The organism is Bacteroides sp. An19, assembly GCF_002160215.1.
Taxonomy (GTDB): domain Bacteria; phylum Bacteroidota; class Bacteroidia; order Bacteroidales; family Bacteroidaceae; genus Phocaeicola; species Phocaeicola intestinalis.
The window spans coordinates 1-41528 of the sequence record NZ_NFKD01000041.1; the positions used below are offsets into that span (position 1 = coordinate 1).

At 45.9% G+C, this 41528-nt stretch carries 35 protein-coding genes and 2 tRNA genes; 18 read left to right on the plus strand and 19 right to left on the minus strand.

The features are described from left to right. The 5 genes from B5F25_RS14035 to B5F25_RS14055 all read right to left on the minus strand — a co-directional run. A partial coding sequence (locus B5F25_RS14035) for an ABC transporter permease (RefSeq protein ID WP_140406950.1) occupies positions 1-851 on the minus strand: 851 nt, incomplete at its 3' end. A 141-nt stretch (positions 852-992) separates the two neighbouring features. Further along, entirely contained in the window at positions 993-1601 is a 609-nt protein-coding gene (locus tag B5F25_RS14040; RefSeq protein ID WP_162614422.1) for a DUF2807 domain-containing protein, read from the minus strand. A 308-nt stretch (positions 1602-1909) separates the two neighbouring features. Continuing rightward, a complete protein-coding gene (locus tag B5F25_RS14045; RefSeq protein WP_087250253.1) occupies positions 1910-2125 on the minus strand; it encodes a hypothetical protein in 216 nt (71 codons plus the stop codon). 3 nt (positions 2126-2128) lie between these two features. Further along, positions 2129-3379, minus strand: a complete 1251-nt coding sequence (locus B5F25_RS14050) for an efflux RND transporter periplasmic adaptor subunit (protein WP_087250255.1) — start codon at positions 3377-3379, stop codon at positions 2129-2131. Between the two features lie 65 nt (positions 3380-3444). Beyond that, positions 3445-4791 (minus strand): TolC family protein, encoded by a 1347-nt coding sequence (locus B5F25_RS14055; RefSeq protein ID WP_087250278.1) that lies wholly within the window; start codon positions 4789-4791, stop codon positions 3445-3447. 288 nt (positions 4792-5079) lie between these two features. Here B5F25_RS14055 and B5F25_RS14060 point away from each other — a divergent pair, with 288 nt between their 5' ends. The 4 genes from B5F25_RS14060 (at position 5080) to B5F25_RS21270 (ending at position 9461) form a co-directional block, all read left to right on the plus strand. Continuing rightward, positions 5080-6456, plus strand: coding sequence for a sigma-54 dependent transcriptional regulator (locus B5F25_RS14060; protein WP_022041287.1), 1377 nt, complete (start codon positions 5080-5082; stop codon positions 6454-6456). After that, positions 6446-7750: an ATP-binding protein gene (locus B5F25_RS14065; RefSeq protein WP_022041288.1), complete on the plus strand. Its 1305-nt coding sequence runs from the start codon at positions 6446-6448 to the stop codon at positions 7748-7750. Before B5F25_RS14060 ends, B5F25_RS14065 begins: the two co-directional genes overlap by 11 nt. 40 nt (positions 7751-7790) lie before the next feature. Then, positions 7791-8993: a DUF1810 family protein gene (locus B5F25_RS14070; RefSeq protein ID WP_087250257.1), complete on the plus strand. Its 1203-nt coding sequence runs from the start codon at positions 7791-7793 to the stop codon at positions 8991-8993. Positions 8994-9278: 285 nt separating this feature from the next. Continuing rightward, on the plus strand, positions 9279-9461 hold the full coding sequence (locus B5F25_RS21270; protein ID WP_140406951.1) for a hypothetical protein: 183 nt from the start codon (positions 9279-9281) through the stop codon (positions 9459-9461). Positions 9462-9507: 46 nt separating this feature from the next. Here B5F25_RS21270 and B5F25_RS14075 read toward each other — a convergent pair. Both B5F25_RS14075 and B5F25_RS14080 read right to left on the minus strand, forming a co-directional pair. After that, positions 9508-9578 (minus strand) — tRNA-Gln (locus B5F25_RS14075). Between the two features lie 48 nt (positions 9579-9626). Then, a tRNA-Gln gene (locus tag B5F25_RS14080) sits at positions 9627-9697 on the minus strand. 235 nt (positions 9698-9932) lie between these two features. On the opposite strand from B5F25_RS14080, the gene rsfS reads away from it, so the two are divergent. The 3 genes from rsfS to B5F25_RS14095 all read left to right on the plus strand — a co-directional run bounded on the left by rsfS (position 9933) and on the right by B5F25_RS14095 (position 13377). After that, on the plus strand, positions 9933-10292 hold the full coding sequence (gene rsfS / locus B5F25_RS14085) for a ribosome silencing factor (protein ID WP_087207267.1): 360 nt from the start codon (positions 9933-9935) through the stop codon (positions 10290-10292). A gap of 21 nt (positions 10293-10313) precedes the next feature. Continuing rightward, on the plus strand, positions 10314-12380 hold the full coding sequence (gene ftsH / locus B5F25_RS14090; protein WP_087207233.1) for an ATP-dependent zinc metalloprotease FtsH: 2067 nt from the start codon (positions 10314-10316) through the stop codon (positions 12378-12380). Between the two features lie 157 nt (positions 12381-12537). Continuing rightward, entirely contained in the window at positions 12538-13377 is an 840-nt protein-coding gene (locus B5F25_RS14095) for a phosphatidate cytidylyltransferase (RefSeq protein WP_022041293.1), read from the plus strand. Here the strand turns inward: B5F25_RS14095 and lpxB are convergent. Further along, positions 13366-14517 (minus strand): lipid-A-disaccharide synthase, encoded by a 1152-nt coding sequence (gene lpxB, locus B5F25_RS14100; RefSeq protein ID WP_087250260.1) that lies wholly within the window; start codon positions 14515-14517, stop codon positions 13366-13368. The two genes, B5F25_RS14095 and lpxB, sit on opposite strands and share 12 nt — an antisense overlap. Next, positions 14514-15287 (minus strand): 5'/3'-nucleotidase SurE, encoded by a 774-nt coding sequence (surE, locus tag B5F25_RS14105; protein ID WP_022041295.1) that lies wholly within the window; start codon positions 15285-15287, stop codon positions 14514-14516. The genes lpxB and surE overlap by 4 nt, the downstream gene beginning before the upstream one ends. 377 nt (positions 15288-15664) lie before the next feature. Here surE and B5F25_RS14110 point away from each other — a divergent pair, with 377 nt between their 5' ends. From B5F25_RS14110 to B5F25_RS14130, 5 genes are all read left to right on the plus strand, one after another. Beyond that, complete coding sequence (locus tag B5F25_RS14110) at positions 15665-16435, plus strand: AAA family ATPase (protein WP_022041296.1); 771 nt, start codon at positions 15665-15667, stop codon at positions 16433-16435. Between the two features lie 27 nt (positions 16436-16462). Continuing rightward, positions 16463-17362, plus strand: a complete 900-nt coding sequence (locus tag B5F25_RS14115; RefSeq protein WP_087250261.1) for a ParB/RepB/Spo0J family partition protein — start codon at positions 16463-16465, stop codon at positions 17360-17362. Positions 17363-17374: 12 nt separating this feature from the next. Further along, positions 17375-18169, plus strand: coding sequence for a DUF5683 domain-containing protein (locus B5F25_RS14120; protein ID WP_022041298.1), 795 nt, complete (start codon positions 17375-17377; stop codon positions 18167-18169). Between the two features lie 6 nt (positions 18170-18175). Further along, positions 18176-19417 (plus strand): lytic transglycosylase domain-containing protein, encoded by a 1242-nt coding sequence (locus B5F25_RS14125; protein WP_087250280.1) that lies wholly within the window; start codon positions 18176-18178, stop codon positions 19415-19417. Positions 19418-19496: 79 nt separating this feature from the next. Next, entirely contained in the window at positions 19497-21770 is a 2274-nt protein-coding gene (locus tag B5F25_RS14130) for a RelA/SpoT family protein (protein ID WP_022041300.1), read from the plus strand. A gap of 58 nt (positions 21771-21828) precedes the next feature. Here B5F25_RS14130 and B5F25_RS14135 read toward each other — a convergent pair whose 3' ends face one another. Both B5F25_RS14135 and B5F25_RS14140 read right to left on the minus strand, forming a co-directional pair. Beyond that, entirely contained in the window at positions 21829-22176 is a 348-nt protein-coding gene (locus B5F25_RS14135; RefSeq protein WP_022041301.1) for a MerR family transcriptional regulator, read from the minus strand. Positions 22177-22201: 25 nt separating this feature from the next. After that, on the minus strand, positions 22202-23170 hold the full coding sequence (locus tag B5F25_RS14140) for a M23 family metallopeptidase (protein WP_022041302.1): 969 nt from the start codon (positions 23168-23170) through the stop codon (positions 22202-22204). Positions 23171-23486: 316 nt separating this feature from the next. Between B5F25_RS14140 and alaS the strand changes: the two genes are divergently transcribed. Continuing rightward, positions 23487-26105 (plus strand): alanine--tRNA ligase, encoded by a 2619-nt coding sequence (gene alaS, locus B5F25_RS14145; protein WP_087250264.1) that lies wholly within the window; start codon positions 23487-23489, stop codon positions 26103-26105. 294 nt (positions 26106-26399) lie between these two features. Then, a complete protein-coding gene (locus B5F25_RS14150; RefSeq protein ID WP_158098019.1) occupies positions 26400-26612 on the plus strand; it encodes a hypothetical protein in 213 nt (70 codons plus the stop codon). Positions 26613-26708: 96 nt separating this feature from the next. Here B5F25_RS14150 and dnaG read toward each other — a convergent pair whose 3' ends face one another. Beyond that, positions 26709-28796 (minus strand): DNA primase, encoded by a 2088-nt coding sequence (gene dnaG, locus B5F25_RS14155; protein WP_022041305.1) that lies wholly within the window; start codon positions 28794-28796, stop codon positions 26709-26711. Between the two features lie 222 nt (positions 28797-29018). Between dnaG and B5F25_RS14160 the strand changes: the two genes are divergently transcribed. Then, positions 29019-30086, plus strand: a complete 1068-nt coding sequence (locus tag B5F25_RS14160) for a carbohydrate porin (RefSeq protein WP_087250266.1) — start codon at positions 29019-29021, stop codon at positions 30084-30086. A 36-nt stretch (positions 30087-30122) separates the two neighbouring features. Here B5F25_RS14160 and recG read toward each other — a convergent pair whose 3' ends face one another. From recG to B5F25_RS14190, 6 genes are all read right to left on the minus strand, one after another. Next, positions 30123-32222, minus strand: a complete 2100-nt coding sequence (gene recG, locus B5F25_RS14165) for an ATP-dependent DNA helicase RecG (protein WP_087250269.1) — start codon at positions 32220-32222, stop codon at positions 30123-30125. 99 nt (positions 32223-32321) lie between these two features. Then, positions 32322-32987 (minus strand): 2-C-methyl-D-erythritol 4-phosphate cytidylyltransferase, encoded by a 666-nt coding sequence (locus B5F25_RS14170; RefSeq protein WP_022041308.1) that lies wholly within the window; start codon positions 32985-32987, stop codon positions 32322-32324. Then, the gene (locus B5F25_RS14175; protein WP_087207245.1) at positions 32984-33535 is read right to left on the minus strand and encodes a DJ-1 family glyoxalase III; all 552 of its coding nucleotides are present in this window, start codon (positions 33533-33535) and stop codon (positions 32984-32986) included. Before B5F25_RS14175 ends, B5F25_RS14170 begins: the two co-directional genes overlap by 4 nt. A 4-nt stretch (positions 33536-33539) precedes the next feature. After that, positions 33540-34373 carry a TonB family protein gene (locus B5F25_RS14180; RefSeq protein WP_087250272.1) on the minus strand — a complete coding sequence of 278 codons (834 nt, stop codon included), beginning with the start codon at positions 34371-34373 and terminating at the stop codon, positions 33540-33542. 144 nt (positions 34374-34517) lie between these two features. After that, a complete protein-coding gene (locus tag B5F25_RS14185; protein WP_022041311.1) occupies positions 34518-34934 on the minus strand; it encodes a biopolymer transporter ExbD in 417 nt (138 codons plus the stop codon). Positions 34935-34938: 4 nt separating this feature from the next. Continuing rightward, positions 34939-35661, minus strand: a complete 723-nt coding sequence (locus B5F25_RS14190) for a MotA/TolQ/ExbB proton channel family protein (protein ID WP_022041312.1) — start codon at positions 35659-35661, stop codon at positions 34939-34941. Positions 35662-35779: 118 nt separating this feature from the next. On the opposite strand from B5F25_RS14190, the gene B5F25_RS14195 reads away from it, so the two are divergent. Both B5F25_RS14195 and B5F25_RS14200 read left to right on the plus strand, forming a co-directional pair. Further along, positions 35780-36667: an NAD kinase gene (locus B5F25_RS14195; protein WP_022041313.1), complete on the plus strand. Its 888-nt coding sequence runs from the start codon at positions 35780-35782 to the stop codon at positions 36665-36667. 71 nt (positions 36668-36738) lie between these two features. Further along, on the plus strand, positions 36739-39645 hold the full coding sequence (locus B5F25_RS14200) for a M16 family metallopeptidase (protein WP_087250275.1): 2907 nt from the start codon (positions 36739-36741) through the stop codon (positions 39643-39645). Between the two features lie 85 nt (positions 39646-39730). Here B5F25_RS14200 and B5F25_RS14205 read toward each other — a convergent pair whose 3' ends face one another. After that, positions 39731-40408, minus strand: a complete 678-nt coding sequence (locus B5F25_RS14205; protein WP_140406952.1) for a hypothetical protein — start codon at positions 40406-40408, stop codon at positions 39731-39733. 112 nt (positions 40409-40520) lie between these two features. Here B5F25_RS14205 and B5F25_RS14210 point away from each other — a divergent pair, with 112 nt between their 5' ends. Beyond that, the gene (locus B5F25_RS14210; protein WP_022041316.1) at positions 40521-41012 is read left to right on the plus strand and encodes a GNAT family N-acetyltransferase; all 492 of its coding nucleotides are present in this window, start codon (positions 40521-40523) and stop codon (positions 41010-41012) included. Positions 41013-41528 lie beyond the last annotated feature (516 nt).

Genomic DNA, 41528 nt, shown 5'->3' on the forward strand with positions numbered 1-41528 from the left:
CACAGCAAGAGATAGACTGTGGTACGGCCGCTGGCACTCTTGTTGTCTACTTTCGAGAAATGCGTGTCGGCTATCGGCGTAAAGCGGAGGAACGAGGATATTTTATTGTTTTCTATTGATTTGACTCGTTCGGGCACTATTTCTTTCATCCTTTCGAATACGAACTTATTCAACTCGTCGGGATTTAATGTGCCGTTGGTGCGGAAGTAGCAGTTGTAGTTCCAGTTCCGCCAGTTGTCTTTGTTTTCATCGGGTGAGAGGGACCGGAAGAGGAAGTTGCCTATCTGTGAGTTCTCGGGAAAGTCCTCGTACACGCCGCCCACAGTCAGCGGACGGTTGTCTGCCTGTTTGCCTTTGAAGATGGTTTTTCCTACGGCATCGATGGTGCCGAAGAAGCGCATTGCCATGGAGCGGGGGATGAGCACTTGTCCTTTCCGTTCGAGTGCGTCGGCGGAGCCGGCTATCATGTGGGGCTGGAAGGTCTTCATAAAGTTATCGAATCCGGTGAGAGTCGCTTCTTTGAACGAATGACCGTCGATTTCATATTCTATTTCGTTCCAAAAAGAAGAAATAATGGAAACGGTTTGTATGTGTGGCGAGCTGCTGCCTATCAGTTCGCACAGCGGGCGCGACATCCACGTCTGCCAGCCGATGTCATTGCTGTAATAGATTTCCGTCCGGTAGATGTTCCGGTAGTCCTTGTACCCCTTGTTGAAATTCAGGTCATAGTCCACCTGCGTCATGATGACGAAGAAGGAGGCGAAGGCGATAGCCAGCCCGATGATGTTGAGGACGCTTGCCGTGAGGAAACGCCGGAAGGTATGCGAGAAGTTGCGTGCTAAGGTGTTCATATACTCATTTACTATTTGACAATTTACTATTTACTATTTTTAGTTGACAAGGTAACGAGTTGACAAGTTGACAAGGTTTTCAGATGCTAACTATTCAGAACCTTGTCCCCTTGTCAACTTGTCCCCTTGTTACCTTTGTATTCATTCCCCGATTTTCAGCCGACGGCTGTCGACGCGCCCCAAGAAGCTGTCCTTGATGCTTGCCGAACGCGCCTTGCCGCTCAGCTTGAGCGAGCTTACGCCGTCGGTGCGGGCTTTCAATTGGTCGCAGTAGACACGGATGTCGCCTTGACCCACGCCGTCGATGTTAATCCGGGCGGTGCGGCAATGCAGGTCTTTGATTTCGATTGTGCCTACGCCGTCTATTTCGCAACGGATGTCTTTGGCATTCAGCGTTGTCTCGCATTCGAAGGTGCCTACGCCGTCTATTTCCACTTCGGCGAGCGTGGGGGCGGTAAGGTAGACCGTCACGCCTTGGATGTTCTGCTTCCCTTTGCCTTCTTTCCGCTGGTCGATGGTGAGGGTGCCGTTTTTCACGGTGGTGGTGAGCCTGCCCACTTCTTTCGCCTCGCCTTCCACGCGGCACGCCCACGTGTCGCCTTGGGTGAAGCGGACGGTTGCCACGCCGTCGATGTGAACGGCCGTGTAGCCGCTGATGTCGCGCGTTTCGCTGGTCTGGTTGTCTTTTGCCATGCAGGCGTTGAGGCTTGCGCCGAGAAGTACGATGAGTGAAAGGATAATCTGTTTCATAAATTTCATTTTTTTAGTGGTTGTTGTATCGTTCGAGGGGGCGAATCGGGCTTCCGCCGTCCGTGGAGTGCCTTCCGCGGGCGTAAATTGTATTTTTTTCATCCGTGGAGCCCGATTCGTGCCCTCGAATGGCATTTTTTCCGCTGCGGAAGCCCGATTCGTACTCTCGAATGGCATTTTTTTCGTCGCGGAAGCCCGATTCGTGCTCTCGAATGGCATTTTTTTCGTCGCGGAAGTCCGATTCGTGCCCTCGAATGGCATTTTTTTCGTCGCGGAAGTCCGATTCAGCCCCCTAAATCGTGTCTTTTTCACCACAGAGGCCACAGAGGCACACAGAGTTCTTTTATTTTTTCCTTTGTCACGCCGGATTTGTAATCCGGCGTAATCGAGTATTCGGATTTGTAATCCGAATCATTTGCTTCTGCTGCTGGTGTTACGGATTGCAAATCCGTGTGCTCCATACTTGCGGATTGCAAATCCGCAAGGACAATGCCCTCTGTGGTAGAAAATTCTTCATTCTTCATTCTTCATTTCAGAATGAGCACTTCGTTGTCCTTGTAGCTTTCGTAGCCGGAGACGATGACCCGCTCGCCCTGCTCCAGGCCTTCCAATACCTCGTAGTATTGCGGGTTCTGGCGGCCGATGCGTATCTGGCGGCGGTATGCCTTCTTGCCGTCTTTGTCGAGGACGAATATCCAGTTGCCGCCCGTCACCTGGAAGAAGGTTCCCTTGGGGATGAGGACGCTTTGGGTAGGCTCGCCCAGCTGGAGGTCGATGTAGTAGGTCTGTCCGCTGCGGATGTTTTCGGGGCGTTTGCCTTCGAAGACGAGGTCGGTGCGGAAGCGGCCTTCGCGCACTTCGGGGTAGACTTTGCGCACCTTGAGGTGGAACGTGGCGCCCTGGCGTTCGAAGGTGGCGGGCAGGCCGTTGGTGACGCGGTCGATGTAGTGTTCGTCTATCATCGCTTCAATCTTGAAGTCGGAGAGGTCGTTGATTTGTCCCACCATTTGTCCGGCGGTGATGTTCTGTCCCAGTTCCACGTCGAGCAGTCCCAGTTCGCCGTCTATCGGGGCGCGCACTTCCAGCTTGTCCTTGCGTTCGCGGATGAGGAGGACGTTCTGGCGCATGTTGTGCAGGTTGTCTTCCATCTGGTCCATCTGGATGGTGCGGTAGATGGAGTCTTGCACGAGGCGTTCGCTGACGAGGCTGTGTTTCTGCTGCGCCACTTGGTAGTCTTCTTCGGCTTGCAGGAACTCTTCGCGGCTGATGAGCCGTTCTTTGTAGAGGCGTTCGTATTGCTGGAAGGTGCGCAGCTTGCGGCGTGTGTCTACGTCGAGCTGCACTTTTTCGGTCTCGTTGTTCAGCTTGTCTTGCTGCATGGTCACCTGGGTGTTGCGCAGGAGGTTCTGTTTTTCGGCGAGTTCGGACTCGGCGTTCAGTATCTGCAGGTCGAGGTTGGAGTTGCTCAGTCGGAGGATGATGTCGCCTTTTTTCACGTGGGCGCCTTCCTCGACTACTTTTTCCTGCACGATGCCTCCTTCTTCGGGGCTGAGCTGTACGATGGAGATGGGCTGCACTTGTCCGTTGAGGCGGATGTAGTCGTTGAATTCTCCGTAGGTGACGTCGGCGATGTTGAGCGCGTCGCCGTCGATGCGCAGGGTGGACGCGTGGTTGCCGAAGATAATCCATACCAGCAGGGCGAGGACGACGGCGCCGCCTGCGATGTAGGGGATGTGTTTCTTCTGAATGCCTTTTTTCTTTTCGAGTTGAATATCCATAATTTTTTTCTAATTAATAGTTAACAATTAATAGTTAATAATGAGGATTCTTCGTTCCTCATTCCTCATTCTTCATTCCGAATGATTTCTTCTCCTTTGTAATAATCTACCAGGCGGCACTTCATCACGTAGGTGAGTTTGCTTTGCAGCAGTCCGGTCTGGCTTTCGAGCAGGGTGGAGGCGTTGTTCTGCACGTCGAGCGAGGTCATCAGCCCTTCTTCGTACTTGCGGCGGGTGACGCGGTAGGCGATGGAGTCGGAGGCGGCTTTCTTTTCCATCTGCAGGCTTTCCTTGAGGAATCCTTCGCGGTCTTGCACCGCTTGGAGCACCAGTTTCTGCAGGGCTTCTTTCTGCGCCTCGTATTGCTGGGTGGCGATGAGGTAGCTGTTTTTCGCCTGCTTCACGCCGATGGAACCCGACATCCGGTTGAAGATGGGGATGCTCATCGAGATGCCGAAGTAGGAACCGAAGTTGTTCCTCATCTGGTCGGCGAAGTTGTCGTAGCCCGTTTTGTGGAGCTCTTTATAATAAGAGGAGGAGATGCCGCCGAAGATGCTGATGGTGGGGAAGAGCGAGCTCCACGAAATCTTGCGGCTCATCCGCGCCACTTGCTTGTTCATTTCCGACTGGCGCAGGGTGGGGTTGCAGCTGAGGGCAAGGCGGAACACTTCGTCGGCGTTGTCTTGCGCCAGCTGCACCTGTTCGATGACGGGGGCGTCTATCAGCCGGGTGTCGAGCACGAGGGTGTCTTCCGCCGGATAATTCATCGTCTGCTTCAGGGTGAGCATCGCCGTTTCGTAGAGGTTGCGCTGGTGGGTCAGGTTGTAGGCGTCGGTGGCTTGCTGGGCTTCCATCTGTGCCACGTCCGCCATGCCTTTCAGTCCCAATGTTTCCTGCCGCTTGGTTTTGTATACCAGGGAGTCGCTTTCCAGCAGTTTCTTTTCCGCCAGGCGGGTGGTGCCGTAATAGTAGAGGGCGTCGATGTATGCCTGAAAGGTTTCGAGGGCGGTGTTGTCGCGCGCTTCCTGCAGGGCGGCTTTGCCCAACAGTTCGTTCGCCCTTGCCTGACGCACTTGGTTGATGAGGCTTCCTCCCCGGAAGATAGACATTGAGCCTTCCATAGAGTAGCCGTTGTTGAAGGTAGACTGCGAGATGTAGGTATTGGTCGCCGGGTCTACCGAACGTCCGTAATTGTACTGCGCACCCACGCTTCCGCTCACTCCGGGCAGGAATTGTCCGATGGCTTTAATCTTGTCCAGCCGGTAGTTGTCGGCTTCCAGTTTCCGCTGCTTCACGGTACGGTTGTGTTCTACGGCGTATGCCATGCAGCGGTCGATGTCCCATGCTTCTTGGGCGGTTGCCGACAGGCTGCACAGGCAGAGCAGCATGCCCATTGATTTTCGTATGTTCATATTCTTTTTCATATTTTGTCTTTGTTTCTGTCAAATCAATAACAAATATCGTGCCAGAAAATTAAATGATTGTTTTTCTGCTTGTTATAAAAAAGCTCATTTGGTGGAGTGTCAAAAAATTAGACACTTGGTGTCAAAAAATTAGACACTTCCTATGAAAGGGCGTATTGTTTCTTTGTGTATCTTTGCAGACAGAAAGATGAAACGCAGATTAACGTAGATTTTCGCGGATTAATAAAAATCAGCGTTAATCCGCGTTAATCTGCGTTGAAAAAATCAGAAACAACAATGGCAAAACAAGGAACTTTATTGGTGGTGGATGATAACCGCAACATCTTGACTTCTTTGCAATATTTGCTGGTAGATTATTTCGGGCAGATTCTGACACTTGACTCTCCCGTAACGATACCGACTGTACTGGCTCAAAACGGTGTAGATATAGTATTGCTGGATATGAACTTTTCTTCGGGCATCAACAACGGGAACGAGGGACTTTACTGGCTGAAGGAAATCCGTCGATTGCGTCCGCAGGCGGCAGTGGTGCTGTTTACGGCATACGCCGATATCGACCTTGCGGTAAGAGGGATTAAGGACGGTGCTGCCGACTTTATCGTGAAGCCGTGGAACAATGACAAGTTGATTCAGACTTTACTGGATGTATATCGTAAAGTATGCAATGGACGAAAGGAGAAAAAACGTGCAATGTTGGTCTCGGAAGGGAATGATACGACAATGTATTGGGGCAATTCGGCAGCTATCCGCCCTTTACGTGCATTGGTGGAAAAAGTCAGCACTACGGATGCGAATATTCTGATTACCGGCGAGAACGGTACGGGCAAGGATATGCTGGCACGTGAGATACACCGCCTTTCGAACCGGAAAGACGGACCGATGGTCGTGGTGGATATGGGTGCCATTACCGAATCGCTGTTCGAAAGTGAATTGTTCGGTCATGTAAAAGGTTCGTTCACCGATGCCCATGCCGACCGTATCGGACGCTTTGAGGCTGCCGATGGCGGAACCTTGTTTTTGGACGAGATAGCCAATCTGCCTTATTACCTGCAGGCAAAACTGCTGACCGCCATTCAGAAGCGGAGTTTCATCAAAGTAGGAAGCAACCTGCCGCAACCTACCAATATCCGCCTGATATGCGCCACAAACCGCGACTTGGATGAAATGGTACGCAAGGGGGAGTTCCGCGAAGACTTGCTTTACCGCATCAACACCATTCACTTGCACATCCCTTCGCTCCGCGAGCGGAAAGAAGATATTCTTCCGTTGGCGCGGATGTTTCTGGAACGCTATGCCAAGCAATACGGAAGGACCAGCGGCACATTTGCTCCGGACGCGGCAGCCCGGCTATTGGCATATCCGTGGTACGGGAATATCCGTGAATTGCAACATACGATTGAGAAAGCTGTGATTTTGGCGGATGACGGTGAGTTGCGTGCCGAATCGTTGCAGTTGGCTGATATGGCAGAAAGAGAAAACGCATCGGGGACTGAAGAAAAAACAGAAATGGCATTTCACACCTTGGATGAAATGGAGCGTACGATGATTCAGCAAGCTATCGGACAGTGTGACGGCAACTTGTCACAAGCAGCCGCCAAGTTGGGAGTAACCCGGCAAACGCTTTATAATAAGATGAAACGGTATGGCTTATAAGTGGTTTTATGCAACGTTTGTCCGTCTGGTAGCTTTGATGGGTGGAATAGCATTGCTTACGGCCGGTATCTTGGAAAAGGTTTGGTGGGCAGGCATTGCAGGAGGAGGATTATGCGTTATAGTCGCATGGATATCCTATCAGATGCAACAACAATTGCGTGAGAAAAGCTGGCTGATGCTGGAAGCCATCCGTAACCGTGACTATTCGTTCCGCTTGCCTCTTTATGGCTTTTCGGGTGGAGAACGTGTGTTGCAGGAAACATTGAACCAGTTCGGTAGCCTGATGGGTGAACAGAAGCAACTGATGGAACAGCGGGAACGGTTCTACGAACAAATATTGTCGAGTGTAAGTTCAGGGGTAATCGTACTGGATGAAAATCACGTTGTCGTACAAACCAATCCGGCAGCTGCGCGGCTGTTGGGAATACCGATACTTAGCACGCTACGTCAGCTGGAACGTTTCGGTACCGAAGTTCCATACTTGTTGCGTACACTGAAAGCCGGAGAACGGTGCAATCTTCAGTACACAACAGGAAAAGGTGATGTGCAATTGTCGGTGCGGGCAACCGAGATGCAGCTGGGCGGGAAGAATGTGCGTATCCTTACTTTGAACGATATCCGCAATGAACTGGACGCAAAGGAATTGGATTCGTGGATTAAGCTGACTCGTGTGCTGACCCACGAAATTATGAACTCCATCGCTCCCATTTCTTCGCTGAGCGAAACATTCCTGAAACGGAAAGATGTCGTAAACGGTCCATTGTACGACGGTATCCGTGCCATTCACGAGACATCAACAGGGTTGATTTCGTTTGTAGACAGTTACCGCAAATTTTCAGCCTTACAGAAACCTTCTCCCGAACCTTTCTACCTGATGGACCTTTTGAAGCAGATACAAGGACTGAGTCTTGTGCCCGAGACAGTGGCACTTACTTTGCAGATAGAACCGGTAGAGCTGATGCTGTATGCCGACCCGAACCTGATTCGGCAAGTATTGATAAACATTTTGAAAAATGCGGTACAGTCTATCGGTGGGAACAAAGGGCGCATCCACATACGTGCCTACAGTGCAGCTGATGAGCATGTTTTTATTTATATCAGTAATGACGGTCCGGTAATTCCGGAAGAGGAAGCCGAACAGATTTTTGTTCCTTTCTTTACCACTCGTATCAATGGAAGTGGCATCGGTCTTTCACTTTCCCGCCAGATTATGAAGCTTTCGGGAGGGAGCATCAGCTTGTTGCGTGCCGGCACTAACGGATGGAACACCACGTTTGTCTTGGAGTTTGAATAACGTATTACTGGAGATTGTATCACATTAATATTCTATTACTATGCAGATAGACCGATTCTTGACCGCACAACAAAACACGTATGCAGAAGCTCTTGCCGAGGTAAAGGCTGGACGGAAAACTAAGCATTGGATTTGGTGGATATTCCCACAACTGAGAGGGTTGGGTATAAGTGAAACTTCTGATTATTATGGTATAGCAGACCTGAAAGAAGCACAGGATTACCTGAAGCATCCTGTATTGGGAAATCGCTTGCGCGAAATCACCCTTGTTCTCCTGAATACGGATAAAAGTGCTGAAAGCGTATTTGGTACGCTGGACGCAATGAAAGTACGCTCGTGTATGACTCTGTTCAACCAAGTAGCTACAGACGACCTGTTTCGGCGTGTGTTGTGCAAGCATTTCGGTGGAGAACAGGACGCGCTTACGCTCCGCTTGCTTCGTTCTTCTTCGAAAAACTTTCTGGCAGGAGCTGCGGCAGGCGATATCATCGGTTCGGTTTATGAATGGCGTGGATGTAAAACCCCAGACTTTCCTTTGTTTGGCAAAGATTCGAAATTTACCGACGATACCGTAATGACCGTAGCTAATGTTCGCTGGTTGCTGGAGAAAGGAAGCCTGACGGACATTATGCAGGACCTTGGACGCAGGTATCCCCATGCCGGGTACGGAGGTATGTTTAAGAAATGGTTGAAAGAGGAGTATCCTCAGCCTTATAATAGTTTTGGAAACGGAGCTGCCATGCGGGTCAGCCCTGTGGGATGGGTATTCGGTACACTTGAGGAAACCTTAGATGCGGCTCTGGAAAGTGCATCGGTTACTCATAATCATCCTGAAGGTATCAAAGGTGCACAAGCTACTGCTGCCTGCATTTTCCTGGCACGCAAGAATCATCCGAAAGAAGCTATTAAGGCATACATCGAGGAAACTTTCCATTACAATCTGGACCGTACATGCGATGAGATACGCCCCGCTTATCGTTTCGATTCCCGGTGTCAAGGCTCTGTGCCCGAATCTATTATCGCATTTTTGGAAAGCACCGGTTATGAAAGTGCAGTCCGGCTGGCTGTATCGTTAGGTGGCGATACTGATACGATGGCTGCCATTGTCGGAAGCATTGCCGAGGCCTATTATGGAGGTGTTCCCGAAACTATTCGGGAAGAAGTCTTGAAAAGATTGCCGGAGGAATTTGCAGACTTGTTACAAAGGTTTTACGCAGAATATATGGAATTGGAAATAGATTAGGCTGCATGAGCGATTTACTGCATCGTTTGTAAGATTAATAATCTTACAAGCAAGGCAGTCATGTTTCTTGCCACAGACACAGAGGTGCACAGTGTTTTTTAAATTTTTCCTCTGTGGTACTTTGTGTCCTCTGTGGTGAGAAAATGCACAATTTCATACCGTGCAAAGTATAATGTTCTGGTTTGGCTTGGAAAAGAATCCGATGGACATAATGTGTACGGGCGCAAAATCCGGCTTGACAAACTTTTTGTAGAAATTCAGAAGCTGTTTTGAATTTATCGTGCGATGATTTGGGATGAGTTTTTGAGGCATTTTCGCTTCTGTGATGAGGAAGATAGCGGGCTATCTGACGAAGAACAGGAGCGAAAAAGACCAAAAAATCGCCCAAAGCACACACGAAAACGGATACATCAAGCCAAGAAAAACTTTTTGGAGAAATTCAAAACAGCTTCTCAAAACAGTTTCTAAAATAAAAAGACCGTCTCAAATCAAGTTTGAAACGGTCTTTTTTATGTTGGGCTACTCGGATTCGAACCAAGAAAAACAGGACCAGAATCTGTTGTGTTACCATTACACCATAGCCCAAACACATAATATAATTATCTCCTCCCTGGAGACAATCACTTATTGAAGTTGGGCTACTCGGATTCGAACCAAGAAAAACAGGACCAGAATCTGTTGTGTTACCATTACACCATAGCCCAAAATCATGTCATTAACCGATGTTACGATTTTGACGCTGCAAAGGTACAACTTTTCTCTAACATAGCAAGGATTTTGAAGTTTTTTTTCAAAAAAATACAAAAGAAAGAGAGAATTAAGTGTCAATCTTTCGTGATGTACAGAAAACCAAGTATATTTGCCGCATGTTCTCTTTATATTAATAGAGAAGAAACCATTAAAAACAAATTTTTAAAACAAAACAAAGGACAGAACGTAATGAACGAAACAAAACTTTTAGTGCAAAAAATAACAGAAGGCATTCAAGAGAAAAAAGGCAAAAACATCGTAATCGCAGACTTAACCAATATAGGAGATACCATCTGTAAGTATTTCATCATTTGCCAAGGAAATTCCTCCAGTCAAGTTTTGGCTATTGCAGATTCGGTAAAAGAGTATGTAAAAAAAACGACCGGAGAAAGAGTATACGGTATGGACGGAGTGCGCAATGCACAATGGATAGCCATGGATTATGGCGATATTCTGGTGCATGTATTCTTGCCCGAAGTCCGTTCTTTCTATAATTTGGAGAATCTTTGGGCGGATGCAAAACTAACAACAATCCCTGATTTGGACTAACCATTCATTTTCATATACATCATGAGCGAAAATCAAAACAACAATATCAATAATACTCCGAACAATAAGCCTAAAATCAATGTGCCTCGTCCTAACCTGACGTGGCTTTACGTGGTAATAGCGCTTGTATTCGGCTTTCTTTACTTGTCAAGTGATGAAGGCAGTGCAAACAAAGAAATATCCTATACCGAATTTAAGGAAATGGTAAAAAAAGGATATGCCAGCAAAATCATCGCTTATGACGATAACACGGTGGAGATGTTTATCAAACCTGAACACATCGTGGATGTATTCAAACAAGATGCCAGCAAAGTCGGAAAAAGTCCTGCTGTGACTATTCAAGTCGGTTCTATAGATACATTGGATAAATTTCTTGATGAAGAACAGGCTAATGGACACTTTACGGGGTCTGTCAGTTATGAAAAGCGGAATAACTATTTTGGAATGATTTTCTGGAACATATTTCCGTTTTTGCTGCTGATAGCCATCTGGATTTATGCCATGCGGCGCATGAGCGGAGGTGCAGGGCCAGGGGGAACTGGAGGTGTATTCAATGTAGGAAAAAGCAAAGCACAATTGTTCGAAAAAGGTGCCAATCGTGTGACATTCAAAGATGTGGCTGGTCAGGCTGCCGCTAAACAAGAAGTGCAGGAAATCGTGGACTTCCTGAAAGACCCGGAAAAATATACGAAGCTGGGAGGAAAAATTCCTAAAGGAGCTTTGCTGGTAGGTCCTCCGGGGACAGGAAAGACTTTGCTTGCCAAAGCAGTGGCAGGTGAAGCCGATGTGCCGTTCTTTTCGATTTCGGGTTCCGATTTCGTAGAGATGTTTGTGGGCGTAGGGGCATCGCGTGTGCGGGACCTGTTTCGCCAAGCCAAAGAAAAATCTCCCTGTATTATTTTTATTGATGAAATAGATGCCGTAGGACGTGCCCGTGGAAAAAACCCGAACATGGGAGGTAATGACGAGCGTGAAAATACCTTGAACCAGTTGCTCACCGAGATGGATGGATTCGGCTCGAATAGTGGAGTCATCATTTTGGCTGCGACTAACCGTGTAGATATTTTGGATAAGGCATTATTACGTGCAGGACGTTTCGACCGGCAGATTTATGTAGACTTGCCCGACTTGAACGAACGAAAAGAAGTATTCGGTGTACATTTGCGTCCGTTGAAGCTGGATAATACCGTTGATGTAGACTTGCTGGCACGCCAGACACCGGGATTCAGCGGTGCTGACATTGCCAATGTGTGTAATGAAGCTGCCTTGATAGCGGCACGTCACTCGAAGGAATCGGTGGGAAAGGATGATTTCTTGGCTGCTATCGACCGCATAGTGGGAGGTCTGGAAAAGAAGACAAAAGTAATGACCGCTGCTGAAAAACGTGCCATAGCCCTGCATGAGGCAGGACATGCCACTGTGTCTTGGCTGTTGGAGCATGCCAACCCGCTGATCAAAGTAACCATTGTCCCCCGTGGAAGGGCATTGGGGGCTGCCTGGTATTTGCCGGAAGAACGCCAACTTACTACCAAGGAACAAATGTTGGATGAAATGTGTGCTACCCTGGGAGGACGTGCGGCAGAAGAGATTTGTGTCGGACAAATCTCCACGGGTGCCATGAATGACTTGGAGCGTGTCACCAAACAGGCTTACGCCATGATAGCTTTTGCCGGCATGAGCGACAAATTGCCCAACCTGTGCTATTATAACAATGATGAGTACGCATTTAATAAACCTTACAGTGAACATACTGCTGAAATCATTGATCAGGAAGTGCAGAAAATGATCAATGAGCAGTACGCTCGTGCTAAAGAGCTGTTGCAACAACACCGTGAAGGACATGCACAACTGGCGCAGATGTTGATAGAGCGTGAAGTGATTTTTGCCGAAGACGTGGAAAAAATATTCGGCAAACGGCCTTGGACTTCCCGCTCGGAAGAAATCATGGCAGAGGAGCATAAGTCTGAAACGGCCCAAATAGAAGCCGGACAGCCTAAAGCATTGCCTGAAAATGCTGCCCGGGAAGAAAACGAAGGACAGGAAGAGGAGTCCCCAAAGACTTCGGAGCAAACTGGTGAAAACAAGTAAATAAGTCAATCGAGGGTGTATCAAATAGAAATCAGCTTTCATTTTGTCATTCTGAGTGCTCATTTTCCGCAGGAAATAGGTACTCAGAATGACCTTACTTTTTGATTGTCGTTTTTTATTTTGAGACAGCCTCGGTTGATAGATAAACATAAGTACCATGAAAAATAATTTTCTACAACGGACAATTACAGGTGTCATTTTTGTCGCCGTATTGGTAGGATGTATTCTAGGAGGTCCTATCTCGTTCACCATTCTGTTTTGCGTCATCAGTGCACTGACCATCAACGAATTTGGCACACTGGTGAACGCAACCGGTCAGGTACAGATGAACAAATCTATCACTATTCTGGCAGGAGTGTTCTTGTTTCTTTGCTTCGGATACATTGGAGTCGTTCCGGGAAGTAACGAAATATTCATACCTTACCTGTTTCTTATCTTGTATTTGTTTATCAGTGAATTGTATAAACAGCAAAAAGACCCTATCAACAATTGGGCATATTCTATGATGAGCCAGCTCTACATCGGTCTTTCGTTTGCCTTGCTGAACCTGCTGGCTTATCACAACAGTGCAGCGACTAGCGTTTCGCAGTATAATCCGGTATTACCTTTGTCTATTTTTATCTTTACATGGATAAACGATACCGGAGCTTATTGTACGGGTATGCTGTTCGGAAAGCACCGTTTGTTTGAACGTATATCTCCTAAAAAGTCATGGGAAGGCTCAATTGGCGGGGCTGTGTTTTGCATCATTGCAGCTGTTGTGCTCTCTCATTATTTTACCTTTCTCACAATGGGTGAGTGGATTGGCTTAGGATTGACCATCGTGGTGTTCGGCACATGGGGAGACCTGACCGAGTCACTTTTCAAACGGACATTGGGCATCAAGGATTCGGGAAACATCCTGCCTGGACACGGAGGTATGCTCGACCGTTTCGATAGTACACTGATGGCGGTACCTGCAGCTGTGGTTTACTTATATATTCTTTCATTGATATAACCGTTTCTTATATGCCGACAAGGCTTGCAGCATCTGGCGGGCAGCCCGTCCGGATGCTCCAGCCTTTCCTAGAATCTGTATCAGGCAATCGTAATTTTCCAGCATCCGTTTACGTCGCTCGCTGCCTGGCAAGATGTATGACAATTCTTGTTTGATTGCTTTTACCTGCATATCACCTGCTACCAGTTCGGTCACGACTTCCTTGCCGGCTATCAGGTTGACCAATGATACAAAGGGTACTTTTAGAATCATACGTCTCAATAGCGAGACCAGTTTTCCTGCAGCGGTGTAATAGCATACTACCTGAGGCGTACGGAAAAGTGCAGTCTCAAGCGTGGCTGTACCCGAAGTGACCAGTGCCGCTGTAGCATGGGAAAGCAAACGATAAGTTTCGCCAAAGACTATCTTTGTATCTGCATCCATGTACCGGCAGTAAAAGTCTGCCTCAATGCCCGGAGCACCGGCTACTACAAACTGATAGTCTGGAAAATATCGTGAGGCCTTTATCATCCTACGCAGGTTGTCTTTTATCTCTTGCTTTCTGCTCCCTGCAAGTAAAGCGATAATCGGTTTCTGCTCCCAGTTATGTGCAGAAACGAAAGTTTCGAATGTTTCGTTGAAGTTTTTCCGGAAAGCATCGACGGCATCCACGCACGGATTGCCCACATAATGTACCGGGAAATGGTATCTCTGATAAAACTCCACCTCGAACGGCAAGATGGAAAACATTGCGTCTACATCGTGCTGGATGTTTTTGATGCGGTATTCTTTCCATGCCCATATCTTAGGGGAAATGTAGTAAAAGATGGGGATTTCGGTGTGCAGCTTGATGTACTGGGCTATTTTCAGGTTGAAACCCGGATAATCCACCAGTATCAGCACATCAGGATTCCAGGCTTCCACATCGTTCTTGCAGAATTCCATGTTGCGGAGAATCGTCCGCAGGTGTAATAGTACAGGGATGAATCCCATGTATGCCAGTGATTTGTAATGCCGGACACACGTGCCGCCCACTTCTTTCATCAAGTCACCTCCGAAGAACCGGAATTCTGCCTTGGGGTCTTCCTGGAGCAATGCACGCATCAGATTGGATGCATGCAGGTCGCCCGATGCTTCTCCTACTATCAGATAATATTTCATACGTCAAAGTTCCACGTTTTCAGTTCACGTACCATAGCATAGGCGGTTACGTCGATTTGGGTCGGAGTTATCGCCACATAATTGTGTGCCAATGCCCAATGGTCGGTGTCTTCGGCATCAGGCTCCAGATTCTTGTATTCGCCTGTTAACCAGAAATAGTTGCCGCCCCTCGGATGGTCGGCTTTTACAAACTCGTTCGTCCATACACCGTGTGTCTGCCGGCATATCAGTACTCCTTCTAAATCTGAGGTGTCGGGGAAATTCACGTTCAGGCATATCCCCTCGGGCAGTCCTTTTGCCAGGGTTTCTTCCACGATACGGCGTACGTAGGGCAATGTAGCAGAAAAATCAGCATCGGCACTGTGGTTGCACAACGAAAAGCCTATGGAAGGAATCCCTTTCAGACAACCTTCAATAACCACTCCCATTGTGCCCGAATAATGCACATTTACCGAAGAGTTGTCTCCGTGGTTGATTCCGCCAATCACCAAATCGGGCACGGCAGGCACAATGGCATGTAATGCCAGTTTTACGCAATCGACTGGAGTGCCCGAACATTTGTACAAAGCCAGCCCTGCTTCCTGCTGAAGCAAGGCATATTGTATGGGAGAAGCAGATGTGATGGCACCCGAAGCTCCCGAACGGGGACCGTCGGGGGCTACTACAATCAAATCTCCTACCGGGCGTAAGGCACGGATTAGTTCATGTATCCCTTTGGCATTTATGCCGTCATCATTCGACAACAGCAGCAGAGGTCTTTTCTTTGTCATATATTCCTTGATTTATATATCTGTTCTTGCAGACGCAAAGGTACAATAAATTTGCCAATGTGCCAAAATGACGAAACTCCTCAATGCATTTAATGCAGATAGCTTCGTGCAGGCTGGCACTTGTATGAAAGTTTGCCCGCATATAAGTGCATGGCTCTTTCCACCTGTGTGCAAAAGCATGATATCAGTTAATTTTACACAAGGCTTGATTAATCTTCACAAAGCAAGGCTGATTATTGCACAGAAATCGTTATATTTGCCCCGCGAAGTTATTAACAACCGGCGTAAGTTATCAACAGTTTTGCAAAATGTTGCAAGAATGAGATACGCTATTTCGCCAATTATTTGTTACTTCGCAATCAGATAAACTGATTAATATGGGAAAAATAATTGCTTTGGCCAACCAGAAAGGTGGGGTAGGGAAAACTACCACTACCATAAACTTGGCTGCATCATTGGCTACACTCGAAAAGAAAGTATTGGTAATAGACGCTGACCCACAGGCAAATGCTTCGTCGGGACTGGGAGTCGACCTGAAAGACATCGATTGTTCCATTTACGAATGTCTGATTAACCAGAACGACATACGGGAAGCCATTTACACGACCGATATTGACGGATTGGACATCGTCCCTTCACACATTGACCTGGTAGGGGCGGAAATAGAAATGCTGAACTTGGATAACCGCGAGAAAATCATGAAGAAGGCGTTGTCTCCGATGGCAAGCGAGTACGACTACATCTTGATAGACTGTTCGCCTTCGTTGGGGCTAATTACCATCAATGCCTTGACCGCGGCCGATTCGGTCATTATTCCGGTGCAATGCGAGTATTTCGCACTGGAAGGAATCAGCAAACTGCTGAATACCATACGGATTATCAAGACGAAGCTGAATCCTTCGCTTGAAATAGAAGGATTCTTGCTGACCATGTTCGACTCGCGCTTGCGTCTGGCAAATCAGATTTATGACGAGGTGAAACGCCATTTTCAGGAACTGGTATTCAAGACCATCATCCAGCGTAATGTAAAACTGAGCGAGGCACCCAGCCATGGAATCCCTGCCATCCTGTATGATGCCGATTCGACAGGAGCCAAGAACTATCTGGCGCTTGCCAATGAGATAATCAACAAGAACACAAAACAATAACGACCCGTAATAATTACGCAACAAGACATGGCGGTACAAAAGAAATATGCATTGGGCAGAGGACTTGACGCCTTGATTTCTACCAACGAGGAAATCAAGACCTCGGGCTCTTCGTCCATCAATGAAATAGAGTTGGATAAGATATCGGTCAATCCGAACCAGCCTAGGCGCGAGTTCGACCCGATAGCTTTGCAAGAACTTGCCGACTCGATTGCAGAGATAGGCATCATCCAGCCCATTACCTTGCGCCAACTGAATGAAGACTCTTACCAGATTATAGCAGGCGAACGGCGTTACCGGGCTGCTATACAGGCTGGACTGAAAACCATACCTGCCTACATCCGGACGGCTGATGATGAAAATGTGATGGAAATGGCACTGATAGAGAACATCCAGCGCGAGGACCTTAACTCGCTGGAAATCGCCCTTGCCTACCAGCACCTCATCGAGCAATACGGACTGACCCAGGAAAGACTGAGCGACCGCGTGGGAAAGAAACGCGCTACCATTGCCAATTACCTGCGTCTGCTCAAATTGCCTGCCCCTATCCAGGTGGCATTGAAGAACAAGGAAATAGATATGGGACATGCCCGTGCCTTGCTGGCATTAGACGATCCCAAGACTCAGATACGCATCTTCAATGAAATCATTTCGCAAGGTTATTCGGTGCGGAAAGTAGAAGAAATCGTCAAGGCACTCTCCGTGGGCGAAAGTGTAGAGTCGGGCGGAAAGAAAATAACCCCCAAAGGAGCCAAACTATCTGAAGAATATACCCTCTTGCAAAATCACTTGTGTTCTTTCTTTGGAACCAAGGTGCAACTTTCGTGCAGCAACAAAGGAAAAGGAAAAATCAGTATTCCCTTCAATAGTGAAGCCGACCTGGAACGGATTATGGAGATATTGGATTCGTTACAACCTAAAGAATAAAAGCAGACTGTTTTGGAAAAGCAACCATTGACATACCTGACAACCCTTGTATTTTTGTTTTGCTTCTTATTTGGAGAAAGTACGGATGTATATGCCCAGCGTGCCCGCAAGCATCGTGAAGGAATATTAAAAGCAGACTCTATACGTGCTCAGAACCGGGCAGACAGCCTTGCTCTGCTTGACACGCTGGCTTGGCAAAGGCAACGCATTGAGGCACTGGAAGCACCGGTAGATACTGCCTTGCTTGCCCGTAAGAACGACTCTATCCAGCAGCAGATGCCGAAGATGGAAATCCAGAAGAAAAAATGGACTCCCAATGCCAATAGTGCCATTTGGCTTTCGCTTGCCATACCGGGAGCAGGACAAATTTATAACCATAAATATTGGAAACTGCCCATCATCTACGGCGGTTTCGTAGGATGTATCTATGCCTTGACGTGGAATGGACAAATGTATAAAGATTACTCTCAGGCATATCAGGACATCATGAGTGACAATCCTGCCAATGATAGCTATATGGATTTCTTACCGCTGGGATACACCCAAGAAGATGTCTTCAATCAGTTAAGCTATTTTCAAGACCTGTTCCAACGACGGAAAGACGTATACCGGCGCCAGCGAGACCTTAGTATTTTCGCCTTTATCGGCGTGTACCTGCTATCGGTGGTTGATGCATACGTGGATGCTGAATTGTCAAACTTCGACATCTCCAACGACTTGAGCATGACATGGCAACCTGCTATATTTAATGACCCGCACCGTGGGCTACCACAAGGCATAGGCTTGCGATGCAGTATTAATTTTTAAGATATGATGAAAAAACTGTGTATTGGTATACTAAGTATGTTAGGGGCATCGGCCCTTTATGCGCAACAGACGGACGAAAACAGTATAACCGTCCGCTCGGAGTCGGGGACGGAAGAAGTTATCGGATTACCCGAAGGCATGTTGTCGGAAACCGATAGCTTGTATCTCGACTGGATATCGAAAAACTACATCAACATCGGTGAAAACTGTGAGGTGAATGCCGGGAATCCGGACGTGAGCGACTCCGTCTATATCGATCGGCTGCAACGCATTCCTGCTATCATCGAAATGCCGTATAACGAAGTTGTGCGTAAATTTATCGACATGTATGCGACTCGCTTGCGTCAGAAAGTGGCATTCATGTTGAGCGCAAATAACTTCTACATGCCCATCTTCGAAGAAGCACTCGATCTCTATAACCTGCCGCTGGAACTGAAGTACCTGCCCGTCATCGAATCGGCGTTGAATCCGATGGCTGCATCTCGTCAAGGAGCTGTAGGCTTATGGCAGTTCATGCTGAACACCGGAAAAATCTATGGACTGAAGGTGACCAGCTTTGTAGACGAACGTCGTGACCCTATCAAGTCGACTCGTGCCGCCGCCCGTTACCTGAAAGATTTGTACGACATTTATCATGACTGGAACTTGGTACTTGCTGCATACAATTGTGGACCCGGTACTATAAATAAGGCTATTCGCCGTGCCGACGGGGAAAAAGATTTCTGGCAACTGTATAATTACTTACCTAAAGAAACTCGCGGATATGTACCGGCCTTCATCGCAGCCAATTACATTATGACTTACTATTGCGAGCACAATATTAGTCCGATGGAAATGAAGTTGCCTGAAGGGACGGACACCATTCATATTTCACGTCCGCTCCATTTGCAACAAGTGGCAGAGGTGTGCAACATCAATATTGACGAGTTGCGTGCCTTGAATCCGGAATTTAAGAAAGATGTGGTGCCAGGCAACGAACAGCCTTATGCTTTACGGCTTCCAAGCAAGACGATGAGTTATTTCATCGATCATGAAGATAGCATTTATAATTATAAACCGGAAACTTATCTTACCCGGCGTTCCACCGTGGATATTCCTGAACCCAAAGCCGTGTATCACCGTATCCGTAATGGGGAAACATTGGGAGGAATTGCACGTAAATATGGTGTCAGCGTATCGCAGATACGGCGCTTGAATGGTATCCGAGGAAGCAATATCCGTGCAGGAAAATCTATCCGTATCCGATAGGTGAAGAAAAAATGTCCATATTTCTTGCAAAATTACTGATTTTTCCTAATTTTGCACTATTGATTTAAGATGGACTACCATGACGGACGAAAAATTGACTCAGGAACAAGCTGACGGGAAGCTGATAGACGATGCTTTCCAGGAATTGTTGGACCGATATTTAGAAAGCAGACACCGCAAAAAAGTAGAAATAATTACAAAGGCTTTCAACTTCGCCCGACAAGCGCATAAAGGAGTAAGACGCCGGTCGGGTGAACCATATATTCTACACCCCATCGCCGTTGCACGCATCGCCTGCGTGGAAATTGGCTTGGGTTCTACTTCCATCTGTGCCGCTCTATTGCACGATGTAGTAGAAGATACCGATTATACCGTAGAAGACATTGAGAATTTATTCGGGCCTAAAATCGCGCAAATAGTTGATGGGCTTACTAAAATATCGGGAGGTATTTTTGGCGACCGTGCATCGGCGCAAGCAGAAAACTTTAAAAAGTTACTTCTTACAATGAACGATGACATACGTGTCATCCTGATTAAGATAGCCGACCGCCTGCATAATATGCGCACACTGGGCTCAATGCTTCCGAGCAAGCAATATAAAATTGCGGGTGAGACTTTGTACATTTATGCTCCGCTGGCCAACCGTCTGGGGCTGAACCGTATTAAGACAGAGTTGGAAGATTTGAGTTTCAAGTACGAGCATCCTGAGACTTATCAAGAAATCCAAAACAAGTTGCAAGCCACTCAGGCGGAACGTGACACATTATTTGCCGAATTTACAGCACCTATTCGCGAACAACTTGACAAGATGGGGATTCCCTATCGCATTATTGCGCGTGTGAAGTCGCCTTACTCTATCTGGAATAAGATGCAGGCTAAACACATCACGTTCGAGGAAATATACGACATTCTTGCTGTACGGATTATTTTTACGCCTCGTAATCAGGAGGAAGAATTGAACGACTGCTTCGATATTTATGTGGCCATCTCGCGTATCTACAAACCGCATCCCGACCGTTTGCGCGATTGGGTAAGTCATCCGAAAGCTAACGGCTACCAGGCTCTTCATGTTACTTTGATGAGCAACAAAGGACAATGGATTGAAGTGCAGATACGTAGTGAACGGATGAACGATGTAGCTGAACAGGGGTTCGCCGCACATTGGAAATACAAAGAGGGCGGAGGAAGCGAAGACGAAGGAGAACTGAGCAAATGGCTTAAGACTATCAAAGAAATCCTGGATGACCCGCAACCTGATGCTCTTGACTTTCTTGACACTATTAAACTGAATCTCTTTGCGTCCGAAATATTCGTATTTACTCCGAAAGGAGAAATCAAGACGATGCCACAAAACTGTACCGCACTCGATTTCGCCTTCTCTATCCATACTTTCTTGGGGAGCCATTGTATCGGTGCAAAAGTCAATCATAAACTGGTTCCGCTCAGTCACAAGTTGCAAAGTGGAGATCAGGTGGAAATCCTCACTTCCAAATCGCAAAAAGTGCAACCTTCATGGATTAATTTTGCTACTACAGCCAAAGCAAAAGCTAAGATACAGGCTATCTTAAAACGTGAAAGACGCGAGCAGCAACAACGGGGAGAAGACCTGATAGTTCAATTTTTCCAACAGGAAGGTCTGCCCAATACTGACGAAAACATCCGTAAGTTATGTGATAAGCATCAGGTAAAGACTTACGAAGAACTGGCATTGGCTGTGGGGCAAGGTGTATTTACACTGGGTGAGCCTGATAAAAATGAGCTGAAAGAAAAGCCGAATACTACAAACTGGAAAAAATATATCAGCTTTGCTTTTGGTGGTAACAAACAAAAACAACAGGAAAATAAAGGAGAATCTGAAAAGCAGCCGCTCAACATCGACAAGAAAGAAATTGTCAAACTCACTCCCGATGCTATCCAGAAAAATTATATCCTGGCTGATTGCTGTAAGCCTATACCGGGAGATGACGTATTGGGATACATTGACGACAATAACCGTATTGTCATACATAAACGCCAATGCCCTATTGCCACTCAGCTGAAAACCAGTTTCGGTAACAGACTGATAGCTGTGCAATGGCAGACAGGAAAAGCGTTGGTTTTCCCTGTCAATGTATATATAAAAGGTATAGACGAAATCGGTGTGCTGAATAAAGTAACCGAAGTGATATCCCAACAGCTGAATGTCAATATTCATAAACTGTACATCGAGTCGGAAGACGGCATCTTCGAAGCACGCATCCAGCTCTACGTACACGATGTGAATGATGTAAACACCATCTGCAACAATTTGAAGAAAATCAACAATATTAAAAAAATAACCCGTATTGATGATTTTGACGACAATGCGGAGTAAGGTAGATGACTGAGATAGTGGATAGTTATGCTTAAGCAAATTATCCACTATCAATTCACTATGTCAAATAGTCCAGTTCTTTGCGAATGCTTACCAACTCATCACGGATTTGCTTGAGGCGTTTCACCAGTTCGGTAGTATTGCGAACTCCCTCTTTGTTTTGCTTCATCTGTTGTTTGGCTCCGGCCAGTGTCATTCCTTTTTCTTTCACCAGATAATAAACCTGACGGATGCTTTCAACATCTTCTTTCGTGTATTGGCGGATTTTTCCTCCAGCGCGTTTCGGGGCAATATCCGGAAATTCCTTTTCCCAGTATCGTATTAATGATTCGTTTACGCCGAACATCTCAGCCACCTCACGGATGGAATAATATAATTTCAATTGCTTATCTTGTTTCAGGGCCATGCTTCTTTTTCCTATACATTGGTTGTTAATCGAATACCTTGCCGTGGTTAGCGGCTATTTGAATCATCTTGTCATAATCATCAGCATCCAAGTCCATAAAATAATAATTGACAGGATTCATTATTTGTCCTTTTAAGTGTACTTCATAATGCAGGTGTGGGCCTGTGCTCTTTCCCGTAGTTCCCACTTCGCCAATGGTTTCTCCGCGCACTACTTTCTGACCGGGATGTACCTTGATTTGGTTTAGATGTGCATAACGTGTCACGTAACCGAATCCGTGGTCAATGGTGATGCACTTTCCATATAAGCCCTCCCAACCGGCAGTTTTCACTGTTCCGTTTCCTGTAGCATATACAGGTGTGCCTACGTTCGCTGAAAAGTCCATTCCGGCATGAAATTTTACTGTCTTGTATATGGGGTCGATACGTGTGCCATATCCGGAAGCGGTCTGCTTTAAGTTTTTGTTTGATACAGGCTGAATGGCTGGTACACACATCAGCATCTCATCATGTCGCTTGCACAAGTCGAGCACCTCATCGAACGACCTTGACTGAATGTACACCTGCCTTGCCAGTACATCCATCTTTTGTGTGGTATTCACCACCAGTTTTGCATTCGCCAACTCTGTCAATTCTTCATAGCGGTTTGTTTTCCCATAGTTGGCATTTCGTATAGCCGACGGTACAGGATCTGCCTGCAGAATTACCCGATATAAGTTATCGTCCCTTTGCTGGAGGTGTTGCATTACGTCCAGTGCTTCGTCCAACCGTGTAGAGAGAATGTGATATTGTGCCAGCAGACGTGAGTTTTCCACCCGCAGGTCTTTTTCGGAAGGCGAACCGAAAATCAGTAATAACAGGATAAAACATCCTGCTCCCAGCCCCATACCTACAAACAAATTGCGCAGGTAGCTCATCATACGCTGCCGTACTGTAGGATAAATACGGTCGTAAGTCCGTGTTTTCGGATTATATATATAATAGACTTTTCGCATAAATTTTTCTATTTATAAAAGGAGTCGAAGAAGTCATGGATACGCTTTACCGGTAATATTTGCTCGTCTATTGCCCCGCAGAAAAGGAGAAAGCCTGCTTCTCCAAAATCATGTGCTGCATGCAGGCAGCTGGTCATACTTCTACATATCAAAGCGGGGAGACTTCCTGGATATTTCTTCATCACTGGCCCTGTTTTGCGAACGATAACTCTTCAATTCCAAAAATTTTCCTCCAAACGTAGCGACAAAAATAATAAAACAGATTATCTTTGCAAATCGATTTTTAGAATATTAACGACAAGATAATAAGACTTATATGTTGACAGCAAACGAAATCCGCGACTCATTCGTAAAATTCTTTGAGTCGAAAGGACATCAGATTGTGCCATCGGCACCGATGGTCATCAAAGATGACCCCACGCTGATGTTCACCAACGCCGGCATGAACCAGTTTAAGGACATCATCTTGGGAAACCATCCGGCAAAATATAAACGTGTGACTGACTCGCAAAAATGTTTGCGCGTGAGCGGCAAGCACAATGACTTGGAAGAAGTAGGACATGACACCTATCATCACACTATGTTCGAAATGCTTGGCAACTGGTCATTCGGCGATTACTTCAAGAAAGAAGTTATCGGTTGGGCATGGGAATACTTGGTGGGTGTATTGAAAATCAACCCTGCCGACCTTTATGCTACCGTGTTCGAAGGTAGTCCGGAAGAAGGACTTGAACGCGACAACGAAGCTGCCGGATACTGGGAACAATTTCTTCCTAAAGATCACATTATTAACGGAAACAAACACGACAACTTTTGGGAAATGGGTGATACCGGACCTTGTGGACCTTGTTCTGAAATCCACATTGACTTGCGTCCAGACGAAGAAAAGGCAAAAGTGCCCGGACGTGAGCTGGTGAACCAAGACAACCCGTTGGTTATCGAAATCTGGAACCTTGTATTCATGCAATACAACCGCAAGGCAGACGGATCGCTTGAAGCTTTGCCCGCCAAAGTCATTGATACCGGAATGGGGTTCGAGCGTCTTTGTATGGTGTTGCAAGGCAAAAAGTCGAATTATGACACGGATGTGTTCCAACCCATTATCAAAGCCATCGGTAACCTGGCTGGAATGACCTATGGTACCGACCCGAAAGTGGATGTTGCTATGCGTGTGGTGGCCGATCACATACGTACTATTGCTTTCTCTATCACCGATGGACAACTTCCTTCCAACGCCAAAGCAGGTTACGTCATACGTCGCATCTTGCGCCGTGCCGTACGTTACGCCTATACCTTTTTAGGTCAGAAGCAGGCCTTTATGTTCAAACTGGTACCTGTGCTCATCGAAAATATGGGACATGCCTATCCGGAACTGAAAGCTCAGCAGTCTCTTATTGAGAAGGTTATCAAGGAAGAAGAAGAAGCTTTTCTCCGCACGCTCGAAACTGGTATCCGTCTTTTGGATAAAGTAATGACTGATACAAAAGCAGCAGGAAAGACCGAAATCAGTGGTGTGGATGCTTTCACGCTCTACGATACCTTCGGATTCCCTCTTGACCTGACCGAACTCATCTTGCGCGAAAACGGAATGACGGTAAATGAAGAAGAATTCAATACCGAAATGCAAAAGCAGAAACAGCGTGCACGCAATGCCGCAGCTGTTGAAACCGGTGACTGGGTGGTACTGGAAGAAGGTGAGACACATTTCGTGGGCTACGATTATACCGAGTATGAAACCCGTATCTTGCGCTATCGTCAGATTAAGCAGAAAAACCAGACTCTTTACCAGATTGTATTGAATGAAACTCCTTTCTATGCCGAAAGCGGAGGACAGGTGGGAGACACTGGCGTGTTGGTTAGCGAGTTCGAAACGATTGATATCATCGATACCAAGAAGGAGAATAACCTCCCCATTCATATAGCCAAGCAACTTCCCGAACACCTTGACGCACCGATGATGGCATGTGTTGATACTGACAAGCGTGCTGCTTGTGCTGCTAATCACTCGTGTACACATCTGCTTGACGAAGCTTTGCGGCAGGTACTGGGTACTCATGTAGAGCAGAAAGGTTCGCTTGTTACACCCGAATCGCTGCGTTTTGACTTCTCTCATTTCCAGAAAGTCACTCCCGAACAGTTACGTGAGGTAGAACACCTGGTTAATGCTAAAATCCGTGCTGATATCCCCTTGACCGAATATCGTAACCTTCCCATCGAGAAGGCACGCGAACTGGGGGCTATCGCTCTCTTTGGTGAAAAATATGGCGATGAAGTACGTGTTGTCCAGTTCGGGTCATCTATTGAGTTCTGTGGCGGTACTCATGTGTCTGCCACAGGGAAAATTGGCATGGTGAAGATTATTTCCGAAAGTTCGGTGGCAGCTGGTGTGCGCCGTATCGAGGCTATTACCGGAGCTAAAGTGGAGGAAATGCTTGATACCGTGCAAGACACGCTCAATGACCTGAAAGCCCTCTTCAACAATGCTCCCGACTTGAAAACAGCCATCGCACGCTACATTGATGAAAATGCCGGTCTGAAAAAGCAGATGGAAGAATTTATAAAAGAAAAAGAAGCTCAGGTGAAAGCCAAGCTGATAGAAGGAGCGAAAGAAATCCATGGAGTGAAAGTCATCAAGGCGGTACTTCCTCTGCCTGCCGATTCGGTGAAAAACATTGCTTTCCAGCTGAAAGGTCAATTCCCTGAAAACCTTTTTGTTGCTATCGGAAGTGAGCGCGACGGCAAACCCATGCTTACGGTGATGTTGAGTGATGATCAGGTAAAAGCAGGTTTGAATGCCGGAAAACTGGTGCGCGAGGCTGCCAAGCTTATTCAAGGTGGGGGAGGTGGCCAGCCGCATTTCGCTACAGCCGGTGGAAAGAATTCCGATGGACTGAATGCTGCTGTAGACCGCTTGCTGGAATTGGCTGGATTTTGAAAAATAAAGAAGAATTATAGCAAGGGGATATAAATTAGGGAATGAAGCAAGAAGGGGCATCCTTTTCTGCTTCATTCCTTATTTTATTATACTTTATGAATTCCGCAATTAGCCGATTCGGCTGAGTTGCAAACGCAGTACTACTGCGTTTGCTGATGAAGTATATATCCGTAGGCGTATGCAGTATATATTCAATTGCGTATGCAGTATATATTCATTTTTCAGGGGTATATATTGGCTGTTTGCGGACATTCATCTTATACTTTGTAGAAGCTGTTTTGAATTTATCGTGCGATGATTTGGGATGAGTTTTTGAGGCATTTTCGCTTCTGTGATGAGGAAGATAGCGGGCTATCTGACGAAGAACAGGAGCGAAAAAGACCAAAAAATCGCCCAAAGCACACACGAAAACGGATACATCAAGCCAAGAAAAACTTTTTGGAGAAATTCAAAACAGCTTCTAAATACCTGTACCCTGATAATGCTGTGCAAAATGCCTCGTTGTAGCAGATATAATCCTTGTTGTCCGGATTTGCGAATACGTCATTAGAGTTTATAAATTGGCACATGAGGATATCTTTTTTTATGAATGCTGCTTTAAGTTTATAATTTCAGCACTACACGGTCGCCTGCCTGTTGCGCCATTATGCTTTGAGTTTCTTGCAGTTCCTTATAGTGTTTCATGATTTCCATGCAACGTTGCGAATCCTGGGCTACGATGGGATCGGTCAGTGCCTGCAGGGTATTTTTCATTTCTTCTTCTATAATGGAAAGCTTGAAGTCAAGCAACAAACGGGGTATCAATTCGTAGAGACGTTCTTCATCCGTTACGATTTTTTGTCCTTTCGAGTGGTATTTGCTCAATTGATAACGGTCGTTCACCAAGTCTGCCGCCAATTTGCTGACATTCGGGTCAGGATGGGCGATAAAATGTCGCTCGGCTATGAAGTTAGGGTCGTGTTGGTGTGCTTCACATTCTTGTAAAATCTGCCGGTGTATGGGGTCATGGAATTGTAGTTCGTCTTCCTTCAATCCTGTCGCAATGCATTCAATGACCGTATAAGGAACTTGTTCACCTTCATTGTTTTCTATATAGCACATTGTTTTTTCGCCATAGCGGATAAGCATCCGTACCAGGTCTTCTTCTTTGGCATAGAATACTTTTTGCTCGTTGCCTTCTGCCGGAATGTACGAAGTGTACGTATTTGCGGGAGTTGGTTCGGGTGGAAGAGGGGTATTGTTGTTTAGGTCAGGAGTTGTATCTGTTGCCTGTGGTTCGTTTGTCGGTGTATCAGGAACAGAAGGCTGAACCGCAGGAGTTTCAGTCATCCGCTGTTCGCGCTCCTTTTTACGTTGTTGTTCCTTGAATTTTGTTTCGCGTGCCTGTTCTATCAGTTTTGAAGTGGCTTCGATAAGTATCTTTTCTTCCATCTGCAGCAATTGGCTGCATTCGCGGATATATACAGAACGTACAATCGCATCGGGAATGACCGAAATGCTTTTTACAATGCTTGAAATCAATGCAGCGCGCTTGATAGGGTCTTTTCCGGCTTCTTCCAGCAGTAGGTTGGTCTTGAAACGGATGAAGTCTACTTCATGGTCGTTAATGTATGCTTGATAGTCGGTAGCATTGTGCTTGCGTGCAAAACTATCAGGGTCATCTCCGTCCGGCAACAAACATACTTTGATATTCATCCCTTCCTCCAGCAGCATGTCAATACCTCTGATACTAGCCTTTATGCCGGCTCCGTCACCGTCATAAAGGACAGTAATGTTGTTCGTAAAACGGTGAATCAATCGGATTTGGTCGGATGTAAGTGCCGTGCCCGATGAGGCTACCACATTTTCAATGCCGCTTTGATGCATGGAAATAACATCGGTATAGCCTTCTACCAGGAAACAGCGGTCTTGGCGCACGATAGCCTGCTTGGCAAAAAAGATGCCGTACAGTTCTTTGCTTTTGTGATAGATTTCTGACTCAGGCGAGTTGACATATTTCATCTGTACATTTTTGGTGGCGGCGCTGAGTACGCGTCCGCCAAAAGCTACGATTTTTCCGGAAATCGTATGTACAGGGAAAATGACACGTCCCCAAAAGCGGTCGCGTAAGGTACCGTCTTCCTTGCGGTAACACAGTCCGGTTTTTACCAGGAAGTCTTCCTTGTATCCTTTTTGCAGTGCAGCACGTGCCAGCGCATCCCGGTTGTCGGTGCTATAGCCAAGTTGGAATTTCTTGATGATGTCATCACGGAATCCACGTCCTCGCAGGTAGGTCATGCCGATGCGCTGCCCGTCAATGTTATTATATAAAATGTCTTGAAAGTATTCGGAAGCAAACTGGTTGACTACAAATAAACTTTCGCGTAAGCTGTGTGCCTGTTTTTCTTCGTCAGTCAGCTCACGTTCTTTGATTTCGATATTGTATTTTTTTGCCAGCCATTTCAATGCTTCGTAATAGGAGAGTTGTTCATGTTCCATGATGAAATGCACCACATTTCCTCCTTTTCCGCAGCTGAAGCATTTGCATACTCCTTTGCTGGGCGATACGCTGAACGATGGTGTCTTTTCGTTGTGAAAAGGACACAGTCCGATGTAGTTCACTCCCCGGCGCCGGAGTGTGACGAATTCAGATACCACGTCTACTATTTGGGCGGCATCCATTATTTTGTCTATGGTGGCTTGATCTATCATGATGTTGCAAAAATACGAATAAATTCATTATCTTTGCACCGCAAGAAAAAACAAAATATGAATTCCGTATTGATTGGCAATAAGGAGTTATTACAGCGTAGTACAGATATCGGAAAGAAGATTACTCTGTTTTTTGAAAATATGAGGAATTCATTGAACAAAATGTGTCGATTGGTGTTATTCTACAGGGGATAATAGTTGATCAACTTTAAAAAAGAACCTATGTATCGATTCTTATGTGGGCTGGCAGCCTGCTTGTGTGTGATTGGTGTCCGGGCTCAAACACCGGTTTCTTCTCGTGTCGGTTGGAATTTGACTGCCATGACTGAAGGTGAATGGAATATGACGAGTGGAAACACGTCATGGGTGAATTATTTGGAAGTGGGAGTGGATGTCGGACTTTGGAAAGGTGCCTCATTCGAAGGTATGGCAATTGCAACTTGGCAAACAGGCGGTGCTGTAGACGATGATAACTTAGGTTTGTCGAATATCTATACCGATGAGAACCGTCCTTTTCGTTTGATGCAGGCTTCTCTGCGTCAGTCCTTTGGCGAATGCTTTTTTGTCTCTATAGGTTTACGTAACGTTGATGCCGATTATTTCATTACACCTGCTACCGGTTTGTTTACAGGAGCTGCAGATGCCGATTATCCCATTCTTTCATTGAATTATCCGCTTGCTACATTTCCGTTAGGAGCTATGGGTGTTCATCTGGAGTATCTTCCTGTCAGTCGGTTAACGTTGAAAGTGAGTGTTTATAATGGTGTGGCGAGTGATGATTTCGACCGTCAGTTCCGTTTTTGTCCGTCTGGCGATGGTATATTTACCATGGGAAGCATTTCATACGAAATACCTTCGAAAGGCGAGCAGGCTGCAAACTATACAATAGGGTATGTATATGGGAAAACACCTTCTGAAGACAGAAGCGTGCACGAGCGGGAAACTGGTTTCTGGGCTTTGCTGGAGCAGCCTTTGCTGATGGTGGGCAAATCGCAATTGGTCCTGTTAGGACAAGGGGCAGCTATGACCCGGCGTTACGTTCCCTGTAACGGATATTGGGGAGGCGGACTGGTGATGAACCGCATTGCCCGGAACGATATGACTGCCGGTATTGTGTTCAATCGTCTTCTCTTTTCCGGAGGTGATGAAACAGACATTGAATGTACTCTTCACTGTCACCTGACTCCCTGGCTTTCTGTTCAGCCTGCTTTACACATTATTCATCATAACAAGCATAATTTTGTGGCAGGGCTTTTACGGGTTTCTTTAGAATTTGGGAATAACAGGTAAATCGGCCCGAAAAGCTGTCGGTTCCGGACACTTTTATTATGAAATTACCGACCAGTTTACATTTTTACTCCGGAGTTCTTTCAGGTGTTGCCATACGATAGCGTTTTCAGGGTGTATGCCTTGCGGGTCTTCTTCAAGCAGATGTCCTGCCACTTCGCGTACATACTGAAGGAGCTGGCCGTCTCGGGCAATATCGGCTATTTTTAAATCGAATGCTACTCCACTTTGCTGTGTCCCTTCCAAATCGCCTGGTCCCCGCAACTTCAGGTCGGCTTCTGCTATCTCGAAACCATCATTCGTATCCACCATTATCTGGATACGTTTTCGGGTATCTTCTGTCAGTTTATAACCGGTTACCAGGATGCAATATGATTGGTCGGCACCACGTCCTACCCGTCCTCTTAACTGATGTAATTGGGATAAACCGAAACGTTCGGCATTCTCGATGACCATTACCGAAGCATTCGGAACGTTTACACCTACTTCGATAACCGTCGTTGCTACCAGAATATGCGTTTCGTGATTTACAAAACGTTGCATTTCTTCCTCCTTTTCTGCTACTTTCATTTTACCGTGTACTTTGCTTACCTTATATTCGGGAAATGCTTCACACACGTGGAGGTAGCCATCTTCCAAATTCTTGATGTCCATTTTTTCACTTTCCTGAATCAAGGGATAAACGATATATGCCTGTCTGCCTTCCTGCAATTGCTTGCGGATGAAAGTATACATTGAAGCCCTCCGGTTATCGAACTGATGAATAGTCTGTATGGGTTTGCGACCGGGAGGCAGTTCATCGATGACCGATACGTCAAGGTCACCATAAAGGGTCATGGCAAGTGTACGGGGTATCGGAGTGGCGGTCATTACCAGTACATGAGGCGGGCACAGGTTCTTTCGCCACAACTTGGCGCGCTGGGCTACTCCGAAGCGATGCTGTTCGTCAATGACTATCAGCCCTAATGAAGAAAAGTTTACTGTGTCTTCTATTACAGCGTGTGTACCGATAAGTATCTGTATGTCGCCTGTCACTAAATCGCGTAAAATCATTTCCCTGCGTTTCCCTTTTACATTTCCCGTGAGTAATTCTACCCGGACGGACATTCCTTGCAGAAAATGGGTAATGGTTGCATAGTGTTGGTTGGCAAGAATTTCAGTAGGTGCCATCATGCACGCCTGATAACCGTTATCAAGGGCTATCAACATTATCATCAGTGCCACTAAGGTTTTCCCGCTTCCCACATCACCTTGAAGCAGACGGTTCATCTGTCTGCCGCTTTTCATGTCGCGGCGCATTTCCTTAATGACCCGCTTTTGTGCACCAGTAAGTTGAAATGGAAGATTTTGGGCATAAAAGGTGTTGAAGATATCACCTACTTTGCCGAATATCAGTCCACGGAATTTGTTTCGTCGTTCTTGCGTATAGCGTAAGATATTCAGTTGTACATAAAAGAGCTCTTCGAATTTCAAACGATATTGTGCCCGGCGGAGTAATTCTGGATTTTGCGGAAAATGAATGTTGTGCAAAGCTTCTGTCAACGGCATCAGACGGTGTTGTTCTATCAGCCGGGAGCTCAAGGTTTCTTCAAATTCCTCATGCCGAAGTACGGCAAACAGGTTTTTCATCAACTTTTCTATCGCATGCGAATTAAGGTTGCTCCGTTTCATCTTTTCGGTCGTATTGTAATATGGCTGAAGTCCCATTGTGGATAAAGTTAACTCATCGGCAGGGTCGATGTCGGGATGAGCGATATTAACGCGCCCGTTGAATACGGTTGGTTTGCCAAACACGATGTAAGGCTCGTGTGCTTTGTATTTGCCTTCAACATATTTCAGACCTTGAAACCATATCAAATCTACGACACCTGTACCGTCGGAAAAATGTCCGACCAGACGTCGTTGCCTTCCTTCACCTAAGATTTCGAAACTCAAGATTTGTCCACGCAACTGGATATAGGGCATGTTTCCGTCTATCTCGTGAATGTAATACAAACGGCTGCGGTCTACGTATTTGTACGGGAAATAATACAATAAGTCTTTAAAGGAACAGATATTCAACTCCTTATTCAACAAAGTTGCCCGCTGGGGACCCACCCCTTGCAAGAACTTGATATCACGCGTAGACAAATCAAGCATATTCTTTCATTTTTAGGTCACAAGTCTGCACGTTGACAAAGATTTATGCAATGTGTCATGAAAATGCAAAAATCCGACCGTACATTGTATAAAATCTTGTCAACTTAATATCATTTCTGCCAGTTTCAGGTCAAACGGAGTTGTCAGCTTAACGTTTTCCCGGTTTCCTTCCACCAGTTCTACCCGATGTCCCCAAGCTTCTACCACCGAAGCATCATCCGTGAAACACGATGTGTAAGGTTGGGAATAAGCTTGTTTCAATAACGAAGAAAGAAAAACCTGAGGGGTCTGAACCAGCTTATAGCAGTTGCGTGGAACTGTCTGGCTATTTCCATTTTCTGTAACCTGACGCAGTGTTTCTACAACATCGGTTACAGGTATTGCTGCTCCTGATACTTCTGCCATACGGTAACATTCCGATATGACCTTGGATGACACAAAAGGGCGTACTCCGTCGTGTACACCGACCAATGCATTATCTTCTACCAGTGCCAACCCGTTTTTAACTGAATGGAAACGGGTTTCTCCGCCATTGGCAATACGATGAGAAAGTGTAAATCCATAGATTTTACACAAATGCCTCCAGTAGTCCTGTTGGTCTACCGGAAGCACTACAATCCGTTCGATAGTCTCATCGCAAGTGGAAAAGGTTTCCAGCGTACGCATCAATACAGGCTTCCCTTTAATAGGAAGAAATTGTTTGGGGATTTCTCCTCCCATGCGCAAACCTTTTCCTCCGGCAACAATTATTATGTATTTTTTCATTCAGCGAAAAGCATTCCATTTTTTACTTCTGCCACTTTGGCTGCTCCGGCCATTTTTTCAAGAATGGCAAATCCGAAAGCTGATGCAGCGGCAGGGCCTTTTCCCAAAATGAAGTTGTCGGCGATTTCTACCATATTGCCGGTATACTCAGCACCGTCCAGGTATTTGTCGAAGCCCGGATAACAAGTTGCCTTTTTCCCTTTCAGTAAGCCTCGGTTTCCGTATACCATCGGAGCTGCACAAATAGCTGCCAGTGGTTTGCTGGCTGTAGCAAAATTACGGACCAGTTTGTCTATTCCTGCATGTGCATCAAGGTTAGTGGCACCAGGAAGTCCTCCCGGCAATACAATCATCTCAATATCTTCTTCTTTCAAATCTTCTATCAGGCAATCGGCAACTACAGGTACACCATGGGCACCTTTTACTGTCGGTTCTCCCATTATAGATACGGTTTTTACATTCAGACCGCCACGACGCAAAATATCGAGCGGGAAAAGAGCTTCCACTTCTTCAAAGCCCTCAGCTAAAAAAATACAAATCGATTTCATACGCTTATTTCAATTTAAAGTAATAAGTTATTGTTCCTGACTGATTATTTACACCGTCTACCCGGTTGAATTGTGCCCGTCGTGCAGCTTCTTCCGCGGCACGGCGTAAAGTAGGATTTACAGTATTGGTACGCTTGTTGATTTGTGTACTGATAACCTTTCCTGCCGGGTTAACGACTATTGTAACCACTACACGTCCTTCGTCCTGTACATTGTAAGCCGGTAAAGGCAATCCTTCAGTCCCCAGTGACCGGCCGTTTAAATCGAATACTCCTGAGGCACCTACGCCCGAAGTCTTTCCTTCTTTTCCATTCCCTGTAGAGCTTCCTTGCATTCCTTCACCACTACCATTGCCGGTACTTCCCATCTTGGAGCCTTTTCCGAAAGCTCCGGCCACTTTACTGGAAGCCGCCTGTGCCGCAGCGCGTTCTGCTTCGGCACGCTTCTCTGCTTCGGTTTTTTCTTTCGGCTTTGGATGTTCTGTAGTTTTTTTTGGTTTTACGTTAGATGTTTCTTTTTGTTTCTGCTCCTGACGGGGCTCTTCCTTTTTCACTTGTAAGGAAGGCTCATCGGCTTGGGTTATCAACGGAGAGTCATCTCCACCATCAGGTAAAGATGCTTCCTGTTCTGCTGTTTCGGGCTGCGGCAACAAGTCTACCTCTGTCAGGGTATAAGGGTCGGCATCTCCTTCTCCTGTCTCAGTATTGCCCAGCATAACGGGCACTCCTCCCTCTTCTTGTTTGGGAGGAAGCGTCAGCACGTACAGGTACAAGAATACAAGGATTGCCACGTGCAACACCACTGTTCCTATAAGTCCGATTAACTTGCTTCGTTTCACGATTCTGTTGTTTTAAGTTGACAAGTTTGACGAGTTGACAAGTTAACAAGTTGACAGGTTGGCAAAGTCTTAAATACCTTAGTAAAGCCGTTCAAACCTTGTCACCATGTTGCCTTGTCACCTTGTCGCCTTGTTTCCTGTAATTCATTCTTTATCTGGTCTCCGTGTAGCGAGCACCATTTTGTAATGATTTTCATTAGCAATGTTCAATACCCGTACAATTTCACGGTAAGGGATTGATTCATCGGCATACAAAGCCACATACATATCCGGTTCTTTAGAAGCACATTCTTGCAAAAACGAAGGTACCTCATCAAGTGATAAAGGCATTTCGTCATCATTGCCGAATGCTCCGTAATAATTCAGATCCTTGTCGATAATCACCCGTACCATCGGTTTTGCCGAAGTCTGCTCCGATCCTTGAGGCAACAAGACCTTAATAGCATTGGGTGATACCATCGTAGAAGTAATCATAAAAAATATCAGCAACAGGAAGATAAGGTCGGTCATGGATGACATACTGAAGCTGGGTGATATTTTCTGTCTTCTTTTCAGTGCCATAAGCCTATCGGTTTTCGTCGGGTTCGTTCAATAGATCCATAAAGGCCATCGTGCGGGCTTCCATCTGACTGACCACTTTGTCTACCCGATAGACCAAATGATTGTAGGCAAACATCGCTGCAATACCCACAATCAGACCTCCTACTGTAGTAATCATTGCTTCGTAGATACCGCCTGACAGCAGAGTGATATCAATGTTATTACCAGCATTAGCCATATTCCAGAATGCACGTACCATACCTGTTACTGTTCCTAAAAAGCCTAACATCGGAGCCCCACTCGACACGGTAGCAATAATCGCCAGGCCATTTTCCAGTTTGGCTACTTCGATGTTGCCTGTATTTTCGATAGCTGCCTGTACATCCGAAACCGGACGTCCCATGCGCGTAATACCTTTTTCTATCATCCGTGCCGAAGGTGTGTTTACCATCCGGCAATAGTTGATTGCAGATTTTATTTCACCGGTTTTGATATAATCCCGGATACGGTCCATAAACAATGGGTCGTCTTTTGATGCCTTTCGGATAGCAAAAGCCCGCTCGAAAAATACATAGAAGGCTATTACCGACATTACTGCCAATACAATCATTATCCATCCGCCTTTGCAGGCCATATCCCATAAATTCATTTCCGGTTCTCCCGATGCAACAGGGGTAAGTACCGGATTCGCTCCCGCCAATGTGTCTGCAACGGCTTGTGCCGCCGCCAACAATGTCATAGTTACCATAATATTAATTGTTTTCAATTTATTTTTCTATCTTTGCGTCAACAAAGTGCAAAGTTAGCAGAAAATACGGACAACCTGCTTACTTTACTGAATAAAGATTGATAAAAAGCTACAAGATATGCAACGGACTCTTAGATTCGCCCTTTTCGGGAATACATACCAAGAGCATAAATCGGCACATGTCACACACCTGCTCGACATTTTACGGAACAAAAAAGCCGAAATATGCATCAGTAATGACTTTTTCGATTTTCTCAAGCAACATACAAAAGCCAATCTGAAAGGCCTGCAGGTATTTCAAGGAAATGATTTCAATGCCGATATGGTGCTTAGTATCGGAGGTGATGGGACTTTTCTGCGTGCGGCAAGCCGGGTAGGTAAAAAAGAAATCCCTATTTTGGGAATCAACACCGGAAGGCTGGGGTTTCTTGCCGATGTATCACCCGACCAGATGGAGGAAGCCTTCGATGAAATCTATGCAGGGAAATACCTTGCCGAACCACGAAGAGTATTGCAGCTCCATACTGACAATTATGTCCTGAAAGGGTATCCTTTCGGCTTAAACGAAATTGCCGTACTTAAACAAGACAGTTCGTCAATGATTACCATACACGCTTATATCAATAATGAACTGTTATGTACCTATCAGGCAGATGGGCTGGTCGTAGCTACTCCTACCGGCTCTACCGGATATTCTCTCAGCGTGGGAGGCCCTATTCTTGTTCCACAAAGCGGTACCATCAGTCTTACAGCCGTAGCTCCGCATAGTTTGAATATCCGCCCCATTGTGATACGTGACGAGTGGGAAATCATACTCGATGTGGAAAGCCGGAACCATAACTTCCTTATTTCGGTAGACGGACGGAGTGAAACTTGTCGTGAGGGCACCCGTTTGCGTATTCGTCGTGCCGACTATTTCGTACGCATTGTCAAACGGTGTCATCATTCATTTTTCAACACACTTCGGGAAAAGATGATGTGGGGAGTGGACAGCAGAAACATTTAGAAACTATTTTGAAGAAATCCGAAACAGTTTTTTAAAATCAAAGCAAACAGAACTATTAAATCTATTTAAGTATGAACAAATTCAAATCAGTGCTTGGGGTATTCCTGCTTGCCTTCGGGCTGCCTATTATGGCAAAGGAATACCAGTATCAGACTGTGGAAGGCGATCTGATGAATGCCCGTATCTATACTTTGGACAACGGGCTGAAAGTCTATCTGTCGGTCAACGACGAGAAACCACGTATTCAAACCTACATTGCCGTACGTACAGGAAGCCGGAATGATCCGCCTGAAACCACGGGACTTGCCCATTATCTGGAACATCTGATGTTCAAGGGAACCCGCCAATTCGGCACTTCTGACATAGATAAAGAAGCTCCTCTTCTTGATGCTATAGAAAAACATTTCGAAGTATACCGAACCTTGAAAGACCCGGACCAGCGCCGTGCATATTACCACGAGATAGACAGTATCTCACAACTTGCAGCCCGGTACTTTATTCCCAACGAATATGATAAGCTGATGTCTGCCATTGGAGCCGTGGGGACTAATGCCTATACCAGCAACGATGTGACTTGTTACATAGAAGACATTCCGGCAAATGAAGTGGAAAACTGGGCGCGTATCCAGGCAGACCGTTTCCAGAATATGGTTATCCGTGGATTTCATACAGAGCTGGAAGCTGTATACGAAGAGTATAACATAGGTTTGGGAAGTGACACGGATAAATTGTTCAATGCACTGATGGCCCTGCTCTTTCCGGGGCATCCTTATGGGACGCAAACCACTATCGGTACACAAGAGCATCTGAAAAATCCTTCAATCACAAACATCAAGAACTATTTCCGCCGTTACTATGTGCCCAATAACGTAGCTATCTGTATGGCGGGAGACTTCGACCCCGATCAGGTAATCGCTACTCTTGATAAATATTTCGGTACTTGGCAGCCTAATCCGTCCCTTTCTCAACCCCAGTATGCCCCGATACCCGACCGCACTATGCCGAAAGATACAACAGTTGTAGGACAAGAAGCCGAACGCGTCTATATGGCATGGAAGTTTGATAAGGCTGCTTCGTTTCAAAACGACACTCTTGATGTAATAGCTGACATGCTCAGTAATGGCAAGGCAGGATTGATGGACCTCAATCTCGACCAGCAGATGAAATGGCTGGGAGGAGGTGCCTTTACCCTTCCGCTTGCCGAGTATTCAGGCTTTGTCGTAGCCGGATTTCCCAAGGAAGGACAATCGCTTGATGAAGTAAAAGCTTTACTCCTTGATGAAATCGGCAAGCTGAAGAAAGGCGACTTCGATGAAGACTTGATTCAAGCCGTGGTGAACAATAAAAAACTTTCTTTCTATACTACCCTTGAAAGCAACGAAGGACGTGCTGACCTGTTTGTCAACGCATTTATCAACCACCAGAAATGGAGTGATGTGACTGGTAAAATGGATCGCATCTCGAAAATAACCAAACAACAGATAATCGATTTTGCCAACCGTCATTTCCGTGACAATTATGTAACTGTGTACAAACGTATCGGAAACGATTCTACTATCAAGAAAATAGACAAACCGCAAATCACGCCCATTCCTACCAACCGGGATATGCAAAGTGCATTCGTGACTGAGATTGTAAATGCGGAAACAGCACCGATACAGCCCAAATTTGTCAACTTCGACAAAGACCTGACCAAAGGAATGACGTCTAATGGCTTGCCTGTACTCTATGTGAAGAATAATGAAAACGGACGTTTTTCACTTAATTATTATTTCGATTGTGGAGAAGAATGGAACAAATGGTTGCCTTATGCTGCCGATTACCTGGATTACCTGGGGACCGACAAGCTAAGTGCCGAACAACTCAAACAGAAATTTTATCAACTGGCATGTGACTTCGATATCAGCATAGGTTCTAAAAAAAGCAGCATCGCTTTGCGTGGCCTTTCCGAAAACATGACAAAAGCCATGGCGTTGATGGAAGACTTCATCGCTCATGCACAGGTGGATACAGCAGCATTTACCCAGTATGCGGCTCTGGAGATGAAAGGACGTGCCGACAATAAACTCGACCAGCAGAACAATTTCAGTGCACTTCAGGCATACAGTGTATATGGTGCCTACAATCCGGTACGTAACATCCCTTCTGCACAGGAGTTTGAACAAATCGACCCGCAAGAACTGGTTGACTTGATTCGAAACCTCAGCAACTACAAACATACTGTGCTTTATTACGGTCCGATGAATCTTGACGAGGTGACTGTATCCGTTGACCGCTATCATAAAACCGCTGCAACCCTTGCTGATGCCCCTGTTGGAAAGCCTTACACATTGCAGCCGACTCCGGCTAACGAAGTTTTCATTGCTCCATACGATGCGAAAAACATCTATATGATGCAATATCATAACGAGAACCATCCGTGGAATGCTGACCGGCAACCTGTCATCGCGTTGTTTAATGAATATTTCGGAGGTGGCATGAACACAATCGTATTCCAGGAATTACGCGAAGCACGCGGGCTGGCCTATAGCGCAGGAGCCAGCTATGTTACTCCTGCTTATAAGGATAAACCTGAATATGCCACGACATTCATCATTTCGCAAAATGATAAGATGATGGACTGCATACGCACATTCAATCAGATTATCGATACAATACCGCAAGCAGGTAAGGCATTCGACCTTGCCAAGCAGGCACTTCTGAAACGTCTTGCTACTGCGCGTACCACCAAGATGAATATCATCAATGCTTACCTCAACGCCACAGACAAGGGCATCGACTATGATATCAATGAAAAGATTTACAATACCGTTCCTTCGCTCACAATGGATGACATAGTCCGTTTCGAACAGGAAACGATGGCAGGCAAACCTTACCGCTACATCATTCTGGGGAACGAAAAAGAACTGGATATCAAATCACTTGAGAAAATCGGTCCTGTCAAACGTCTGACTACCGAAGAAATCTTCGGATACTGATAAGAATATCATTCCGCGCAAGGCATTCTCTGTATACTTTGCGCGGAATGCACCATTTCATATCGTGCATGGTATAAACAGGCTCTCAGTTTCCAAACACAAACCGGTAGTACTGTTCTTTGCTTTCTATCGTATATAAAACTTCCCAACCATCCAAGGGCGTTTCGTACACCCGTCTGTATAATTCCAATTCGTGTTGTAAAAGCTGGAAGTTATCATACAGCAAAGAAAGATTCAATGCTTTCATTACACGGATTGCCGAATATTGCATAGTGTCACGCTGCTCTTTAGCATAATGTCGCAATGTCAGTTCATAAATCGAATCTGCTTTCCGGAAATCATGCTTTGCCGTGTCGCGGAAGCCTGCCCTGTCTTCCAGGACAGCCTTCAAACTCCACATATTCGCAGCTATAGAGTCGGGCACATTGGTTGCCATCTTCCGCAAAAGCAATAATATCTCGTCTGGTTTCCAGCTGCGCATCAGGTAGACATATTTTGTCAGATATACCTTTTTTAGTCCCGGACACATCAGCATTGCGTTGTCCAGTTTCTTCCTGATTGCTGAGTCGTATTGGCATACAGCCGGATGAGTACGATTTACAGCGGCCAACCAGAAAGCCGAGTCTGCACGCATCAGGCTGTCTGCTTCCATTAACAGGCGTTCTGCCATCTCCTGTCGGGGCAATACAGGTTGTTGTTTTCTCCCGCATGAAAGCACGGAAAGTAAAATAAACCCTAATATCAGGTTCCGGAATGTCTTCATAAGCATTATTCTCTTTTCTGTACAAAAATAAATAAAAAGCACTACCTTTGCATAGAAAAAGAGAAGATTTATCGCTTTCTGTATATAATCAGCAATAAACAATAACCTACAGATGAGAAAAGTTACCCTTCAAGATGCACGTGCCATAGCCGGCATTTATAATTATTATATCGAGCATACTACCTCTACTTTCGAACTGGAACCTGTAAGCGAGGAAGAAATACGCAATCGCATTCTCTCCATCTCTTCCCGTTATCCCTATTATGTCGAAGAGTCTGGCGGGCAAGTCACAGGATATTGTTATGCCCATTTGTGGAAAGAGAGGGCAGCCTATGCCCGTACCCTCGAAACTACGGTTTATGTTGCTCCGGGTGAAGAGCGCAAAGGCATCGGCACACGCCTGATGAACCGTCTTATTGACGACTGCAGACAAGCCGGTATTCACTCGCTGATAGCTTGTATTACAGCCGACAACCATCCCAGTCTTCTCCTGCACGAACATCTGGGTTTCGTACAGGTATCACGTTTTCAGGAGGTCGGATTTAAGTTCGGTCGCTGGCTTGATATTGTCGATTGTCAGTTGTTGCTTTCTGCAGAGGAATAATCGGGCATAGGACTGTAATGCTGGCACTTATACCGCGCAAAGTATAAACTGTATTTTATCATATTCAGATGATTTTAAAAGGCTGTTGTTATTTTCTTCTTTTCTCACGCAGATAGCTTCGTCTGGTGTAAGATTAATAATCTTCCGCTTGTAAGATTAATAATCTTGCAGCCTGAAGATTAATAATCTTACAGCGGATGAACCTATATGCGTTTGCCGACGCACCTCTATCCGCAGGCTTCTGCAACCGGCTGCATCTTGCAATGATACTATCCGGAAAGGCGGTAGTCAGTAGGCATTGGTTCGAATATTTACGAAATTTCGTCAGGCAATAAACTGTTTTGAATTTATCGTGCACACACGAAACGAACACATCAAGCCAAGAAAAACTTTTTGTAGAAATTCAAAACAGTTTCTTCTATGTTGTAATCCAAATATCCAGAGAATTTTTTTATTTTATTAAAGGTTTTCATTAGCTTTGTAATCAAGGAGTTGAAGAGGACGCAAGCTCTGCTG

Coding starts and splice junctions, on each gene's coding strand:
- B5F25_RS14065 (WP_022041288.1), top strand. CDS start 6,446: ATGGCTTATAAGTGGTTTTATGCAACGTTTGTCCGTCTGGTAGCTTTG.
- B5F25_RS14070 (WP_087250257.1), top strand. CDS start 7,791: ATGCAGATAGACCGATTCTTGACCGCACAACAAAACACGTATGCAGAA.
- B5F25_RS14205 (WP_140406952.1), bottom strand. CDS start 40,408: ATGAAGACATTCCGGAACCTGATATTAGGGTTTATTTTACTTTCCGTG.
- B5F25_RS14185 (WP_022041311.1), bottom strand. CDS start 34,934: ATGGCACTGAAAAGAAGACAGAAAATATCACCCAGCTTCAGTATGTCA.
- B5F25_RS14040 (WP_162614422.1), bottom strand. CDS start 1,601: ATGAAACAGATTATCCTTTCACTCATCGTACTTCTCGGCGCAAGCCTC.
- recG (WP_087250269.1), bottom strand. CDS start 32,222: ATGCTTGATTTGTCTACGCGTGATATCAAGTTCTTGCAAGGGGTGGGT.
- B5F25_RS14050 (WP_087250255.1), bottom strand. CDS start 3,379: ATGGATATTCAACTCGAAAAGAAAAAAGGCATTCAGAAGAAACACATC.
- B5F25_RS14150 (WP_158098019.1), top strand. CDS start 26,400: ATGATTTGGGATGAGTTTTTGAGGCATTTTCGCTTCTGTGATGAGGAA.
- ftsH (WP_087207233.1), top strand. CDS start 10,314: ATGAGCGAAAATCAAAACAACAATATCAATAATACTCCGAACAATAAG.
- B5F25_RS14110 (WP_022041296.1), top strand. CDS start 15,665: ATGGGAAAAATAATTGCTTTGGCCAACCAGAAAGGTGGGGTAGGGAAA.
- B5F25_RS14125 (WP_087250280.1), top strand. CDS start 18,176: ATGAAAAAACTGTGTATTGGTATACTAAGTATGTTAGGGGCATCGGCC.
- B5F25_RS14140 (WP_022041302.1), bottom strand. CDS start 23,170: ATGCGAAAAGTCTATTATATATATAATCCGAAAACACGGACTTACGAC.
- B5F25_RS14130 (WP_022041300.1), top strand. CDS start 19,497: ATGACGGACGAAAAATTGACTCAGGAACAAGCTGACGGGAAGCTGATA.
- surE (WP_022041295.1), bottom strand. CDS start 15,287: ATGACAAAGAAAAGACCTCTGCTGCTGTTGTCGAATGATGACGGCATA.
- alaS (WP_087250264.1), top strand. CDS start 23,487: ATGTTGACAGCAAACGAAATCCGCGACTCATTCGTAAAATTCTTTGAG.
- B5F25_RS14060 (WP_022041287.1), top strand. CDS start 5,080: ATGGCAAAACAAGGAACTTTATTGGTGGTGGATGATAACCGCAACATC.
- B5F25_RS14115 (WP_087250261.1), top strand. CDS start 16,463: ATGGCGGTACAAAAGAAATATGCATTGGGCAGAGGACTTGACGCCTTG.
- B5F25_RS14160 (WP_087250266.1), top strand. CDS start 29,019: ATGTATCGATTCTTATGTGGGCTGGCAGCCTGCTTGTGTGTGATTGGT.
- B5F25_RS14055 (WP_087250278.1), bottom strand. CDS start 4,791: ATGAACATACGAAAATCAATGGGCATGCTGCTCTGCCTGTGCAGCCTG.
- B5F25_RS14175 (WP_087207245.1), bottom strand. CDS start 33,535: ATGAAATCGATTTGTATTTTTTTAGCTGAGGGCTTTGAAGAAGTGGAA.
- B5F25_RS21270 (WP_140406951.1), top strand. CDS start 9,279: ATGATTTGGGATGAGTTTTTGAGGCATTTTCGCTTCTGTGATGAGGAA.
- lpxB (WP_087250260.1), bottom strand. CDS start 14,517: ATGAAATATTATCTGATAGTAGGAGAAGCATCGGGCGACCTGCATGCA.
- B5F25_RS14170 (WP_022041308.1), bottom strand. CDS start 32,987: ATGAAAAAATACATAATAATTGTTGCCGGAGGAAAAGGTTTGCGCATG.
- rsfS (WP_087207267.1), top strand. CDS start 9,933: ATGAACGAAACAAAACTTTTAGTGCAAAAAATAACAGAAGGCATTCAA.
- B5F25_RS14200 (WP_087250275.1), top strand. CDS start 36,739: ATGAACAAATTCAAATCAGTGCTTGGGGTATTCCTGCTTGCCTTCGGG.
- dnaG (WP_022041305.1), bottom strand. CDS start 28,796: ATGATAGATCAAGCCACCATAGACAAAATAATGGATGCCGCCCAAATA.
- B5F25_RS14095 (WP_022041293.1), top strand. CDS start 12,538: ATGAAAAATAATTTTCTACAACGGACAATTACAGGTGTCATTTTTGTC.
- B5F25_RS14045 (WP_087250253.1), bottom strand. CDS start 2,125: ATGAAGAATGAAGAATTTTCTACCACAGAGGGCATTGTCCTTGCGGAT.
- B5F25_RS14190 (WP_022041312.1), bottom strand. CDS start 35,661: ATGGTAACTATGACATTGTTGGCGGCGGCACAAGCCGTTGCAGACACA.
- B5F25_RS14210 (WP_022041316.1), top strand. CDS start 40,521: ATGAGAAAAGTTACCCTTCAAGATGCACGTGCCATAGCCGGCATTTAT.
- B5F25_RS14195 (WP_022041313.1), top strand. CDS start 35,780: ATGCAACGGACTCTTAGATTCGCCCTTTTCGGGAATACATACCAAGAG.
- B5F25_RS14135 (WP_022041301.1), bottom strand. CDS start 22,176: ATGGCCCTGAAACAAGATAAGCAATTGAAATTATATTATTCCATCCGT.